The organism is Aquitalea sp. FG25 (assembly GCF_057809375.1).
Window position 1 is genome coordinate 1 of sequence record NZ_JBMDJV010000023.1, and the last position, 57671, is coordinate 57671.

Below are 57671 nucleotides of genomic sequence, written 5' to 3' on the forward strand. Positions count from 1 at the left end.
AGAAAAAGCCCAGTCGCAAGACTGGGCTTTTTCGTTTTTCCGATTCCCTCTTGCGCTCTTTCCTGGCGTACTAGTCTTCCCTTCCCATTCGGCAAGCAGGCCGTGCGTGGCCTGCTTGCCGGATCATCGTTATTGCCGTGCCATGCAGGCCTGATAGCGAACATTCACCTTATCGGCAAACCATTGCGTGGTCAGCTTACGGCTGATCTTGGGGCTGTGCAGGTCGATTTGCGGCATCCGCTCGCGCGCCACGGTCTTGCCTGCCTGCCGGTCGGCCAGGGCAAACAGCTTGCGGTACAGCTCGCTCTGAGCAAAGTTGCTGCTTTTCTCCTGCTGCAGGTCCCGCTCCAGTTCTCCCTGGCTCATGTCCAGTCGGCTGCGTAAGGTCAGCAAGGCTTGGTAGGTGCTGCCCGTTGCCTGCTTGCCGGTATAGCTGAGCAAATCACCATCCAGTGCCAGCTTGCGGCCAGTGAGCTGGCTGACTGCAGCCTGGAAGGCAGCATTACGGCTGCTGTAGCGGCCGGCATTGAAGTCGGCAAAGCGGTAGCGCATGTCCTGATAGGGGGCCGGGTATTGCAGCAGGATGGCCGTGCCGAAGTAGATGCCGCCACGGCGGGTGAATACGTCGTTGCGAATGCTGTTGCCGGTATGGTAAGGGTAGGGCCAGATTTTGACATGGGCTTCGGCAAACTCCACGCTCACCTGCATCGGTCCTCCGGTTCGAATGGGGTTTTTCATATTCATTGGCAGGCCCAGCTTGCTGGCCTCTGCCGACATGTCTTCGAACAGCAGGTTCATCTCGCGCTCGGTGCGCAGATTATCTATGCGCGCTTTATAGCTTTTGCCATTGGGCGAGGTTTTGAGCAGTGCAGCTTTCACCACGGGCAGCGGTACCAGGTATTTATTGGCCCTCTCGCCAATCTTGCCCCAGACAATAGCCGGCAGATTGGGCACGGTTGGGTCGCCCTGCCAGCTGGATTCCTGCTCGATCACCGCTGCGACGGCACAGAAGTTATCGGGCCGGTACGGAATTTTCAGCGCGGTGAAAGCCGAGATGATGTCCTTGCTCCAACCCTGGCGGTCAGCGATATGCGGCGGCAGCAGGCGCTCCAGCATGCTGCGTCCCTGACTCTCGCTCAGGATCGCTGGTTTGACGGGCGGTACGACGGGCGGAGGTTGGGTAGCGACGACGGGAGGCGGGAGCACCGGCGGGCTTACCGAAGGTGTGGATGCCGCTTCCGGTGCGGGAAGGGCGGGGGAGCTGGGCAGGCTGCCTGGCGGGGTGACGGGCTGGGTGCTACAGGCGCTCAGGGTTGCCAGCAGCAGGAATGGGTATAGATAGCGGGTCATGCGGGTTTGCTTCCGGAAAGCCAAGCCGTGATCTTGGCCCAATGCGTGGGCCAGGGCAATCATTGCGTGTGCAGCAAAGCCATCCAGCTGGCGTGCGCGCAGGAAAATCTGCCTTGGCCGGTGGTGATTATTTACAATGCATGATCAGCCTGCTTGATGTCGCTACCTTTGGGAGAGTCCGATGATTTACCTCTATACACCGCAGGATATGGCTGCATATCGGGACGCCTTGCAGCAGGTACTGCCGGGTAAGGCGCTGGCCTGCTGGCCGGAGGAGATTGACGCCAGCCGGGTGGAGCATGCCGTGGTGTGGAATCCGCCAGCGGGTTTCTTTCGCAATATGGATAAGCTGCAAGCCGTTTTTGTGCTGGGGGCCGGGGTGGATCGTATTTTGAAACGGGATGATCTGGATCCCGCCGTGCCGGTCATCCGGCTGACGGATGCCGGTATGGCGCAGCAAATGCTGGAGTATGTGTTGTACGGGGTATTGCATGTGCAACGTCATATGGGGCAATACCGTCGTCAGCAAGCACAGCGGCAGTGGCAACCGGTGGTGGCGGCTAGCGCTGCCCAGACGCGCATCGGGGTGCTTGGCCTGGGCGAGATTGGCGGGCGCGTGGCGCAGTCTCTGGCGGCCATGGGCTATGCGGTAGCGGGTTGGAGTCGCAGTGGCCGGCAATTGCCGGGGGTGGAAGATTTTGTTGGCGAAGCTGGCCTGCCAGCCTTGCTGGCGCGCACGGATATTCTGGTCAACCTGCTGCCGTCCACACCGGCTACGCGTGGTTTGCTGGATGGCCGCATGCTGTCGTTGTTGCCGCGCGGTGCCGGCCTGATCAACGCCGGGCGCGGTGAACAACTGGACGAGGCGGCGCTGCTCGGGCTGCTGGACAGCGGTCAGCTGCGTTTTGCCATGCTGGATGTGTTTGAAGTAGAACCGCTGGAGAGCGTACATCCCTTATGGAGCCACCCAGCCGTGCTGGTGACGCCCCATATAGCGGCCATGACGCTGGTTGCCGCTGCAATGGAGCAGATTGCCGCCAATTTGCAGGCTCTGGCTCAAGGACTGCCGTTGCAGGGGCTTGTGCTGCGTGAGCGGGGCTATTGAGGGGGAAGTGCGCTTAGCGGGTCGATGGCTTGTCCCTGGCGGCGTAACTCGAAATGCAGCATGTCGCGGTTACTACCGGAATGCCCCAGCGTAGCGATTTGCTCGCCAGTCTTGACTGCCTGGCCTTCCTTGACCAGTAAAGTCTGGTTGTGGGCGTAGGCAGTCAGGTAATCATTACCATGTTTGATGATCAGCAAATTGCCGTAGGCACGGATGCCCTTGCCAGCATAGGCCACCGTGCCACTGGCAGCCGCGCGTACCGGATCGCCCGCCTTGCCGGCAATATCGATGCCTTTGTTGCTGTTGCCGTTGAACTTGCCTATCAGCGTTCCGCGTACCGGCCATTGCAAGGCAATGACGGCAGAGGCGGGGCGGGTTGCTGCTGGGGCTGGTGTTTTACCCGAGCCGCTGGCTGTTGATTTAGCTTGGCCGGTATTGCTTGGGCTGATGCGCAACAACTGTCCGGCATTGATGCTGGCCGGGTCTGACAGCTTGTTCCATGCCACCAGATTAGCAACGCTCTGATGATGGTTCACCGCAATGCGGTACAAGGTGTCGCCGGGGCGGACGCGATAAAACCCCGCTGGCGCAGCAGGATAGTCCGGCAGTGCCGTGCAGGCGCTCAGCAGCAGAAGCAGGCAGCAAAGGCGTAGAAGAGATTGCATGGCGGTCATTCTAACATCGGCATGCCTGGCGGCGGGCAGAGGGCTGGCTTTCGTGTAGATGGCCTTCTAAGCTGAAAGCCCCGGATGCAGTTTTGCAAGGAGTGTGCAATGGCTGAGCAACCGTTTTCACCGCAGAGTTTTCCTTACGCTGTCGAAGTAGAGGCTGGCAAGCATTATTGGTGGTGTGCGTGCGGGCAGAGCGAAAAACAGCCGTTCTGTGATGGTCATCATGCGGGCTCCTGTTTTAGTCCGGTGGAGTACGTGGCGGACAAGAGCGGGCTGGTTTACTTTTGCGGTTGCAAGCTGAGCGAAGGCCAGCCCTTGTGTGACGGCTCGCACAGCCAGCTGTCCTGAGCGGTTGGGGTAGTGGAATGACAAAACCCCCGCAAGCGGGGGTTTTGTTGTGCGGCAGGCAGATCAGCGGATGATCGGCTTGTAGCGGATACGCTTGGGCTTGGCACCTTCTTCGCCCAGGCGCTTTTTCTTGTCGGCTTCGTATTCCTGATAGTTGCCGTCAAAGAACGTCCACTGCGATTCGCCTTCGGCCGCCAGGATGTGGGTGGCGATACGGTCCAGGAACCAGCGGTCGTGGGAAATCACAAACACGGTACCGGCGAATTCCAGCAAGGCGTCCTCCAGCGCACGCAGGGTTTCCACGTCCAGGTCATTGGACGGTTCGTCCAGCAGCAAGACGTTGCCGCCCTTGAGCAGGGTCTTGGCCAGATGCAGACGGCCACGCTCACCACCGGACAACATGCCAACCTTCTTCTGCTGGTCGGCACCCTTGAAGTTGAAGCGGCCCAGATAAGCACGGCTGGACATTTCAAAGCGGCCCACGGTCAAGAGGTCGGCACCGCCGGACACATCGTCAAATACAGTCTTGTCGTCTTCCAGGCCTTCACGGCTCTGTTCGACAAAGGCCATCTGCACGGTCTGGCCGATCTTCACCGTACCGGAGTCCGGCTGTTCCTTACCGGCAATCATCTTGAACAGCGTCGATTTACCGGCACCGTTGGGGCCGATAATGCCGACGATGGCACCAGCCGGTGCCTTGAACGACAGGTTGTCGATCAGCAGGCGGTCGCCAAAGCCTTTGGACACGCCGTCGAATTCGATCACTTCATTACCCAGACGCTCGGCCACCGGGATGAAGATTTCCTGGGTTTCGTTACGCTTCTGGGTTTCGTAGCTGGACAGTTCTTCGAAGCGGGCAATACGCGCCTTGGACTTGGCCTGACGACCCTTGGGGTTCTGGCGTACCCATTCCAGTTCCTGCTTCATCGCCTTCATGCGCGCGCCTTCGCTCTTGGCTTCCTTCTCCAGGCGCTCTTCCTTCTGCTCCAGCCAGCTGGAGTAGTTGCCCTTCCACGGAATGCCTTCGCCACGGTCCAGTTCCAGAATCCATTCGGCGGCATTGTCCAGGAAGTAGCGGTCGTGGGTGACGGCCACCACGGTGCCGGGGAAGCGCACCAGGAATTGTTCCAGCCACTCTACCGATTCGGCGTCCAGGTGGTTGGTGGGTTCGTCCAGCAGCAGCATGTCCGGCTTGGACAGCAGCAGCTTGCATAGGGCGACGCGGCGTTTTTCACCACCGGACAGCGGGCCGATCTTGGCGTCCCACGGCGGCAGGCGCAGCGCATCGGCAGCCAGTTCCAGTTGCAGTTGTACATTGTCACCGGCACCGGCGGAGATGATGGCTTCCAGCTTGGCCTGTTCTTCGGCCAGGGCGTCGAAGTCGGCATCTTCTTCGGCGTAGGCGGCATACACTTCTTCCAGGCGCTTTTGTGCGCCCATCACATCGCCCATGCCGCTTTCCACTTCTTCGCGCACGGTTTTTTCCGGGTCCAGCTGTGGTTCCTGCGGCAGGTAGCCAATTTTCACGCCCGGCAGATGCTGCACTTCGCCGTCGTATTCCTTATCCACATTGGCCATGATGCGCAGCACGGTGGATTTACCGGAACCGTTCAGACCCAAGAGGCCGATCTTGGCTCCGGGGAAGAAGGACAGCGAGATGTCCTTGATGATCTGGCGCTTGGGCGGCACCACTTTGCTCACGCGGAGCATGGACATTACATATTGAGCCATGAGGGACCCTGCTGAAGATAATCGTTAAGCGCTAGATTCTACCAAATGCCGGGCGGATGCGCTGTGCTGCCCGTACCTGCCTTTACCAGAACCAGGCAAAGAGTGCGGTAGCCAGCATGGCACAGGCACAGCCTAGCTTGGCGACGGTACCGATCAGGAAACCGGCCAGTGTGCCCAGGCCGACGCGACCAGCCTGCCAGGCATCGCGCCGGGCCAGCAGTTCACCAATGGCGGCACCCAGCAGCGGCCCCAGTATTACGCCGACCAGCCCGAGCGGCAGGCCGGCAATGCTGCCGATAAACGCACCCCATAGCGCCTGTTTGCTGGCGCCGGTCATGCGGGCACCCAAAAGGCCGGCGACAAAATCGATGGCCAGACCCACGATCGTCAGCACCGCCATGATCAATAGCGCAGTGCTGCCCAGATGCTGAAACTGATCAGTCCAGGCCAGCAGCAGAAAGCCACCCATCATCAGCGGCAGGCCGGGGAGCGCCGGGAACAGTGTGCCGGCCACACCCAGCACGATCAGTACGATGGCCAGCAAGATAAACAGGATTTCCAAGACAATTTCCTTTGCGAGTAATGCAGCATAGGAAAACGGCCACCGGGTGGAAGTTCCACCGGATGGCCGTCTGACCTTATCATGCCGGGCGTGGAGAATTAACGGGCGTATTCTTCCAGCAGCAGGTTCTGGGCGCAGCGTTCTTTGCCACGGCTGGCGCGGCGCTTGTAGCTGCCATCCGGCTGCATGTCCCAGGCGTTGACATTGTCTTCCAGGTACAGGCGCAGTGCTTCCTTGATCACCCGGCGCTTGACCTTGGGGTCGAGAATGGGCGAGCAGGTTTCAATGCGGCGGAACAGGTTGCGGCCCATCCAGTCGGCACTGGCGATGTACAGGTTTTCCTGCTTGTCGTTATAGAAATAGTAGACACGCGGGTGTTCCAGGAAGCGGCCCACCACCGAACGCACGGTGATATTTTCCGACAGGCCGGGCACGCCAGGGCGCAGTGCACACACGCCACGGATGATTAATTGGATCTTTACCCCGGCCTGGCTGGCACGGTACAGGGCATGAATCACCTGTGGTTCCAGCAGCGCGTTCATCTTGGCGATGATCTGTGCTGTCCGGCCTTGCTGAGCGTGTTCGATCTCACGTTCGATCGAGTCGAGCAGCAGGCTGTGCAGGGTAAACGGGCTCTGGTACAGCTGTTTGAGCTGGCTGGCGCGGCCCAGGCCGGTGAGCTGCACGAAGATGTCGTTGACATCGCTGGCGATGTCTTCATTGCAGGTGAGCAAGCCCAGGTCGGTATAGAAGCGGGCAGTACGCGGATGGTAGTTGCCAGTGCCCAGGTGCACATAGCGGCGCAGGCGTTTGTCCTCGCGGCGGATCACCATCAGCATCTTGGCGTGCACCTTGTAGCCGAATACGCCGTATACCACGTGCGCACCGGCATCTTCCAGATGGCTGGCCCAGCTGATGTTGGCTTCTTCGTCGAAGCGCGCCATCAATTCCAATACCACGGTTACCTGCTTGCCAGCACGGGCGGCGGCAATCAGCGATTCCATCAGCACCGAGTCGGTACCGGTACGGTAAACCGTCATCTTGATGGCCACCACCTGCGGGTCGGTTGCCGCCAGGTTCAGCATGTCGATGACCGGCTGGAAGCTCTGGAAGGGGTGGTGCAACAGAATGTCACCCTTCCGGATGGCTTCGAACAGCGGTTGCTTCTTGCCCAGCTGGTCGGGCAGGGAGGGTACAAAGGGTGGGAATTTGAGATCGGGACGGTCGACCAGATCGGGCACCTGCATCAGGCGCACCAGGTTGACCGGCCCATTGACGCGGTAGACGTCCTGCTTTTTCAGGTTGAACTGGGTGAGCAGGAATTCTTCCATGTGCGGCGGGCAGGTGTCGGCAATTTCCAGTCGAACCGCATCACCAAACTGGCGCTGGTTCAATTCGCCTTGCAATGCCGTGCGCAGGTTTTTCAGGTCTTCGTCTTCCACCGTCAGCTCGCTGTCGCGGGTAACGCGGAATTGGTAGCAGCCCTTTACCGTCATGCCCAGAAAAAGCTCGTGCACATGGGAGTGCAGAATGGAGGACAGGAAGACAAAGGTGTGCGGGTGACCATTGCACACTTCAGGCGGCACCTTGATTACCCGTGGCAGAATACGCGGGGCCTGCACGATGGCGATGTCGGACTGGCGGCCAAAGGCATCGCGTCCTTCCAGTTCCACGGCAAAGTTGAGCGATTTGTTCAGCACCTTGGGGAAGGGATGGGATGGGTCCAGCCCGATAGGCGTGAGGATGGGTAGCAGCTCGTTGCTGAAGAAGTCATGCACCCATTGCTGCTGTTGTTCGGTCCATTCGGTACGGCGCAGAAAAATGATGTCTTCTTCACGTAGTGCCGGAAACAATACATCACTCATCACTGCATATTGCTGGCGTACCAGCTCGTGCGAGGCAGACGAAATGCGCGCCATGATCTGGGCTGGCGTGGAGCCATCGGCCAGAATACGTCCTGGTGTCAGCTGGGCGGTTTCTTTTAGCCAGGCCATGCGTACTTCGAAGAATTCGTCCAGGTTGGACGAGACGATGCACAGGTACTTCAGGCGCTCCAGCAGCGGCAGGCTTGGGTCTTCGGCCTGCGCCAGTACTCTGCGGTTGAATTCGATCAGGCCCAGTTCACGGTTAAGCAGCAACTCGTGGGTTTGTGACATACGGTTTCGCGCCAATGATGATGAGGTGTGAGGACAAAAAAGCCCTCGCGAAGGAGGGCTTGAAACAATTACTGCTGCGGTGGCGTGTAGCCTGCCGGTGCATCGGCACCTTGACCGAAGAAGTAGGCATCCAGCTGTGCTGCCAGGTATTGGCGGGCACGGGCATCGGCCAGGCTCAGACGGTTTTCGTTGATCAGCATGGTCTGATAACGCAGCCAGCCTTGCCAGGCTTCCTTGGAGACATTTTCATATACACGCTTGCCAAGCTCGCCCGGCAGGGGCGGAAAGTCCAGACCTTCAGCCTCGCGGCCCAGCTTGATGCAATTGACGTTTCTGGCCATTGCTAATCCTTGCAAAAATTGAACTGAATATACTTCAGTATTGTGTCACAACCATGACACCCTTCCAACCATGCCGCCGATGTGGCAGTGACAGTTCTACAGTGGCTTGACGAATATCTTGGAACGACGCTGGTTATTGTAAAAGGCCTGTCGGGCCAGTGGCAGCTGGCCGCGCCCGGCTTCGGCAAAACCGCGCTCGACAAACCAGTGTGCGGTCTGGGTGGTCAGCACGAACAGCGCTTTCAGGCCACGCGTGCGTGCCTGGTATTCCACATGCTTGAGCAGGGTTTCGCCAAAGCGGCCTTCACGCCGTTCCGGTGCCACGGCCAGGCAGGCCAACTCGGCCATGCCTGCTTCGGGAAACACATGCATGGCCACGCAGCCATAAATCTTGCCGTCGTGTTCCAGCACCGAATATTGCGATATTTCCATTTCCAGATGCTCGCGGCTGCGCTTGACCAGAATGCCCTGTTCTTCCAGCGGGCGGATCAGGTTCAGGATGGCCCCGATATCATCCACATTGGCATTGCGTACTTTCACCAGGGCATCGCGGGCAATCATGGTGCCGGTGCCGCCATTGGTAAACAGTTCCGCCAGCAAGGAGCCGTCCTCGTGGTGGCTGACCAGATGCGCACGCGGAATGCCATCGCGGGTGGCCTTGATGGCATAAGGCAGGTAGGCCGTGACATCGTGCTGCAGATGGCCTGCCTGCAGCAGATCTTCGGCCTGCTGGGCGGTAAGCGAGCTGACATGCTGGCCCAGCTCGTTGGTGACGCCACGTCCTTCAATTACAAAAATCAGCTTTTCCGCTTTGAGTGCTGACGCCAGCTGGGCGGCCATTTCTTCCATGGTGAGGTTGAAGGCTTCTCCGGTGACGGAATAGCCCACCGGCGACAGCAGTACCAGCTCACCCGCACTCAGCCGGGTATTGATGCCGTCCACGTCGATGCGGCGTACTTGGCCGGTGTACTGCATGTCCACGCCATCCAGCACGCCCAGCGGCTGGGCGGTGATGAAGTTGCCGCCGGCCACGCGCAAGTGTGAGCCGAACATGGGCGAGTTGGGCATGCCCATCGACAGTTGCGCCTCGATGCCGTGACGGGTGGCGCCACAAGCCTGTTTGACGATTTCCATGGTGCTGGCATCGGTCACTCGTCGGTCGCGGTGAAACAGCCGGTTCAGGCCAAAGCGCTTGAGCAGGGCTTCGATCTGGGGGCGGATGCCATGTACCAGCACCACACGCACGCCCAGACTGACCAGCAGGTTGATATCCTGCGACAGATTATGAAAACCGCCTTCCATCACCGCTTCGCCGCTGACTGCCAGCACGAAGGTTTTTCCACGGAAGGTATTGATGTAGGGGGCGGCTTCACGGAAGGAGAGGACAAATTCCCGGTTCAGCATTGTTGGATTGGCTCCCGCCAGGTAAGGACTTCGGAAACGACAAGCCTAGCAGGAATAGGGCTGGAAGGGCAGGGCTTTTGCCAGCGGTGTTTTACCGGCAGAAATGAAAACAGCCACCACTGCACATGGCAGGGTGGCTGTCTTGGTCGGGATCAATTGCCCTGTTTGATCAGGATTTGTTGAACCTTGAGGATGTTCAAGCCTTGGGACAGCTGGTAATCCTGCTTCGGATTCGGCTCACGCGGATTTTCCGGGCTGGCGTTCTTGTCATCCTGCGGCTTGGGCGCTTCCTGTTTGATCACAGGAGGTGTTGCTGACTTGGCTGGCTTGGCCGCTTTGCTTGGCGTTTCATCGCCATTCGGATTGGCCAGATGGTTTTCCAGATCAGCCTCGCGCACGCGCAGTGCCTGGTCGGCAGCGGTCACGGTCGCGTCTTCCACCACCACATCCGGCACGATACCCTTGGCCTGGATGGAGCGACCACTCGGGGTAAAGTAGCGCGCAGTGGTCAGCTTGATGCCACCAGCGCTGCCCAGCGGCAGAATGGATTGTACCGAGCCTTTGCCAAAGGTTTGGGTGCCAACCAATACCGCGCGCTTGTGATCCTGCAGGGCGCCAGCCACGATTTCAGATGCGGACGCCGAGCCACCGTTTACCAGAACCACCAGCGGTACCTTGTGGGTTTCCTGCGGCAGCACGGACAGCGGGTCCGGCATGCCGGGGCGGCCATAGTTCTGTGCCGAGGCAGTCAGCTTCATCTTGGCATCGGCGGTGCGGCCTTCGGTGTACACCACCAGCGCATCCTTGGGCAGGAAGGCAGCGGATACCCCGACGGCGCTGGTCAACAGGCCACCCGGATCGTCACGCAGATCAAGTACCAGGCCCTTGAGCGGCTGTTTGTTTTGCTTGGTCATGCTGGCTACTGCTTCAGCCAGGTTTTCGGTGGTGTGCTCCTGGAACTGGGTGATGCGCACATAGCCGTAGCCAGGTTCCAGCAACTTGGATTTCACGCTCTTGGTCTTGATGATGGCGCGGGTGATGGCAAAGACCAGTGGCTTGGTTTCGTTCTTGCGGGCAATGGTGAGCGTGACCTTGCTGCCGGGTTTGCCACGCATGCGCTTGACGGCATCGTTGAGCGACAGGCCACGTACCGGGGTGTCATCGATCTTGATGATCAGGTCACCGCTCTTGATGCCGGCCTTCTGTGCCGGGGTATCTTCGATCGGGGATACCACTTTCACCAGGCCGTCTTCGGCACCGATTTCTATGCCAAGGCCGCCAAACTCACCCTGGGTGCCTTCGCGCAACTCCTTGAACGCATCGGCATCCATATAGTCGGAATGCGGATCCAGCCCGCTGAGCATGCCCTTGATGGCCTCGGTGATCAGCTTTTTGTCATCGACCGGGTCGACATAATCCTGCTTGATACGGCCGAATACTTCAGCAAAAGTACGCAACTCGTTCAGCGGCAGGGTAGTAGGCTCTTTGCCGGCAAAAGCCTGCACGCTGAGGGTAAGGGCGCCGCCGGCCAGTGCGCCAGCGGCAAGCCAGGCAATTTTTTTCATGCGATGACTAGTCATGTTGTGTGTTGGTCTCCGATACCGCGGGTGGCTTAACGTACCCAGGTTTGCGGGTTGAGAGGTCGTCCCATATGCCGGATTTCAAAGTACAGGCCGGATTCGCCGCTGTCCAGTGCGCCAGTGTTGCCAAGTGTTTCGCCGGCTTTCACTGTGCTGCCCACGCCCTTGCCGATGGACGACAGGCCGGTGTACACCGTCAGGTAATTGCCGCCATGGTCCAGGATCACGGCATTGCCAAATCCGCGTAGCGCATCAGCATACACCACGTTGCCGTCTGCGACTGCATGCACTGGCTGGCCGGGGGCTGTCTTGATGAAAACGCCTTTCCACGATGTGCCTTCGCTGCGTGCGCTGCCAAAGCGCCCTGCCAGTTGTCCGGATACCGGCATCTTCATGCGGCCTTGCAGACTGGTAAACGCCTTCCCGGCGGCGCTGCTGTCGGCTACCTCTTCCACCGGCTTGTCTTGTGGCACCGGTACCGATTTCTTGGCGACCTCTGGTACCGGCTTGCCTTGCTTGCGGGCATTTTCGGCCAGCTTGCGTCGGCGTTCGTTTTCCTTTTTCGCTGCCAGCGCAGCAGCCTGACGGGCCTTGCGTTCTTCTGCCGCCTTGCGGATGGCTTCCTTGCGGCGGCGTTCGATTTCCTGGTTGATCTGGGCAATCAGGTTGGTCAGGCGTTTTTCATCTTCCTGCAACTTGCCCAGCCGGCTTTGTCCCGCCTGGATTTCACCGGATAGTTTGCTCAGTTGCGCCTGCTTGCTGGACTTGTTGTTCAGCAAGGCATTCTTTTCCCGATTTTTGTGGCTGGACAAGGCATCCAGCCGTGCCAGCTCTTGTTCCAGCTGGAAGGTCAGTGCTTCCAGTTCATGCTGGTGGCTGATCAACTGGGTCACCATCTGCTGCTGCGCCTTGGTGATGTGCTGGTAGTACACCATGTCGCGTGAAGTCTGATTCGGGTCATCCGCATTAAGCATCAGCTTCATGGCATCGTGATCGCCACTCTTGTATTGCCTGGCCAGCATCTGCGCCACGCGTTGGCGAGTTTCTGCCAGTTTGTGCACGGTTGTCTGCACTTGCTGGCGCAGTTCTGCCAATTGCTGTGCGGAGTTGTTCTGCTTGTTTTCCAGCTTGGCAATGGCCTGACTGGTTTGGGCAATTGCTTGTTCTGATTCCTGAATGGCGGATTTGGCTTCCTGCTGTACCACCTGCTTCTGGGCCAAGTCTTTTTTCAGGCTGTCGATTTCCTTGCGGACCGATTGCAGGTTCTGTTGCTGTGGTGCAGTGGACAAGGGCGGGGAGGCAGGGGAGGGGGCGGCCTGGGCCGCGCCAGCCAGCAGGGCTAGCAGCAATATCGGTTTCATTCCATCTTCGCTTCGGATTACACCTGTTGCCAGCATGATAACAGGCTGCAGCAGGCTGAGCAGCCTCATTGCCGGCCTGCATGGCAGGCCGGCGTGTGGTCTTACTCGAAGTCGATCAGCGAGCGGCCAGTCATTTCCGCTGGCTGTGGCAGGCCCATGATGGCCAGCAGGGATGGGGCGATATCACGCAGCGCACCGCCATCCTTGATGTGAGCCTTACGGCCTACATACAAGAAAGGCACCTTGTCCAGGGTGTGCTGGGTATGCGGCTGGTGATGCGCGGCATCGTACATCTGCTCGCAATTACCGTGGTCCGCCGTGATCAATACTTCGCCACCGGCGGCCTGCATGGCCTCCACGCAGCGCTTGACGCAAGCGTCCAGCGTTTCCACGGCCTTGACGGCAGCATCGAACTTGCCGGTATGGCCCACCATGTCGCCATTGGCGTAATTGCAGATGATGGCCTGGTACTTGCCGGAGGCAATGGCTTCCACGATGTGGTCGGTAACTTGCGGTGCATTCATTTCCGGCTGCAGATCGTAAGTGGCGACTTTGGGCGATGGCACCAGGATGCGGTCTTCGCCGGGATATACCTGCTCTTCACCACCATTGAAGAAATAAGTGACGTGCGGGTATTTCTCGGTTTCGGCAATACGCAGCTGTGTCAGGCCCCGGCTGGCAAGGTATTCGCCAAAGCCATTGCTGATCTTTTGCGGCGCATAAGCTACCGGGTTGCTATAGGCCTCGCCGTAGGATGTCAGGGTGACGAACTGCCCCAGTTTGGGCTGACGCGCGTTAAAACCATTGAAGGTTGGGTCGGTCAGCGCGGTGGTGAGCTGGCGTGCGCGGTCGGCACGGAAATTCATGAAGATGGCTACGTCACCATCCTGCATCTTGACTGGTGCACCGATGCCGGTTGCCGCAACGAATTCGTCGTTTTCATCGCGCGCATAGGCTGCGGCGAGTGCCTGCAGGCCGCTGTCGGCATGGTACAGGCCTTCTCCCTCCACCAGCAGGCGGTAGGCGGGCTCTACGCGTTCCCAGCGTTTGTCGCGATCCATTGCCCAGTAGCGACCGGTGACCGATACCAGACGCGCAGATGGGCAACTGGTCAGCATGTCATCCAGGCGCTTGAGATAGGTTTCGGCACTGCGCGGCGGGGTGTCGCGGCCATCAAGGAAGGCGTGCACGTAAATATGCGGTACGCCGGCAGCCTGGGCGGCACGGATCAGCGCAAAGATGTGATTTTCGTGGCTGTGGACGCCGCCGTCCGACAGCAGTCCCATCACATGCAGCGCCGAGCCTTTGGCTTGCTGGATGGCCTGCTGCAGCACCGGGTTCTGGTCGAAGCGGTTTTCGTCGATATCGCAGTCGATACGGCTGATATCCTGTTGGACAATCCGACCGGCACCGATATTAAGGTGACCCACTTCGGAATTGCCGAACTGTCCTTTGGGCAAGCCGACGAAGCCTTCGGAGGCATCAATCACGCCGTAGGGATACTGCTGTTTCAGGGCGTCCCAGGTGGGGGTGTTGGCATGCAGGATGGCATTGTCGTCACCTTCCAGCCGGTGTCCGAAGCCGTCGAGAATAAGGAGTAAAACGGGTGTGATAGCTGTCATGATGTCCACAATCAGAATATTAGAAATTCTTGATGGTATTGATTTTTTTAGTTAGTATTGTACCGTAGTCAAACCAATATAAATACGCATTGCAAACTACTTAGGAGCAGAGCTTGCTGTTCAACGATGACCAGATCGAACAGTCCTCGCGGGCAATGAAGGCAATGTCACATCCCTTGCGCTTGAAGATCATCTCGGTATTGGGCGATCAGGAAGTCAGTGTGCAGGACATTGTGGAGCAGGTGGGGACTTCGCAGAGCAATATCTCCCAGCATCTGGCGATCATGCGGGACAAAGGGGTTCTCCGGACGCGCAAAGATGCCAATCGGGTTTATTACCGCGTTGGCGATATCCGGACGCTGGAAGTACTGAAGATGATGCGTGAAGTATTCTGTGGTTTTGTCGACTGATCTTTCTGTTGGCGATTGCCCATCAAAAAAAGGCCGCTCAGCGGCCTTTTTTACGTCGTACATATAAGGTTTTGTTTACGGTGGCTACAATGTCGCCGGTTTCGTCGCGGATATCCACTTTCAGCTCTGGCAAGTACTTTTCCCCACCCGCAGTGCGTTGGCGGATGTCTTGCAGCTGGTTTTCCTGCAGGCTGAAGCAGGCGCTCACCACACCCTTGCCCGGCTTGTGATATTCGATTGCACCTGCCTTGTCCCACACCACATAGTCGCGACCCAGCGACTGCATCAGCATCAGCATGAAAAACGGATCGGTCATGGAGTACAGGCTGCCGCCAAAATGCACCCCGACATAATTGCGGTTGGTCAGACCCAGGCGCAGCCGGACATCAATCTGCTTCCAGTCGGCGGCAATGTGACAAACCTTGATGCCTGCCCCGAGAAAGGGAGGCCACAGATTGATCAGGGTTTTGAGCAGGCGTGGGGATGGCTTCATGGTTGCATTTTTCAAACAGTTGTTTGATTTGTATGCTCGGCAAAAAGCCAATCTCTGTCAAGCCATGGTTTGGCTGCCTGCTGTCAGAAGGGCAGTTCGGGCTGTGCCCCTTGTGGATGATCAATCACGGCCTCGGTTACACCTTCTGCCAAGCGTAACAGCACCCTTTCCTGATTAAGCAGTTCCTGCGGCGATTTCACCGCGTGGCCATCGCTTTTCTGCACGATGGCATAACCCCGGCTCAGGACCGCCTCCGGATTCATCGCCTGCAGCGTGCTGCCATAGTGCAGCAGGGATTGCTGTCTTTGCTGCAGTGTCTGGCGCATGGCCCGCTGCAACTGCCTGCCCAGCTGGCTGAGTTGTCCTTGCTGTTGTGCCAGCTGCGGTTGGTGGCGTTGCAGCTGGCTGTTTGCCAGTTGCAGGCTGAAGTGGCGGCGCGCAAACAGGCTGTCCAGGCCGCGCTGCAGCCGACTCTTTGCCTGATGCAGGCTCTGAACCTGGCGCCGCAAGGTGTCTCCTGGATGGTTAAGCCGGCGCGCCAGATAATCCAGCCGCTGGGATTTATCAACCAGCAGTCGCCCCAGTGCACGTTCCAGACCGCGCTTACCTTGTTCCAGCTGCTGTCGCAATTGTTCCTGGCTGGGCGAAACCAGCTCTGCCGCCGCCGTGGGGGTGGGGGCGCGTTGGTCGGCAACAAAATCGCAGATGGTGAAGTCGGTTTCGTGGCCAACACCGCTGACGACGGGGATGCGAGATGCTGCCACGGCGCGGGCAACGATTTCCTCATTGAATGACCACAAGTCTTCAATGCTGCCGCCGCCTCGGCAGACGATCAGCACTTCAACCTCTTGCCTGGCCGAAGCCTGTTCGATAGCGGTAGCAATCTGGCGTGCTGCGCTTTCGCCCTGTACCTGGGCGGGATAGAGAATGACCGGAATGCTGGGCATGCGTCGCCCCAGTGTCGTGACCACGTCGCGCAGTGCGGCAGCCGCTGGGGAGGTGACGATGCCGATGGCGGCCGGGTGGGGCGGGAGAGGGCGCTTGCGTGCTGTATCGAACAGGCCTTCCGCCTGCAGCTTGTTCTTCAGTTTTTCGAAGGCTTCATACAGGCGGCCCAGCCCGGCGGAGCGCATGGTGTCGACGTTGATCTGGTAATCGCCGCGTGCCTCGTACAGTGTTACCAGTCCTTTGAGTTCAACCTGCATGCCTTCTGCCAGGCGAAATGGTAACAGGGATAGTTTGTGGCGGAACATGACGCAGCGGATCTGCGCGCCCGCGTCCTTGAGCGAGAAATAGGCATGGCCGGATGCTGCCAGCGTCAGGTTGGATATTTCCCCGCCAATCCACATTGGTGGCAAACCAGATTCCAGCAGGTCGCGCACCATGCGGTTGAGGGAAGAAACACTGATGACATCATTGGCCTTGCTATTGAAATTCATGCTTGTCAAGTCATCCACAGAAAAATATCCGGTTTTTGTCGACGGTAAATTGTTAGACAAAACGGGAGAGTGTATTTATATGCTGAATAAAATTATGTTAAAAAACAAAGGCCTGAGCGAGTTGTGCAAAATGCGGGCAATCAGGTGGAAAGGGCTTCGGAGCTAAGTTTCGCCCGGCTGTGCACAAGCTTATCAACAAAGTTATCCACAGCATCTGTGGATGTCATCAAATTTTCCTTAGAAAATCAAAACTTAGCGGATATTCTTGCACAGACTTGCGAAATGGCATTTTTTGCCGCGCTTAGATCGTGGGCCATGGTTGCCGAGAAGTCTGGCAACCGCTAAAGTTTAGCGTTTCGCTACAGCTTTGGAGAATGTTTCGTGTGGTCAATTGTTGAAGCGGCCGGTTGGCCGATCTGGACCATCATTCTGGCCTCGGTCATTTCGCTGGCCATCATCTTCGAGCGTCTATTCAGTTTGCGCGCCTCGCTGATCGTACCGGAAGGGTTACTGGCGCAGACGGTAGCGGAGTTTCGCCGTGCCGGTGCCTCGTCCGAATTGTTGCAGTTGCTGCAAAACCATTCGCCGCTGGGCAAGCTGTTTGCTGCCGGCCTGCGCAATGTCAGCGGCAGCCGCGAGGTGATGAAAGATGCCATCGAGGACGAAGGTCGTGTGGTGGCGCATCATCTGGAGCGTTTCCTCAATACCCTGGGTACCATCGCGGCCATGGCTCCCTTGCTGGGCCTGCTGGGCACTGTGATCGGCATGATCGAGATTTTCGGCTCCCAGGCACCTGGTGGTTCTAGCAATCCGCAGCAGCTGGCGCATGGCATTTCCATCGCCCTCTACAACACAGCGTTTGGTCTGATCGTGGCTATTCCCAGCATGATGTTCTATCGTCACTTCCGTGCCCGTGTGGATGGCTTGCTGGTGGAAATGGAAGCGCAGGCGGTGAAGCTGGTGGAAGTGGTGCATGGCGAGCGCCAGAACGGTAGCCAACCATGAATTTCCGTCGTGGCCGGCAGCGCGAGGAGCCGGAAATCAACTTCATTCCCATGATCGATCTGTTGTTGGTGATTCTGATTTTCCTGATGGTCACCACCACCTATTCGAAATTTGCCGAGATGAAAATCAACCTGCCCAGTGCGCAGGGAGAAACCAGCCAGCAAGTTGCGACACCGATTACGGTGGCGGTGGCGGCCAGTGGTGAAATGGAAATTGACGGACGTAAACTGGCTGCTGGTGACAAGGCGGCGCTGCAAACCCAGCTGCGCGATGCGGCAGCAGGCAAGAAAGACCCGGTTGTGGTGGTGAATGCAGATGCCAAGGCGACGCACCAATCGGTGGTAAGTGTCATGGAAGCCGCACGTGCCGCCGGTTTGACGCAATTGACCTTTGCCACGCAGAACATCACACCGTGAGTTGGATCAGCCAGCGTATCGAACGCCACTGGTATCAACCGACATGGTGGCTGACAGCCCTTCTGGCTCCGCTGGAAGGGCTGTTTGCACTCTTGTCCTGCTTGCGGCGGCAGGGCTATCGACTTGGCGTGTGGCGTAGTCATCCGCTGTCGGTTCCGGTTGTCGTCATCGGCAATATCAATGTCGGTGGTGTTGGCAAGACGCCGCTGACGCTCAGCCTGCTGGCCGATCTGCAAGCCAGCGGCGTCAGGGTGGGGGTGATCAGCCGTGGTTATGGCGGCAACCATCAGCAAGCAACGCTGGTAAGGACTGATCATTCTGCAAGTGTGGTGGGCGACGAACCCTTGCTGCTGGCTGCCAGTGGTGCTCCTGTGGTGGTGGGGCGTGACCGGGTGGCGGCGGGGGAGCATTTGCTGAAGTTGTATCCTGATCTGCAATTGATTCTGACCGATGACGGCCTGCAGCATTACCGTCTGGCCCGCACACTGGAGCTGGTGGTGCTGGATGGGCGTCGTGGCCTGGGTAATGGCCATCTGATCCCTGGCGGTCCGCTGCGCGAACCTGCTTCGCGTCTGGCCCAGGTGGATGCCATCGTGGTGAATGGCGATGGTGGCGCACTGTGTTTGCCTGACAAGGTGCCGTGCTTCCACATGCAACTGGTCGCGCAGCGTTTACACGCGCTGGCTCAGCCGGAGCAAACCCGTGCGGTGGCGGATTTTGCTGGCCAGCCGGTGATTGCACTGGCTGGTATCGGTCATCCGGAGCGCTTCTTTTCTACTTTGCAGGGACACGGTTTCGTACTGCAGCAGTGTCTTGCCTTCCCCGATCACCATGCATTCACGCCGGATGATTTACCGCCGGGCGACACTCCCGTCATCGTCACCAGCAAAGATGCGGTGAAATTGCGGGGAGTGATTCATGATGCGGCGCAGCGTGCTAGACTATGGGTCCTGCCGGTTGCGGCACAGCTGACGCCGGATCTTGCCGGCTGGCTACTTTCCCGATTGAAGATACGACATGGACGCTAAATTTCTGGACATCCTGGTGTGCCCGCTGTGCAAGGGCCCGCTGGTATTTGACAAGACCCGGCAGGAGTTGATCTGCAAGGGCGACCGTCTGGCTTTCCCGATCAAGGACGGCATCCCGATGATGCTGGAAACCGAAGCCCGTGAGCTGGCTGCGGAAGAAGAAGTAAAATGAACGGTTTTTCCGTCGTCATTCCGGCACGCATGGCGTCCAGCCGTTTGCCGGGAAAGCCGCTGGCCGATCTGGCCGGCAAGCCCATGGTGGTGCGCGTGGCCGAGCAGGCTGCTCGCAGCCTGGCAAGCCAGGTGGTGGTGGCGACAGATCACCACGATATTCTGCAGGCCTGCGCTGCACATGGCATCCAGGCACTGATGACGCGAGAAGATCACGCCAGTGGTACCGACCGCCTGGCCGAAGTTGCCCAGCAGATGCAGTGGCCGGCCGAGCAGATCGTGGTAAACGTTCAGGGTGACGAGCCCTTGATCGACCCGGTACTGATCAATCAGCTGGCTGCGCTGATGGCCGAGACGCAGGTGCCGATGGCAACGGTGGCGCATCCGTTTCATGCTGCGCAAGATATGTTCAACCCCAATGTGGTCAAGGTAGTGCTGGACCATGCTGGGCGGGCCCTGTATTTCAGTCGGGCGCCCATTCCCTATGCCCGTGACGCGTTTGCACACGATACAAGCGTGTTGCCCGCTGACCTACCGGTCCTGCGGCACATCGGCATGTATGCCTACCAGGCAGGTTTTTTGCAGACCTACAGCGCATTGAGCCCGGCCCCGCTGGAGCAGTTCGAAGCATTGGAACAGCTGCGCGTGCTGTGGCATGGCTACCCCATTATGGTGGCCACTGTGCGTGAAGCACCCGCTGCAGGCGTGGATACGCCGGCTGATCTGGAACGGGTGCGTGCCGTACTGGCCGGGCGCTAAGCGCCGGGCAAGGCCGCGATGCAAGACGGTCGATGAACACCAAACACAATAAACGACATACAAACTGACGGGAGTAATTATGCGATTGATTCTGTTGGGCGCTCCGGGCGCAGGCAAGGGTACCCAGGCAAACTATATCCGCGAGGAATTCGGCATTCCGCAGATTTCCACTGGCGACATGCTGCGTGCAGCCGTCAAGGCCGGCACACCGCTGGGTCTGGAAGCCAAAGCCATCATGGATGCAGGTGGTCTGGTGCGTGACGACATCATCATCGGTCTGGTGAAGGAACGTATTGCCCAGGACGACTGTGCCAAGGGTTTTCTGTTTGATGGCTTCCCGCGCACGATTCCCCAAGCCGAAGCCATGATCGCTGCCGGCGTGGATATCGACTTTGTCGTGGAAATCGACGTGCCTGATGCCGCTATCATTGAGCGCATGGCGGGTCGCCGTGTGCATCTGGCTTCAGGTCGTACTTACCACATTACCTTCAACCCGCCGAAAGTGGCTGGCAAGGATGACGAAACCGGTGAAGACCTGATCCAGCGTGATGACGACCACGAAGACACCGTGAAGAAACGCCTGGCGGTATATCACGAGCAGACCGAGGTTCTGGTTGGCTTCTATGGCCAGCGCGCTGCCAGTGGTGATGCCAAGGCGCCAAAATACGTCAAAATCGACGGCACTCAGCCGGTTGACGTGGTGCGAGGCAATGTTTTGAAGGCACTTGCTGTCTGAGCGACAGTTTTTGCTGCCGATGTGACAAAGCGGGCTATGGCCCGCTTTGTTTTTGTATACTACTTCTTATTGCTAAGGCGGCTGCAATCACTTGTTTTGTCGGATTTTGCCGCAAACTATCTATTGCGCTGCAGGAACTGCCTGCACACATGTGCTGCCCAAGCAGCTGTCTGGCAATACCGGATAACGGTTTGCCAGATCATATGGTCGCAGTGAGAAGAGAGAAATACATGTACTACGGAGAGCGCTTTAACGGCATTTCCCATTTGATTGGTACCGTACTAGCCATTACCGGGCTGGTAAGCCTGGTGTATGTGGCAGCTGAGCAAGGCGATCCCTGGAAGATTGTCAGCTTCAGCCTGTATGGCACGACACTGGTGCTGCTGTATCTGGTTTCCACCCTGTATCACAGTGCAAAAGGGCGGGCCAAGGCCATTTTGCAGAAGTGTGATCACTCAGCCATTTATCTGCTGATCGCGGGCAGTTATACGCCGTATTGTCTGGTCACCTTGCGTGGAGCCTGGGGCTGGACGCTGTTCGGTTTGAGCTGGGGCCTGGCCATTTTCGGCATTATCCAGGAGCTGACGCTAGGCAGGCGGACGCGTTTGCTGTCGATGATTCTGTATGTGGTCATGGGCTGGCTGGTGGTGATTGCCATGCAGCCGCTGATTGCGGCGATGTCATGGGGTGGCTTGTTCTGGCTGGCGCTGGGCGGGCTGATCTACAGCGTGGGCATCTACTGGTTTCTCAATGACGAAAAAATCCGTCACGGCCATGGTATCTGGCATCTGTTTGTGCTGGGTGGCAGTATTTGCCAGTTTGTCAGCGTGATGTTCTACGTTGCCTGAGTATTGTTCATGCATAGAAAAAGCCGCCCGGTTTGTCAGGGCGGCTTTTTTGTGTTGGCAGGTACTACAAGGCGAAGGGCAAACGGTTTTCCTCAACCAGCGTACATAAGGCGTTGACGACCACCGGATCGAACTGGCTACCGGCGCGGCTACGGATGTAGTCCAGCGTTTCGGACAGCTCCCATGGCTCTTTATAAGGGCGCTTGTTGAGCAGGGCATCAAACACATCTACCACGGCGACAATCCGGGCTGACAGGGGAATGGCCTGTCCCTGCAGCTTTTGCGGATAGCCATTGCCATCGAAGTGTTCATGATGTCCGCCAGCAATTTCAGAACCGAGCGACAGATAGCTTTGTCCCTCTACCATCTGGGCTGATTTGGCCAGGATGTGGGCACCGATGCTGGCATGCTGTTCCATGATGCGGCGTTCATCCGGATCCAGTTTGCCGGGTTTGAACAGGATGTGATCGGGGGTGCCGACCTTGCCTACATCATGCAGAATGCTGGCCATGCCAACCATGTCCATGAATTCTGCAGTCAGTAATTCCAGATAATGGCCGTTGTCGCGGATTTCACCGGCAATGGCATGCGTCAGTTTCTGTACGCGCTGCACGTGGGCACCGGTATCGGTGTCGCGGTATTCTGCCAGTGCGGCCAGGGCCACTACCGTGGCTTCTTGGGAGTGGCGCAGCTGGTTGTAGAGATAGAGATTGTCATAGGCGGATGAAATGCGCTGGCAGAATACCTCCAGCAGATTGCGTTCCACATCGTCCAGCGGCCAGGGTGGGGTGAAGTGGACAGCAAACTCCCTGCCATTTTGCGCGGTGATGCACAGTACATCGTAGGGGTGCTGGTAGATATTGCGTTTTTCCTGCAATGCCAGGCGAATGGCCTGGGCCAGCTCCGGGTAGTCGTCCAGGCTGCCTTTTTCCAACAGGCTTTCGTAGGCACCCGCTGCAGCCAGGATTTCCAGCTGCGGCCTGCCGGTCATGTCCGGCGTACTTTCCACGCAAAGAATGCCGTCGGTACCAACATCCAGAATGGCGCTGATTTGCTTGAGCACGCCGGAGGCGAATTCCTTCAGCGAAAACATCTGGTACAGGTCTGCAGCGCCTTCCAGAATCTTCGCCAGTCCCTGGCGGTTTTTCTCGATGGTGATCAGGTTTTCGTAGGCGCGTAGCGAGGCAATGACGGTAGTGAACAGCTTCTGGACCGTCAGTTCGGTCTTGGTCTTGTAGTCGTTGATATCGTAATTGAGGATGACCTCCTGCTCCGGTGCCTGGCCGGGTTGGCCGGTACGCAGCACGATGCGGGTGGTGCCTATCGGCATTTCTTCACGGATATGGCGTACCAGTCGCAGGCCGGCGTCGTCGGTCTCCATCACCACATCTAGCAGGATCAACGCAATATGGTCATGCTGGTGCAGCATTTGCTGTGCTTCTGCTGCCGAATAGGCACTAAGCAGTTCCAGCCCGCGCTCTTTGTAGCGGATATTGCGAATGGCTAGTGCCGTGGCACTGTGTACATCGGGTTCATCATCGACGATCAGAATTTTCCAGGGGCGCTTGTACTGTGTTTGCTGGCTTTGCTGATCCGCAGGGTCGTCCTCCAGCAGCCAGTTGTCGTCGTTATCCTGTTGCTGGCTCATTCCCTGGCCTCCTTGTGCGGAATTTCCGGAGCAATACACGGCATGGTGATGGTAAAGGTACTGCCCTTGCCAGGCTCGCTATGTACTTCAATGGTACCGCCCAGCCGTTGCCGGATGATGTTGTACACGATATGCAGCCCCAACCCGCTGCCCCCGCTTCCACGGCGGGTGGTAAAGAAGGGATCGAAGACGCGGTTGAGATTTTCGGTGGGAATGCCCTTGCCATTATCCTTGACGCTGAGACGGATTTCACTATTGCTGCAGCGTTCTGCATGGATGTGGATGGAGCCGCCGGGCTTTTCGTCAAAGCCGTGCACCAGGGCATTGACCAGCAGATTGGTGACCACCTGAGACACGGCACCGGGGTAGCTGTCCAGTAGCAGGTCGTCTTCACAGTCGATGTCAATGCTGGTTTGTGAACGCTTGAAGCGCGGCTTCAGGCTGGTGACGATTTCATTGAGATAGTCGTTGAGCTGGAAATCACGGCGCTGTTCGCTGGTCTGGTCGACTGCCACTTGTTTGAAGCTGTGAATCAGGTTGGCTGCGCGTTCGGCATTGGACAGGATCAGTTCACAACATTCCTTGGCCGTATCCAGATAAGCCTGGAAATCACTCTTTTTGACGCCGCCGTTGTCCAGTTTTTCGGTGATGTGCAGGGTGGTGGTGGCCAGGTGGGAGGCCGTGGTCAGGGTGATGCCTACCGGGGTGTTGATCTCGTGAGCCACGCCAGCAACCAGGCTGCCCAACGAGGCCAGCTTTTCGGTTTCTACCAGGGTTTGCTGGGTTTGCACCAGTTGGCGCAGCGCTTGCTCAGCATTGTCCCGTTCCTGACGCGCTTGCGCCTCGGCACTGGTACGCATGGCAAGATCGGCGGAGATACGGTCGACAATGCGGTTGAAACTGTGGGTAACCGCACCGAACTCATCCTGGGTTTGCTGCTCCAGGCGCAATGATTTTGCATCGTCGCTGCTGGCAGCTTGATTCAGTGCTTCCTGCAGTCGCTTGAGTGGATCAAAAACAAAACGGTTCAGGTTATAGGTCATCACGATGAAGATCAGACCGTCCAGGATCAGGATTTCCACCAGGATTTCCAGCAGGTGCATGCGCTGGCGGTGTTCCAGTTGGCTACGGGAAAGATAGACGGTGGCAGTGCCAAGCTTTTCCCGGTTCTGATAAATGATGGGAATGCTCAGCACATCATCGCTGCTGGGTTTTTCTGCCGGTGCCATGTCGCGCAATGTGGCGTTGTCGATATTGCGGCTTCGACCGATATTCAGCCCGGCATCACCGGTAATGCGGATGGCAAGCACGGAGCTCCAGCCCAGCTCGGCATCCAGGGTAAGGCGGGTGTAGGAATCATCCATCTGCCATACACCATGCGGCAATGACAGCGATAGGCGCGCCTGCAGCGATGCGCGCTGAGCCTGGTAGTCTTCTTCGTCCTGACTGCGGTTTTGCTTGTACGACAACAGTCCGGTGATGGCCACAATCACCGTTACCCCTATCATCAGCCAGAGCCTGAGCTTGGATTTGATGCTATTCATTGCTTTTATTATCCTTTTTACCCTGCTTAATCCTAGGAAGTCTTCCCGGGAAATGCCACTTTTGCTTGTCAGGCATGGTGTCATTGCTTTGGTGAGGCTGTCACGGCAATCCAGTGCCAAATGCATAATTTATTGGCTTAGGGTTGTAATTGGCACCACATTATTGGAATTGTAGCCAGGAAATCACCCGTTTTTGTTGTGGCCTGGCTGGGCGCTAACCGATTGCTGACTGATTGCCGCCGGTTGCTGCTGCCGACCCAGCCACAGCCTGGGGAGTTTCTGCAGCAATAGCCCACCCAGGATCAGTGCCAAACCCAGTAAGGTTGACGGTAGTATCTGCTCCCCCACGATAAAGTGAATCAGACCCAACGAAAGCAGGGGAGAAAGGAAAATCAGATTAGCAATCCGTGCCGTACTGGTGGTGAGTTTCATGGCACTGAGCCACAAGACAAAGGTAAAGCCCATTTCCAGAGCACCGACATAAGCTGCACCAGCCAGTCCTTGCCATGCAACAGTATGCAGTTCGCCGGTCATGGCACAGAACAGCAGGCTTAGTGGCAGTGAGAGCAGAAAGTTGAGTGTCAGCCCCAGTACCGGTTCGCGCTGGTCTCGGGCATTGAAGATCCAGTAGGCAGCCCACAGCAGCGTGGATGCCAGTGCATAGCCTACACCGGCCAAGCTGGAAAAATGCAGGCTGAGCAGCTGACCATGGGTGCCGATGACCAATACGCCCAGGTAGCAGATGGCTGCGGCTGCCGTATCGTTCAGGCTTAGCTTGTGCTTGAGCAAGGGTACCGACAGCAGCGTCATGGTCAGTGCCCAGGTGTAGTTGATGGCCTGGGCCTCCTGCGCCGGAAGCAGTGCATAGGCTTTGAACAGAAGCAGGTAATAGACCAGCGGGTTGACTGCGCCCAGCAGGAGTGAGCGACGCCAGTGCTGGCGCATGGCCGGTAGCAGGCAGCCCAGGCGTCCCTGATAGAGCAGGATGCCGAGCAGGCTGGTGGTAGAAGCAAGGCTGGCGTATAGGACAAGCTGAGCAGGCGTCAGGTGCGCCAGGCTGATTTTGAAGGCGGTGGCAACCGTAGACCAGGCAAGTACGGCACTCAGCCCGTATACATAGGCTTTCTTCTGTCGATGCAAGAGATTTTTCCTCCGGAAGAGCGGGTCATTTTACCTAGGCTGGATTTCTGCAGGAAAAGTATTTCCATGGACAAAAGGGCAGCACACGCTGCTGCCGGGCAGGATTTATGCGTGCAGCAGGCGGTTGAGGATGTGGCTGCAGCGCTGGGCAGTGGCTGTGGCCGTCAGCCCGATGGGGCCGCCTGCTTCTTGCTGGTATTCATCACCAGCCATGCCATGTACGCGTACGGCAAGGCAGCATGCCGCCATGGCAGGCATACCCTGTGCCAGTAGCGCGGCAATCAGGCCGCTCAGTACGTCGCCTTGACCAGCAACCGCGAGCGCGGGGCCACCGCTGGTATTGAGCAGATAAGGCTGGCCTGCCGTCGCAATCAGTGTTCCCGCCCCTTTGAGGATTACCAGGCAGTCAAAGCGGCTGGCCAGTTGCTGTACGGCGGCCAGACGGTCTGACTGAACCGTAGCTGTGTGATGGCCTAGCAGGCGTGCTGCTTCTGCAGGGTGTGGCGTCAGGATGGTATCGGCCTCGCGCATGGCCAGCAGATCCTGCAGCTGGGCATCGCTTGCCAGCATATTCAGCGCGTCCGCATCCAGCACTAGCGGCAGGGGGGATGCCAGTGCATGTTCCAGCCATTGTCTAGCCTGCTTGCTTTGCCCCAGCCCGGGCCCGGCGGCGAGCACATCGCAGTCGGGTTGGCTGTGCGGTTGCCGTGCATCATGCAGCATCAGCTCCGGGCAGGCTGTATCTGCTGCCAGGCGGCCATCTAGCGCCAGTACATGGACTTTGCCAGCACCACCTGCCAAGGCTGCGCGGCCCGCCAGCAGGGCCGCACCCAGCATGCCTTCGCTGCCACCGATGATGGCAACGGTGCCATGACTGCCCTTGTGGCTGTCGCGACGGCGTTGTAATGCTTGTGCGCCTTGCCGGTTCAAATAGCCTTCCGCTGCAGGTTGGAGGGCTGGGGGGCAGTCCAGCGTGGCCAGTTCTACCTGGCCGGCGTGGTCTACTCCCGCCGAGTAAAACAAGCCTGGTTTGTAACAGAGAAAAGTCAGAGTATGCGTGGCGTGAATACAGGCTTGCTGTACCTGGCCGGTATAGGCATTCAGGCCGCTTGGACAGTCCAGCGCCAGGCGCGGGCAATCCAGTTGATCCAGTTGGTGAATCAGGGTCAGCCACTTGGAATCGAGCGGACGACTGAGACCGATGCCAAACAGCCCATCAATCAGCAAGGCGGGAGTGGGGGCATCGGCTGCAAGCTGCTGTAAGGGAATGCCACCGGCACTGCGCAAGGCCAGATAGGCTTGCTGTGCCTGTGGGCTGGCAGGCATTTGCGGCATCAGGATATCGACGCTGTAGCCCTCCTGCATCAGCAGCAAGGCCGCGTAGAGGGCATCGCCGCCATTATTGCCGGGGCCAGCGGCCACCAGAATGCGCGCAGCCGGTGGCAGATGCTGTCGGGTCCATGCCGCTGTGGCGCGTGCTGCACGCTGCATCAGGTCAAGGCCCTGCAATTCGGCCTCTATCTCCAGGCGGCGCAAGGCCGGCAGACTCCACAATGCATCTTGCAGCATGTTTTACTCCTTGGCGGGTTCTCCCCAGCGCGGCATCAGGTGGTGTGGGACACGCAACTGGTCGAGGATACGTGCCACCACAAAGTCCACCATGTCGTCGACGCTGGCTGGATGGGTGTAAAAACCAGGTGATGGCGGCAGGATGACAGCACCAAGCCGTGCCAGTTTCAGCATGTTTTCCAGGTGGATAACCGATAGCGGGGTTTCCCGTGGCACCAGAATAAGCTTGCGGCCTTCCTTGATACTGACATCGGCAGCACGTTCGATCAGATTGTCGCTCATGCCATGGGCGATGGCTGCCAGTGTACCCATTGAGCAAGGGCAAACCACCATGGCGTCCGCCGGATTGGAACCTGATGCTACCGGAGCAAACCATTCTTCCCTGCCGAAGACGGCCAACTGCCCGGCTTGTGCTCCGCTCCGTTGCTGCAGCCATTGTGCAACTTCTGCAGGGCGCGAGGGCAGGTGTAAGTCCATTTCCTGCTTGGCGACAACTTGGGCGGCTTGGGAGTACAGCACCCAGACGCGTATGCCGGCGCTGACGAGCTGATCGATCAGGCGCAAGCCATAGGGCAGGCCAGAGGCACCGGTAAGGGCAACGGTGACGGTTTGGGGGGTTTGCATCAGTATTTCCATGTGCTGTCAGCTGGCTATTCCGTGCTGCCTGCCAGCAGGCAGATCAGGATTCGCGGAATAGCTGACGATGGCGAATCAGAACCTGTTCGGCCGGAAAGGCGCGCGACAGTTGTTCGGCAATATAGACCGAACGGTGCTGGCCACCGGTACACCCGATGGCGACGGTCAGATAGCTACGGTTTTCACGGCTGAATTCGGGCAGCCATTTGGCAATCATGCGCCTGATGTCTTCGGTCATTTCTGCCACCAGCGGTTGCTGACCGAAAAAGTCGATGATGGGCTGGTCGCGTCCGGTGAAGGGGCGCAGCGCCGGATCGTAGTAAGGATTGGGCAGGCAGCGTACATCAAACACAAAGTCGGCATTAAGCGGTACGCCGTGCTTGAAGCCGAAGGATTCGAAAATGATGGTGAGCCGGCTGCTGTCTGCTTCCACCAGCTGCTTGATAGCGCTTTTCAGGGCATTGGCAGATAGCTCGCTGGTATCAATGCGGATACCCATTTCCTGGATGCTGGCCAGCAATTCCTGTTCGAGCTGAATGCATTCTTCCACGGTAGCACCAATCCCCGACAGTGGATGGCGACGGCGGGTTTCGGAAAAACGCTTGACCAGGGTTTCCGGCTTGGCCTCCAGAAACAGCAATCGTACATCGACGCGCTGCTGGCGCAGCTTGTGTACTTCATCCGGCAATGCGCCCAGTGAGGGGCTGGAACGGGTATCTACGCTGATGGCAATTTGCTTGTAGCCATAATCGGCATAGAGCGACATGGCTTCATGCAGCATGGTGGCCGGCAGATTGTCGACGCAGTAGAAGCCGGAATCCTCCAGGGCGCGCAGGGCGATGGACTTGCCGGAGCCGGACAGGCCGCTAATCAATATCAGGCGCATTTTCCTGATCCCTGAGGAAGTTGGTGTGGCGTTCAATGAATTCACGGGTGCTGTCGATGCCGCGCAGCTGCAAGATGTAGTTGCGCACTGCAGCTTCAACCAGAACCGCCAAGTTGCGGCCAGCAGCAACCGGCAATACCACCTTGCGCACAGTGACGCCGATGATGTCCTGGGTTTCCGACTGGATATTCAGCCGGTCCAGTGCCTGCATTGCCTGATCGTTGGCCTTGACCAAGTGAATAATCAGTTTTAGCACTTTTTTCGGGCGAACTGCAGTTTCACCGAATATGGTGCGGATGTTCAGAATGCCCAGGCCACGCACTTCCAGAAAGTCGCGTAGTAGCGGCGGGCAGCGGCCTTCCAGGGTTTCCGGGCCGATGCGATAGAGTTCAACGGCATCATCCGCCACCATGCCATGGCCACGGGAAATCAGCTCCAGTGCCAGCTCGCTCTTGCCCATGGCCGAGTCACCCATAATCAGCACGCCGATTTCCAGCACATCGAGAAAAACCCCGTGCAGTACGGTGGATACCGCCAGCGCGCGGGCCAGATAGATGCGCAGCACATCCATCAGGTAGGGGCTTTCCAGCGGTGTGCTCATCAGCGGCACATTATGGGTGTGACAGTAATCGCGCAGCAGCTTGGGTACTTGCTGGCCATTGGCCACCATTACCACCGACATGGTCTTGTGGAACAGCTGGTCCAGCGCCGTCTTGGCCGCTGACTGTTCCAGCCGGTTCAGGTAATCGACCTCAGCCAGGCCCAGAACCTGGACCCGGTTGGGGTGGATGAAGTTGAGGTGGCCTACCAGCGCCAGCGTTGGGCGTTGTTCGTCATTGCCGATGGGGCTGTCCGCGCCGCCGGTTCCTGCAACCCAGGTCAGGTTAAGCTTTTGCTGATTGTCCTGATACAACCGGCGCACGGTAATGCTAGGCATTGTTGGTATTCCATCCGGTAAGCAGCTGGTACAGATCGGCACGCGATGGCGCACTCAGCAGTTGCTCACGCAATTGTTTGCTGGAGAAAAGCTGGGCCAGTTCGGACAGAACCTGCAGGTGCAGATCAGTTGCCTGCTCCGGAACCAGCAGCACAAACAGGCTTTGCACGGGCTTGCCGTCCGGGGCGTCGAAAGGAATGGGGTTTTTCAGGCGGATGAAGACGCCTGCGGCTTCCTTGAGCCCTCTCGCCCGGCCATGCGGAATCGCCACGCCTTGGCCCAGGCCGGTGGAACCCAGTTTTTCCCTGGCGAACAGGCAGTCGAAAATTTCACTGCGCGCAATGCCGTGGGTATTTTCGATAAGGAGGCCCACCTGCTCGAAGACACGTTTCTTGCTGGCGACATCCAGGTCCGGAAGAATGTGGTCCTGTGTCAGGATTTTGCCAATCAGGCTCATAGGAATGTATGCACACGGCGACAAAAACTGGCCAATTCTACGTTGCCTTCAGCAAAATGAAAAAGGCTCCGTGCAAATAAAAACGGGAACCCGTTGGGTTCCCGCATCGTAGGTCAGGTGATTACAGGGATGCTTCCGGCTGAACTTGCGGCGTTACGCGATGTTCGCTCTGTTTTTCCTTGTGCTTGAGTACCTGTCGATCCAGCTTGTCCATCAGCGCATCGATGGCAGCGTACATGTCGGAGTCGGTGGCTTCTACGTGGATATCCTTGCCGGAAAGGTGAACGTTGACTTCTGCTTTCTGCACCAGCTTGTCCACCGACAGGGTGACGGTGACGTCGATCACGTGATCGACGTGGCGGGTGATACGTTCCAGCTTGCTTTCCAGAAATTCACGGATTGCCGGGGTTACTTCGAGGTGGAGACCGGTTACTTTGAGGTTCATACCCTAACTCCTTCTTGTGTTGACTGCCCGGTCGGGTCGGCCGGGCGAGCGGATATTCTTCAAGACACGCTTTACAGTGCCTTGCGCAGATTGACCGGCGGTATCTGCATAGCTTCACGATACTTCGCAACGGTGCGTCTTGCAACCTGTATCCCTTGCTTGCCCAGTTCGTCGGCAATGGCGCTGTCCGAAAGTGGCTTGGCGGTGTTCTCGCCATCGATCATGCGACGGATATGGGCCTTGATGGCTGTGGCTGAGCATTCGCCGCCGCTGTCGGTTTCCAGTGCACTGCCGAAAAAGTATTTCAGTTCGAACAGGCCGCGCGGGCAGAGCAGGTATTTCTGGGTGGTGACGCGTGACACTGTGGATTCATGCAATCCCAGCTCGTCTGCGATGTCGCGCAGGATGAGCGGGCGCATGGCCACTTCACCGTGTTCAAAGAACGCTTGTTGCCTTTCGACTATAGCTTCTGACACTTTCAGAATGGTGTCAAATCGTTGCTGGATGTTCTTGACCAGCCACTTCGCTTCTTGCAGGCGACCGGTCAGTTCACCTGCCGTACTGCGGTTTTCCGACAGCATCTGGGCGTACAGCTGATTGACGCGTAGTCGCGGTACGGCTCCGTTGTTGAGTTCTGCCACCCAGTGGCCCTTGCGCTTGCGTACGGTGACATCGGGAATGACATAGTGCACATCTTCACCGCCAAAACCGGCAGCGGGGTGGGGCGTTAGCCGGGAAATCAATTGCTGGGCCTGACGGATGGCTTCGTCATCTGCACCCAGTATGCGTTTGAGGCGGGTGTAGTCCCGATTGCCGAGCAAACTAAGGTGTTCTGCCACGATCTTGCGTGCCAGGGCATGGCCAGGCTCTTGCTGTGGCAGGCGTGCCAGCTGCAGACTCAGTGATTCGGCCAGGCTGCGCGCGGCAATGCCTGCTGGGTCGAATTGCTGCAGCAGGCGCAGGCCAACCATCAGTTCGTCGCTTTCCAGCTCCAGTTCTAGTGGCAGATTACTGGCCAGTTCTTCCAGGTCGATGGTGAGAAAACCGTTGTCGTCCAGTTCTTCAATCAGCAGCTGCACGATGGCCTGATCCCTGGTGGGCAGCGTCAGCTCTCCCAGCTGGGCCAGCAGGTGTTCGCGCAGGCTGACCGGGCAGGGGACATTCAGCATGGGGTCGAACTCATCGTCACCGTCGTTGCGTCGGCTGCCGCTGCCCCAGTCGGTCAGCTCGCCGCTGCTTTCGTTGTGGCTGTCATTGTCGCTGCTGTCCGATGCTGGCGTGGTTGATTCTTCGTTGCTGCTAGCGGATTCGGTGGCGGGGCCTTCTTGCGCGGGCAGGTCATCGCCGCGTTCCAGCATGGGGTTGTCCAGCAGGAAGCGTTCTACCTCGGTTTGCAGGTCGAGCGTGGACAGCTGCAGCAGCTTGATTGACTGTTGCAGTTGCGGGGTGAGGGTGAGTTGCTGTGAAACCCGGAGCTGTAATGATTGTTTCATGGTTTACAGGTGGAAGTGCTCGCCCAGGTACACCTGGCGCACTTTCTCGTTGTTGACCAGTTCTTCCGGTTCGCCGGATGCCAGTACCGAGCCATCGCTGATGATGTAAGCCCGGTCGCAGATACGCAGGGTTTCCCGGACGTTGTGGTCGGTGATCAGTACGCCGATGCCACGCTGTTGCAGGAAGGTGATGATTTTCTGGATGTCGATGACGGCGATCGGGTCAACGCCGGCAAAGGGTTCATCCAGCAGGATGAAGCGCGGACGGGTGGCCAGTACCCGGGCAATTTCCACCCGGCGGCGCTCGCCACCGGACAGAGATAGCGCATTGCTTTCCCGCAGGTGGGCGATGTTGAGGTCATCCAGCAGCAGGCTGAGCTCCTGCTCCAGCATGTCTCCTTTGTAACCGGCAATTTCCAGTACGGCGGTGATGTTTTCTTCCACCGTCATCTTGCGGAAGATGGAGGCTTCTTGCGGCAGGTAGCCAAGGCCAAGGCGGGCGCGCTGATGGATGGGCAGGTGGGTGATGCTGCTGCCATCCAGCGTGATTTCACCTTCATCGGCACCGATCAGCCCGACAATCATGTAAAAGCTGGTGGTTTTGCCGGCACCGTTGGGGCCAAGCAAACCGACGACTTCGCCGCTCTGAATCTGCAAGGCGACGTCTTTGACCACCGTACGTTTTTTGAAGCGCTTTTTCAGCCGCTCCACTTTAAGGATGCTGGGGCCAGTCATTGCGCACTTCCGTCGGTTTTTTTGGCGGCAGGGCTGTTGTCCCTGGGCTTGGGCTGGATGATGGCGGTGACGCGGCCACCATTGCTGCTGGCTCCGCTGCTGACGTCATACATCTCGGTTTCGGTGTTGTAGGTAATCACATTGCCGATGACCAGGTCGTTGCCGCGTTTGACGCGGGCGTTGCCGGTCAGTACTGCGGCGTGGGTGACGGTGTTGTAGTCCAGCTGGTTGGCCTGGCCTTCGATCCACTCGTTTTTGCCGTCCATTTTCTGGCGGAAGACCACCTGGCGGCCAGTGGCTTGCATGGTCTGGTTACCCTGCTTGTCCTGAGTGACGGTGGCGCGGTCGGCATTCAGCTTGAGTGTCCCCTGAATGATGATGACATTGCCTTGCCATACCGTGACGCCCTTGAGCTGATCGAGATTACCTCGGTCAGCGCTGATTTCGATGGGTTTATCGCGGTCAGCCTTTTCCGCATGGGCAGTCTGGAGAGCGCACAGGCCTAGCGCCAGCCAGGCCAGTCGGATGAAGCGGCGGCAGTTATTTTTCATAAGTGACCTTTGCATTGGACAGCAGTTGCAACTGGCCGGCCTGCTGTTCGTAGATGAAGCCGACGGCGCTGCCGGTCGACTTGCCGTAGTAGAAGTGGGTGAGGGCTGCAGACTGGGCGATATGGCGTACGGTGTCGATACGCATATTGCTGCTGAGTACACGGGTTTCCTGCTGCGTGCTGGTGGCAGGCTGGATCAGTGTGACTTTCTTGTCGAACAGCACCTGTTTGGTTTTGCTGTTGAACCGACCGCTCTCGCCGATGGCGTGATAGGCCAGTGCGCCGTTCTTGTAGCTTTGCAGGTCTGGTGCTTCGAAATACGATTCGGTGCGGTCAGGGTATTGCCACATGCGGCTGGCAATCAGCTTCTCCTGCAGCATTCCCTTGGGGTCGAAGCGGGTGGCCATGACGTTTTCGGCCACCACTTCCGGCTTGTTGGGGTCAAGTTCGCGTTTGTTGGGCTGCCAGCGTGACACGGCGTCCAGCCAGACGGTGAGCAGGCCGGTAATCAGCACCAGCAGGATGGGAAACAGACGGTGCGAACGGATCATGCCATGTACCGGGCCAGGATGGCGTCAAAGCTGCCCTGTGCCTGCATGATGAGCTCGGCCAGTTCGCGCACTGCGCCCTGCCCGCCGGGAAAACCGGTGACATAGTGCGCGTGCTGGCGCACCAGGGTGGGGGCGGCCGGCACGGCCACGGCCAGGCCGACGCGGCGCAGTACCGGCAGATCGATGAGGTCATCGCCGATGAAGGCGCATTCTTCCAGATTGACGGCGGCTTGTTCCAGCAGTTGGTTCAGGGCTTCTTGCTTGTTGTGGATGCCGCCGAAGTAGAAGTCGATGCCCAGTGCCTGGGCACGATGCTCTACGCAGCGGTCGGCGCGTCCGGAGATGATGGCCAGGCGTACGCCGGTGGATTGCAGCAGTTTCAGGCCAAGGCCGTCCTGCACGTAGAAGGATTTGCTCTCTTCGCCCTGGGCGTTGTAGTAGATACGGCCGTCGGTCAGGACGCCGTCCACGTCCATGATCAGCAGTTTGATCTTGCGGGCTTGTTCGGTGATGGCTTGCATGGGCTTCCTTGTTGGCGGCTAGACGACGCCGGCCTTGAGCAGGTCGTGCATGTGGATGGCACCGGCCAGTTTGCCGTCGGCATCCACCACCAAGAGGCTGGTGATGCGACGCTGCTCCATCAGATGAACCGCTTCGGTAGCCAGCTTGCTGTGCAGGATGGTTTGCGGGGCGGGGCTCATCACCTGATCGATGATCAGATCGTAGATATTGCCGGAATGTTCCAGCGTACGGCGCAGGTCGCCATCGGTATAGATGCCCTTGATGGCATTGTCTGCCGTGGCAATGGCTACCATGCCCAGTCGCTGGTGCGACATTTCCAGCAGCGCATCTTTCAGCGGTGTGCCGGGCAAGACGCGCGGCAGCTCGTCGCCGCTGTGCATCAGGTCTTTGACATGGACCAGCAGGCGACGCCCCAGGCTGCCACCGGGGTGGGACAGGGCAAAGTCTTCCGGGCCAAACTGGCGCGCATCCAGCAGGGTGACGGCCAGGGCGTCGCCCAGGGCAATCTGCACCGTGGTGCTGGTGGTGGGGGCCAGGCCCAGCGGGCAGGCTTCTTTTTCCACCTGGGTATCCAGCAGGATGTCGGCTTCGCGGCCCAGCGAGGATGCAGGATTACCCGTCATGCCGATCAGCACCAGCCCCTTGCGCTTGAGTGCGGGCAGCAGGGCAACCACTTCGCCCGATTCGCCGGAGTTGGACAGCGCAATCACCACGTCTTGCGCGGTAATCATGCCCAGATCGCCGTGAGCGGCTTCTGCCGGATGGACAAAAAAGGCCGGGCTGCCGGTGCTGGCCAGGGTGGCGGCAATCTTGCGGCCTACATGGCCGGATTTGCCCATGCCGGTAACGACGATGCGGCCGGTGCAGGCCAGAATGGCATCGACAGCGCGTAGAAAATCGCCATTCAGTCGACGGGACAGGGCCAGAATTGCATCCGCCTCGGTCTGCAGCACTTCACGCGCCAGATCGAGCCGGGAGCTTGTTTGAGCTTTTTCCATAGGGGAAAGTATATCAAAGGTTATAATCGCTTGAGGCAGAAGCTGGTGCATCTTTTGCTTGGTGTCTGATTTAGTGCGCCGTCTCCGGATGGCTTTTGCCCGCGTCCGGGTCATGCTTTATGCTGTCTGCTTGCTGCTGGCAGCTCATCTTTGCAGGTAACTGATGTTACCGTCATGTTGATTTTCCCGCGTTTACACAGGAGATTGTTGCGCTCATGCATTCGCTTGCCCCGATTGTGCTGGTTCTGCTGGCGGCCGTGTTGTCCGTTACCTTGTGCCGCAGCCTGCGCGTCCCGCCTATGCTGGGCTATCTGGTGGTGGGTTTCTTGGCCGGTCCTGGTGTGGCCAGCCTGATTCCCGAGGGGGAAGAGACGCAGTTTCTCGGTGAAATCGGCATCGTGTTCATGATGTTCTCCATTGGTCTGGAGTTTTCCTTGCCCAAGCTGCGGGCGATGCGGCATCTGGTATTTGGCTTGGGATTGGCACAGGTGGTGGTGACGCTGTCGCTGATTGCCCTGGTAATGGGCTGGCTGACCGGTTCTGCCTTGTCAGGTTTTGCCGTGGGCGGTGCGCTGGCCATGTCGTCCACCGCCATTGTCAGTAAATTGCTGACCGAGCGGCTGGAGCTCAACCTGCAGCATGGTCAGCTGGCCATCGGCGTGCTGTTGTTTCAGGACATTGCCGTGGTGCCGCTGCTGATCCTGCTGCCGGCCTTTGCCGGTGGTAGCGAGACCTTATGGATGGATCTGGGGCTGGCAGCGGTGAAAGTGGTGGTGGTGATGGCCCTGCTGCTGTTCTTTGGTCAGCGTCTGGTGCGGCCCTGGTTCCATCTGGTGGCGCGCCAGCGCTCGGGTGAGCTGTTCATGATCAATGTGCTGCTGATCACCCTGGGTGTGGCCTGGTTGACCGAGCTGTCCGGCCTGTCGCTGGCGCTGGGGGCGTTTGTGGCCGGCATGCTGATTTCCGAGACCGAATACCGTTATCAGGTGGAAGAGGACATCAAGCCCTTCCGCGACATCCTGCTGGGCTTCTTTTTTGTCACCGTGGGGATGCGCCTGCAGCTGTCGGTGCTGTTTGAGCGGTTTGGTGAGGTAGCACTGATGCTGGGCCTGTTGTTGGTGGCCAAGCTGGGCATTGTGTTTGTGCTGGGCCGTCTGCTGCGGCATCAGCCCAACCATTCCATGCGCGCAGGTCTGGCGCTGGCGCAGGGCGGTGAGTTTGGCTTTGTGCTGCTGGCGCTGTCCGGCAACCTGGGGCTGATTGCCGAAAGTACCGAGCAGGCCGCCATTGCCGCTATTTTACTGTCCATGCTGGTCGCCCCGTTCATGATCATGCACGGCGAAGCCATCACCCGTCGTCTGGTGAAGCAGGACTGGATGATGCAGGCCTTCAGTCTGCACCACCTGATGGTGGAGAGCATGGGTAAGTCCGACCACGTGCTGATTTGTGGCTACGGACGCAGCGGCCAGGCGCTGGCCCGGTTGATGGAAACCGAAGACATCCCTTTCTTTGCCCTGGACATGGACCCGGAACGGGTGCGCGAGGCTGGTGAGGCCGGTGACCCGGTGGTGTTTGGCGATGCGGGCAAGAAAGAAGTACTGGTGGCCGGTGGACTGATGCGGGCCAAGGTGGTGGTGGTGACCTTTGCCGATACCCACGCCGCCTTGCGCATTTTGCATACCGTGCAGTCGGCCAGGCCGGACCTGCCGGTGATTGTGCGCACCGTGGACGATAGCGATATCGATCAGCTGCGCAAGGCCGGGGCCGACGAGGTGGTGGCCGAGGTGATGGAAGGCAGCCTGATGCTGGCTTCGCAGGCGCTGATGGTGCTGGGGGTGCCGTTGAACCGGGTGCTGCGCCGAATCCGCTCGGTGCGGGAGGAGCGTTACAACCTGTTCCGTGGCTTCTTCCGTGGTGCCAGTGACGACAGTGAGGGGCTGGACGAGGCCTTGGTGCCGCGCCTGCTTAGCATTCAGGCCTGCCCGGGGGCGTATGCCATCGGCCATCCGCTGGGGGCTCTGCAACTGGAGCAGCTGGGGGTGGAGGTGAAGGCGCTGCGTCGCAACAGCATCCGCCGGCTGGATTTTGATGCCGATTTCGAGATTGCCGCCAACGATGTGCTGGTGTTGCTGGGCACGCCAGAGCAGCTGGCGCTGGCGGAAACCCGCATCCTGCAGGGCTGATTGCCTGACGTGGGTAGCAGAATGAAACAGGCCGTGGCATGGACACGGCCTGTTGCATGCTGGGGCAGGGAGATCAGGGCAGGATGGTGGTGATCTGTTTTTTCAGTTCCTGCTTCAGCGCCTGTTGTTTTTCCCCTTCGGTTTTTTTGCCCTTGACCATGGCGTTGAAGTCCAGCGCATATACCGGGGCATTGAGCGGCCCGGTAATCTTCAACGGCACATTGACGCCCTTGAAGCGGCTGAATTCCTGCGGGTTGGCTTGTACATCCATGGTGTAGTCGACGATGTTCTGGGTGAGGTCTAGCTTGCCCGAGCCCTTTACATTGACCAACTGCGAAGCCAGCTGCATGTTCTGGCTGCGGGCCACGCCCTTGTCCAGGCGGAAGCTGGTGGACAAGGTGGAAAACGTGGTTTTCTGGTCGGCCTGGGCCTGGGTGTTCCATTCCTTCAGCTCTGTCGGCAGATTTTTCAGGGCAGCAACCAGGTCGATACCCGACAGCGCCCCCTTGTTGAGGCTGGTTTCCACGTTGCCGGTCAGAGTGTTGCGCAGTTCAAGGAAGGATTTGCCGTCGGCATTGATGTCGATCTGGCCGCTGCCCTTGCCATCCAGGCGGCTGAAATTGAACAAGTCCATGAGCAGCGGGCGAATGTTCATATCCTTCAGCGTCTGTTTTACCTCCAGATGCGGCGTGTCACGGCGCGCCAGCAACATGTCGCCCTGCAGGCGGCCCTGGTAGATGTCGGCTGACATCTGCTCCAGCTCCAGTTCACGGGGGTTGATGCGCACGCTGGCGTTAAGGTTGTTCATGCGGAAGCGGCCCATGGCCAGCTCGCCCACCGCCACCTTGCCGGTGAGGTCGAAATAGTCCAGCCAGTCTAGAGGAATCGGCTTGCTATCCTGGAAAATGGCCACCGGATCGCCCTTGGTTTCCGGCAGATAGCGGTTCAGGTCTAGCTTGCCCACCGACAGCGTGACTTCGTGACGCGGCTTCATCAGGCCGAACTGGCTGACGGTGACCGACAGATCGGAACCATCCAGCTTACCGGCTACCCGCAAATTCAGCCGGGGTTCATCCAGATCGCCATCCAGCGCGCCCTCCATGGTGGAGAACAGCTTGCCGCGCGGCAGCAGCGGGGTGGTGAGCGTGGCCGTCATGTTCAAGGGCTGCATGCGCAGCTGCTTCATGCCCATCAGCGCCAGGGGGGCATCCAGTTTGAAGTTGAGCCGGGTGTCGCCAGCCTGCCAGTTGAAGTCACCTTTCACCTTGTCAGCGGCCAGGCCGCCTTCGGTCAGCTTGAGGTTATCCAGCCCGGCATCCAGCTGGTACTGGCTGTGGGCGTAACTGAGCTTGCCACTCAGATGGCCGGAGGGCATGGTGACTTCGTTGAAGCTGGCATTGAGCTCCGGCACTTTCAGCTCCAGCTGGCTGCTGGGGCGTTCGCTGCTAAAGCGGAAGCTCAGGTCCTTGCCGGAGGTTTGCAAGGTGGCGAAGTTCAGCTTGTACTGGCCGGTGGCGGTAAATTTGCTTTCCCCCAGCCCGGGCAATTCGGATAGAGCGACGGCATCCAGCTTTTCCAGGCTGACCTGGTCATCCTGAATGGTGAGCGGGGTGCTGATAGCCAGGCGGATGGGGCGCTTGCCATTGCTGAGAATGGCCGCTGCACTCAGGTTGGCACCACTGCGCAGATCATCGGCATCCAGGCTGATGGTGTCCAGCTTCTGTTCGCTGCCGTTCGTCTTGTCGGCATACAGCAAGGTGCCTTCACGGATCACCAGCCGATCCAGCTTCAGGCTGGTGGAGCCGGGAATGCGGCGCTGAAACAGATCCATGATGGAAAGCCGGCCATCGGCCGCACGGGTGATGCTGGCGGTGACGCCATGCAGCTCCAGCGCTTTGATCTCGCGGTTGCCGGTAAGCAGCGGCAGCCAGGATAGATAGACATCCAGCTGCTCTACCCGGGCAAACGGCTGTTTGCTGCCAGGCTCGCTGATACTTAGCTGGTGGATGCTCAGGCCCGGCGAGGGAAACAGTGTCGGGGTGATCTTGCCTTCCACCACAAGCTGGCGCTGGGTATCGCTCAGGGCGCTGGTGAGGGTTTTGCGGACGGCGGATTCATCAAACTGCCAGAAAATCAGCGCCTGGATCAGGATGAACAGCGCAAGCAGCGAGGTGGTGCCGTAGACCGAGATTCGAAGCCATAGCCGGCCGGAGTTCCATTTCATGAGTGCATCTTCGGGGGGCTAAGCGGGGTAGTGTCGTTTGCAAGCATGGCGATGGCTGACAAGGCTTGGCAGCCGCTTGCCCGAGTTTGGCGAAGCCAAAATATTACCGGGCAGCCCGCGTTTGTAAAGCGCGAATTTTAGCATGCTTTGGCCGACAGGCTGCAAACCGGGCTGCCCGAGGGTGTCGGCAGCCCAGGCAGAAGCCTGCTGCAATGGAGGGGGAGGGCGATAATGCTTACCGGTTTTTACACGGCAGCACGCGTGCCGTGCCGTGGCGGAACGCTTATTCGCGACCGGTGTGTAGCAGGTGCAGCAAGCGTGGCTGAGTCGTGGCTACTCTGGTTTGATGGTGGGTGTCTTCAGAATGGGAAGACTGCAGCCTGGGGCCCTCATCCAGTACGGTCATACCCCAGCGGCGTAACTGGCAGGCCATGGTGGCCTCGTGGCAGGTCAGCTGCAGCGGCTACCCAGATCCACTGCGCTGGTGATGGGCTAGATGTTATGAGCAGTGCCGCAGTGCCACAATAATGCAAATAGACTATGGCGGTGAGCGTGGTAAGGAGCGCGACAAGCTTGGCGTGGCAGGTGAACCAGAGGGTGAATATGCCGGTCAGGCCGGGCAGCTTCGCAGCTACCGTAGCGCACTGGCTGGCAGCCGGTATCAGTCCAGCTCAAGCCTGCCAAGAAGAGCGCTTGACGACCCCACACAATCACCAGGAAGACACGCCGATTTGGCAACTGCGTGCTTGAGACGACTGTTGTATAGCCAGAGACGCCGCTTACCGCTGCCGGTGCAGCGGGGTTGGAAATGGTATATCTGGATCGCGCGTGACTCGGCCAGAGCAGTCCTTCGTTTCCAAATTGAAAAAAGACCACTTGCATGCTGAAGGCAGACATTCACTTGTCCACGCAATCAGCAGCCATTTACCTTGCCTGTCATGACGCGTGGTCATTGAGTTATTGCTGAAAATAATGATTGACAAATCAACAGGATAAATATAGATTGAGCCACCTCTTCCCAAAGGTGATGTCCTTATCACCTGCCTTGCCTTAACTGCTGCCGTTTCGCTACAGCAATTTCCGCCCAGGTCCACGAAGCCAATTCTCATGTCACACAGTGTATTTGCTGTTGTGGCAGGTTACCTTTTCAGATTGGAAAACCATGTCCAAAGAAGACATGATTGAATTAGAAGGCGTAGTCATCGAGATGCTACCAGAGTCACGCTTTCGTGTTCGGCTTGATAACAATGTGGAAATTCTTGCGTATGGTTCCGGCAAGATGAAGATACACCGCATCCGCGTGCTGCAAGGCGATCGGGTTACGGTTGAAATGTCACCTTACGACTTGACAAAAGGTCGTATCAACTTTCGCCACCCGACTGCCAAACCAACATATCAGCCTCAAAGAAGGCCAAGACGTTAGGCCCATACATGAAAGTATGGTCGCCAGGAGTTTAAATTGAAAATTAATGAATTGAAAAAAGGTGATTACATCACCCAGCAAGTTGACAATTTCACTATCGCACTAGAAGTTATATCCATTACGCAAATGGGTCGCCGTTTTATGGTTACGTTTAGTTCGGTGTTTGGTATAGAGACTGCAAGCTATATGGGTGATGCATACATCACCGCGTGAAGATAAAAATGGAATTTGTCTTGTTGCAAATTCCATTTAATTTTGACAATAAAAAAAGCCCCTTTCGGGGCTTTTTTGTTACGGCAGAAAATCAAAGCGGCTGGATAGCTGAAGCAGCCGGGCCTTTCTGGCCCATCGATCTAGTGAAGCTTACTTTCTGACCTTCATGCAATGATTTAAAGCCATCTGCACGGATCTCGGAAAAGTGAGCAAACAGATCGCCACTGCCATTGTCCGGGGTGATAAAGCCAAAACCTTTTGCATCATTGAAGAACTTTACGGTACCAGTTTCCATTATTTACTCCTTGAGTCGACATAGATAAAAATACTAAGAAAGCACGATAGTCAAGGAATAGATAAGGAAACACGAAATACCCACTGGATGGGCAACAAGGTATCGATAGATATGGCGCTTGAAAATCCTGCCTCTTCTTTTTACTGGACAATTAGGATGAGGTCAATATTTTTGTATTGTTTTTAGGGCGATGGTTAATTTTTTTGAACAGAAATTTTATTGCGTTCCAGGTTCTCAATTTCAATCAAGATGACTAGCTGAGCAGATCAACAGCTGGCTTGAGCTAGACTTTCCTTCTGGCTGCTATCCCAGCACCGACCCTTGCCATGCCTGTTTGGTCCTCCTCGCCAATGGTTGCCGCTGCGCTGCTCTTGATCGAGCAGGTCTGGATTTTAGTGTAAGCGAACTTGCGAAATGGCGGCGTTGGCCGAGCAGAGGTTCTTCCTGGATCACCGACTGCCTGAACCGGCCCCGACCAGATATCGAGCAGACAAGAAAAAAGCCAACCGCTGCCGGTTGGCTTTTTCTTTTGCAGATTAACGATCTGCAGAAATTCTGGAGCGGGCGATGGGAATCGAACCCACGGCACAAGCTTGGGAAGCTTGGGTATTACCATTATACGACGCCCGCGAAGGGGTGCATTGTAACCGGGTTTTTCCTGGCTGGGTAGCTGCTTGTGCGGCCTGTGAGGTGGTGATCGCGCTGATTTGGGGCTGGACAACCCAGCTGCAGCTTACCGGCCCTGGGCTGGCTGGCTGCCGGGTTGATACAAAAACTGCACAGAAATCCGCTTGTTTGACAGCGGCTCGCGCGCGAGCATGCCGGCCATGCTTGCGGAATAAAAATGCTTGGCAGATAGGCGGCAGCCGGGCGAACAGGGAGTGGCAAATGGCGGAAGAAGAGTACGAAATCGCGGGTTTACATGAAAAGCTGCTGGAAGAAGAGGCAGAAAAAGGCCAGCTGGCGCAGAAGATTGCCTTGTTGACTGCCATTCTGGCCACGATTGGTGCGGTATTCAGCTACCAGAGCGGTGCTAAGCAGAACGAAGCCTTGTTTCTGAAAAACCAGAGCATTCTCAAACAGGCCGAGGCCTCTGATGCCTGGGCTTACTATCAGGCCAAATCCACCAAGGCGCATCTGGATCAGTTGGCGCTGGTGCTGGTGACTGACCCGGCGCAGCAAGCCCGTTACCAGGCTGACCTGCAAAAGCAGCAAGCGCAGCAGGCCGAGCAGCTGAAGCAGGCTAAAGCCTTGCAGGAGGCGTCGCGCCAGCTGAGTGAAGAATCGGAAAAGGTATTACGGCCGCACGAGCGCATGGCGCTGGCGATGACGCTGATCCAGATTGCCGTTGCCATGGCATCCATCACTGTGCTTACCCAGCGGCGCTGGCTGCTGGCTGTTTCTTTGGTTTCGGCCTTGGGCGGTATAGGCCTGGCGTTGAGTACCTGGCTATAGCACAAGCGTGCGCAGCGGGGGCTGTCATCCGCCAATAACCCTGCTGCGTTGTAGACAATGGCTGCCAGCGATTGGGCTGACATGCCTGCAACCGGCGGGCGGCAAGCGCGGGAGAGGCCCGCAACAAGAAAGGCAATGCAGTGCAACAAGACGACGCCGGACAAGCGGCAGCAACAGGGCAGGGCGCATCACGCAGCAACTGGGCGCAGCGAGTGGATTATTACCTGGATGTAATGGGCATGCGCGGCAAGGGTTTGCTGCTGTTGGGTGGCCTGCTGGCCACTGGCTGGATCATGGCCGGCATTTACAAGGTACAGCCGGACGAACAAGGTGTGGTGTTGCGCCTGGGCCGCTGGGTGGATACCACGCAGGCTGGCTTGCATTACCACCTGCCATGGCCGATCGAAACCGTCATGCTGCCCAAGGTTACCCAGGTCAAGCAGCTGAAGCTGGCCAATTTGTATGACGGGGTAACCACAGATTCCACCGATCCGCGCGACAAGCAGATGCTGACCGGCGACGAAAATATTGTCGAGGCCGATGGCGTGGTGTACTGGCGCATCAAGGATGCCGGGCAGTTTTTGTTCAAGGTGAACAACCCGGAAACCTCGCTGCGTATTGCCGCTGAAAGCGCCATGCGTGAGGTGGTGTCGCGCACTCCCATTCAGGCGGTGATGTCCAACCGCCGCCAGCAGGTGGCCGATGAAACCCGTGAGTTGCTGCAAACCCGGCTGGACCAGGCACAAAGTGGCATTTTGGTGACGCAGGTGCAGTTGCAACGAGTGGACCCGCCAGCCGCAGTGATCGACGCCTTCAACGATGTCCAGCGCGCCCGTGCCGACCAGGAGCGCGCCCGTAACGAAGCCCAGGCCTACAGCAACGACATTCTGCCCAAGGCGCGTGGTGATGCCGCCCGCATTCTGCAAGAAGCACAGGCTTACCAGAGCCAGGTGGTGAACCTGGCGCAAGGCGAGGCCAAACGTTTTGATTCGGTGTACCAGAGTTATGCCCAGGCCAAGGATGTCACCGCTTGGCGCTTGTATCTGGACAGCATGGACGAGGTATTGAAGAAGGCCAGCAAGGTGGTGGTGGATTCTTCTGGCAAGAACGGCAATGGCGGCGTGCTGTCGCTATTGCAGCTGCAAGACAAAGACAAGGCAAAAGCCAGCAAGGAGACCCGCTGATGGCCACTTCCTACAAGGGCGCGGGCATTGTGGCCGCGCTGGCCGCCGTGTGGCTGCTGTCTTCTTCTTTCTACACCCTCAGCGAGGGGCAAAAAGGCCTGATCATCCGCCTGGGCGCCCCTATCGACGTGGATGCCGAGCCCGGCCTCAAGTTCAAACTGCCGCTGGTGGACAGCCTGCAGTTTTACGATGTGCGCCTGCAAACGCTGGCCCCGCCGCCGGAACAGATCATCCTGGGCGATGAAAAACGGGTAGAGGTGGAAACCTATACCCGCTACCGCATTGCCAACCCGCTGCGCTTTTATCAGGCGCTGCGCACCGAAGACCAGGCCAAGCTGCAACTGACCCAGCTGGTCAGCACCTCGCTGCGGCGCGAGCTGGGCAAGGTGCCGCTCAAGGCGCTGTTGTCCGAGGAACGTACCCGCATCGTGCAGCAGATCCAGCAGGAAACCGCCACCCGCGCCGGCTCGCTGGGCATCGAAGTCACCGAAGTACGCCTGCACCGTGCCGACCTGCCGCTGGAAACCAGTCAGGCCATTTACGACCGCATGAAGTCAGCCCGCCAGCAGGAGGCCAAGGAGCTGCGTGCCCAGGGTGCGCAATGGGCGCAGGAAATCCAGGCCAAGGCCGAGGGCGAGCGTACGGTGATTCTGTCCGAAGCCCAGCGCCAGAGCGCCATCATCCACGGTGAGGGCGATGCCCAGGCCAACCGCATTCTGGCAGCCGCCTTTGGCAAGGACCCCAAGTTCTACAAGTTCTACCGTTCCTTGCAGACTTACCGCCAGGCGCTGTCGGATTCTGCGCCCACACTGTTGCTGACGCCGGATTCCGCCTTGTTGCATGACTTCCGCAACGGCCCGGCCAGCGGCAAACCATGACCACGCTGGCCTGCGCCGTGCGTATCCTGTCGCCGCGCCTTGGCCGCCTGCAGCGGCTGGCGGCCACGCTGGGGCCGGGGCTGGTGGTGATGCTGGCGGATACCGATGCCGGCAGCGTGCTCACCGCCGCGCAGAGCGGCGCGCAATGGGGCTACCGTTTGCTGTTGTTGCAGTTTCTGATCATTCCGCTGCTGTTTATCGTGCAGGAACTGACGGTGCGGCTGGCGCTGTCCACCGGCAAGGGCTATGGCGAACTGGTGCTGCAGCGCTTTGGCCGAGGCTGGGCCTGCTTGTCTACCTGTGCCTTGATCCTGAGCTGCTTTGGTGCCTTGCTTACCGAGATGAGCGGTCTGTCCGGGGTGGCACAGCTATATGGCGTGCCGGTATGGCAGAGCGTCAGCCTGCTGGCCGTGTTGATCTTCCTGATGGTGTGCAGTGGCAGCTACCGCAAGGTGGAGCGGGTTGCCATGCTGTTTGGCCTGGCGGAACTGGCTTTCCTGTGGATGGCGTGGCACGCCTACCCTCGCTGGCAGCACATCAAGCTGCAATGGCTGGCCATGCCGCTGCACGATACTGCTTATCTGTATCTGCTCGCCGCCAATCTGGGGAGCAGCGTGATGCCGTGGACGGTGTTTTATCAACAGTCTGCGCTGATCGATAAAGGGTTGAATCTGGATGATCTGCGCGCCGCGCGCATCGACACCATGCTGGGTGCCGTGCTGTGTCAGCTGATTACGGCTGCGGTGCTGATGGCGGCCGCTGCCGTCTTTGCCGGTCATGGTGGGGTTGTGCTGGATACCATACCAGAACTGGCCAATGCCTTTGGTGCCGCGCTGGGGCCGCTGGCCGGGCGGCTGCTGTTTGCGCTGGCACTGAGCGGCGGGGCCTTGGTGGCCACCATTGTGGTGTGTCTGTCGGCAGCCTGGGCGTTGGGCGAGCTGGGGGGGCGGCATCATGCCCTGGCCGAGCACCCACGGCAGGTGCCGTGGTTCTATGGCGCCTTTGCCCTGCTGTTGCTGCTGGCTGCGCTGGTGGTGGCCAGCAGCCCAAGCCTGGTGCGCTTGTCGATTGCCACTGCCGTTCTCAACGCGGTGTTGCTGCCGCTGGTGTTGGGTTTCCTGTACCGGCTGGCACGCGGTGAGCTACCGCCAGCCTTGCGTCTGCAAGGACTGTATGCCGTGCTGGTGGCGGTGCTGTTTTTACTGGCCGGTGGCCTTGGTCTGTTTGCCGGGTTTGCCGGTGTCCTGGCTGCCTGAAGCAGCAGGCCATATTGCAATGGAAGGGTGGTAATGGAGCTGGATGGTTTGATGCAGGCACTGGGCATGACACTGCAAGTGTTTTTCCTGGATCTGATTCTCAGTGGTGATAATGCGCTGGTGATTGCCGTGGCCTGCCGCTCGCTACCGCCACAGCTGATGCGCAAGGCGGTGATGCTGGGGACGGGCTTTGCCATATTGCTGCGTGTGCTGCTGACCACCGTGGTGGGTTTTCTGCTGCAAGTGCCGCTGCTTAAGCTGCTGGGAGCAGCCTTGCTGATCAGCATTGCCATCAAGCTGTTGCTGGGGGATGACGAAGCCGACGGTCAGCCCGGCACCACTGCAGACAGCCGCCAGCTGTGGTCGGCGGTATCGGTGGTGGTGATGGCCGATCTGGTGTTGAGCCTGGACAATGTGGTGGCGCTGGCTGCCGCCGCGCAGGGCAGTGTGCTGTACCTGATTCTTGGTTTGTTGTTCAGTGTGCCGCTGTTGATGTATGGCAGCTTGCTGATTGCCAGGCTGCTGAATGGCTACCCGCTGCTGCTGCCATTGGGTGCCAGCTTGCTGGCCTGGGTGGCGGGGCAATTGGCAGTCAGCGACCCGCTGCTGGCTGACTGGGTGAATACCCAGGCTCCGGCCTTGCAAGTGGTATTGCCAATGTTGTGCGTGGTGTTTGTGCTGGTGGAAAGCCGCATCATCCGTGAGCGTGCCCCCGGACTGACGCCGCCGCCGCCACTGGGCTGGCTGGGTGCGCTGACCAGTCGACTGGCCAGGATTGGCGAGGCAGGAGAAACTGCCAGCACGCTGGTGCAAGACAGCGGCCCTGCCGGGCACTATACGTCCGCGCTGGCCGAGGCTGCCAGCGCCAGCCCGTCCCAGGCTGACCGGGCCGAAAAGGCCGAGACCCGTATCGAGATGCTGCCGGTACAGCCCTTGGCGGCTGCCGAGGTGCAGCTATCCACGCCCGTCGCTTCTGCTGCCGCCACGCCGGAGCGCGCACCACGCAGCGATGGCCTGCTTGCTTCGCCACGCATGGCTTTGTTGGTGAAGCTGCTGCTGGGGCTTGCCGCGCTGGTGGGCATTTGCGCGCTGGGCTGGCTGCTGTTCCATCTGCTCAGTCAGGGCTTTTTGCCCACTCCCACGCCCAGCCACAAAGTAAAACATTGATGGTCAGGAGCAGGCACTGCATGGCAAACCGCTGGCCTGTTGCGCCAGCCTTGCTTATTCTGCGGGCCATCCGTCCATCATGACCTCGGCGCGCGCCAGCTGGCTTGCGCTTGTTGAAGGATCATCCGCATGTATCGTTATCTATCTGTTGCCGTCTTGCTGGGCCTGAGTGGCTGTGCCGCCACGGTAGCCCCGGTCACCCCGCCGGCTCCCACGGCTCCCGCCCCGGTATTGCGCCCGGCCCCGATGCCGGACCCGCAAAGCCTGCTGCCCGCCCCGGTCGTCAAACCGGTACCGCCTGCCCCGTTTGCGGCCCCGGTCAGCAAGCCGGTGCCGCTGCCGCTGCAACCGGCATACAACAATGAACAGGAAGGCAGCGCCTTGCTGGACAAGCTGTTGCCGCGTGGCATTCCGGCACGGCGCGAGTGGCATGGCGACATCATGACCGCCTTTACCCATCTGAAGATTCCGTATGCACCGCAATACTTCTGCGCGGTGCTGGCGGTGGCGGAGCAGGAGTCCGGCTTTAATCCCGACCCGGTGGTGCCGAATCTGTCCAAGATTGTCTGGGGGCAGATTGAAGAGCGGCGGCAGAAGTATTTCATCCCCTCGCTGGTGGTGGATGCCGCCATGCTGAAGAAATCGCCCAATGGCCAAAGCTATAAAGAGCGGGTGAATGCACTGCGCACCAAGAAGCAGATGAATGCCTTGTTTGAAGACATGATCCGCGAACTGCCGTTTGGCCAGACCATCTTCGAGCACAAGAACCCCATCCGCGATGGCGGGCCAATGCAGGTAAGCGTGGCCTTCGCCGAAACCCAGGTGCGCGCCTGGCCGTATCCCTACAGCTATACCAGCTTGCGCGACGAAGTATTCAACCTGCGCGGCAGCGTGTATTTCGGCACGGCCATCCTGCTGCAATACCCCATCAGCTATCCGGACATGGTGTACCGCTTTGCCGACTACAATGCCGGGCGCTATGCCAGCCGCAATGCTGCCTTCCAGCAGGCGGTACAGCACCTGAGCGGGAAGAAGCTGGCGCTGGATGGCGACATCATGCTGTACAGCGACAAGATGAACCGTGTGTTGTCCGGTGCCACCAGCGACACCCAGCGCGCGCTCAATGGCCTGGCTGGGCGCTTGCGCATGAGTCCGGACGAAATGGCGCGCGACCTGCGCCAGGAGAAACTGGCGGCCTTCGGTCAGACCGAGCTGTACAAGCGGGTATTTGCCCTGGCCGAGCAGTCCGGCAGGGCTGCGCCGCGTCAGATCATCCCGCAAATCGTGCTGGTCAGCCCCAAGTTCACCCATCAGCTGACCACCGAATGGTTTGCCCGGCGGGTGGATGGCCGTTATCAGAAGTGCATGGCGCGCGGCGCGGCATCCTGAGCGTCAGCACAGCGGGGGTTTTTACCACGATAATTGGGTAGGCGTAGCGCTACGTTGTATGATGTTGGCAAATTTTACCGGATTTTGCCATGGCAACCTTGCTACGCCCCCTTGTCCTTACCGCTGTGCTGGTGAGCGGCACCCTGGCCAGCGCTTCCAGCATTGTCACCTTCAGCCCGCAAGGTGAGATCAAGACACTCAGCCAGGTTCGCGCCAGTTTCAGCGACAGCATGGTGGCGCTGGGCAATAGTGCCGCCGCCGCGCCATTCAGCTGGTCGTGCTCGCTCAAGGGCCAGGGGCACTGGGTGGATGACAAAACCTGGGTGCTGGACATCAGCGCCATGCCGCCGGCCAATACCGATTGCCGCTTCACGCTTAAACCCGGCCTGAAAGACATGCAGGGTGGCGTACCTGGCGGTGCGCGCCAGTTCCGCTTCTTTACCGGGTTGCCGGTAATCAGTAATAGCTGGCCGGATCCCGGTCATATCGAGGACGATCAGGTTTTTGCCGTGCAGTTCAATGCACGGGCGGCAGAGGCCGGCCCCTTGTTCTGCCTGTCTTCGGCCTCGCCGGAACGCTTGCCGGCACAGCCGGTCAGCGCGGCCGAGCGCGGCATCCTGCTCAAGCATCTGCGGCTGGAGAGCGAGGCCGCCAGCGTGGCCACCGTGCGCTGCAGCCAGCGCCTGCCGGCGGATAGCAAGCTTACCTTGCTGCATCCGCGTGGCAATGCCACGGCGGACAAGCTCAATTTCCAGGTGCGCGCCCCCTTTACGGCCGCCCTGAGCTGCCAGCGCGAAAATGCACGCGGTGCCTGCATTCCCTTTGCCCCGCTTACCCTCAACTTCACTTCGCCGGTACCGGAAAAGCTGGCCATGGCCATTCGCTTGCGCGGCAGTGAGGGGGAGCGCAAGCCGGCAGCGGTGAAAAACAGCCATGGCGAACCGGTGGACAGCGTGCGCTTTGATCCGCTGTTCCCGCCATTGGCAAACTTCAGCCTGGTGTTGCCGGACAAGCTGCGTGACGAGGTTGACCGCCCGCTGGCCAATGCCGCCCGCTTTCCGCTGGCGGTGAAGCTGGCTGACTATCCGCCACTGGCCAAATTTGCCGCCGCCCCTTTCGGCATTATCGAATCCGGCCCGGACGCCGCCTTGCCGATTACCCTGCGCGGGGTGGAAGCCGGTCTGAACATCAAGACGGTGCAACTGGGTGGCCAGGCGCTGCGCTTGTCCGACGACCGGCAGATGCTGCAATGGCTGAACAAGGTGGAGCGCTACCATGAGTCGCGCATTCCCAACAAGGCGGGCAAGGAGGTGGAAAGCCGACGGCTGTCGTTGCTGAGCCACGAGCGTGCCGCCCAGCCACTGAAGCTGCCCACCCAGCCGGATGCCAAAGGCAAATGGCCGTTCGAGGTAGTTGGTATTCCGCTGCCCAAGCCGGGCCTGTACGTGGTAGAGGTGTCCTCACGCCTGCTGGGCAAAGCGCTGCTGGCGGCGGACAAACCGATGTATGTGCGCACGGCGGCCCTGGTCAGCAATATGGCGGTGCACCTGAAGCGTTCACCGGAAAATGCGGCGGTGTGGGTGACAACCCTGGACAAGGGGCGGCCGGTTCCGGATGCGCGCATCGCCGTGTATGACTGCAAGGGCAGCACGCTGTGGCAGGGCCGTACCGACAGCAAGGGCGTGGCCTTTATCGGCAGCCGGCTGGACGAGGGCAGCTGCGAGCACGGCGACGAGCAGTCCCCCGGCTTGTTCGTCACTGCCCATGCCCGTGATGCCCAGGGCAATGAAGATGTGTCCTTTGTCCGTTCCAGCTGGAACCAGGGTATCGAGTCCTGGCGTTTTCCCTTCCCCACGCGCGGCGACGCCGCCCCGGCTCTGCTGGCACACAGCATTCTTGACCGCAGCCTGTTGCGTGCCGGTGAAACCGTGTCGATGAAGCACTTGCTGCGGGTGCAAAGCAGCCGTGGCCTGTCGCTGCTGAAAGCCGGGCAACTGCCGCAGCAGTTGCGCATTGTGCACGATGGCAGCAGCGACGAATACGTGCTGCCGCTAAGCTGGCGGCAAGGGCGTTATGCCGAAAGCAGTTTTACCTTGCCGCGCGAGGCCAAGCTGGGCGAATACACGCTTTATCTGGAACGCAAGGGCAGCCGCAGCAGCGGGGACACGGCCCAGGCGTCCAGTCCGGAGCTGGATGGGTACTCGCTGCACAGCGGTAGTTTCCGCGTGGAAGAGTTCCGCTTGCCGGTAATGCGTGGCCGTATCAGCAGTGCACGCGATGCCGGCATTGCCGCCAGCAGCCTGCCGCTTAACGTATCGCTCAGTTGGGGCAACGGCGGCCCGGCCAAAGGCTGGCCGGTGGAAGTCAGCGCCATGCTGACGGAAAGCTACGGCCACTGGAAGGGCTACGACGACTACAATTTTTCTGCGCCGCAACGCAGCCGCGAACAGCGCGACAGTTCGCTGGATGGCAAGGTGGTGCTGGACAAGGCGGCGGTAGTGCTGGATGGCAACGGCAACGGCAAAGCCATGGTCAACAGCCTGCCCAAGCTGGACCGCCGCTACGATCTGCAGGCCGAAGCCGCCTATCGCGACCCGAATGGCGAGGTGCAGACCATCAGCCGCCGCCTGGCCTTGTGGCCATCCGCGCTGCAACTGGGCATCAGCGTGGAAAGCTGGATGAACAGCGGGCGCGAAGTCCCGCTCAAGGTGGTGGTGCTGGATACCACCGGCAAGCCGGTGGCTGGCCGCAAGGTGCAGGTCAGCCTGCGCGAGCATCGCTATCTGTCCAGCCGCAAGCGGCTGGTGGGCGGTTTCTACGCCTGGGAACACAATGAAGAAGTGGTGGACAAGGGCCAGGTATGCAGCGGCAGCAGTGATGCTCGTGGTTTGCTGTTGTGCGACATCAGCCTGAAAGATGTCGGTGAGATGGAGCTGGTGGCCCAGGCACAGGACGACAAGGGCAATCTGGCACAGGCCGCCCAGCAAGTGTGGGTGAGCGAGCATGACGAGCTGTGGTTCGATGTCGATAACAACGACCGTATCGATGTGCTGCCGGAGAAAACCGACTACGCCCCCGGCGATATCGCCCGCTTCCAGGTGCGCATGCCTTTTCGCAAGGCCACGGCCTGGGTGGGTATCGAGCGCGACGGCATCATGGAAACCCGTGTGCTGGAACTGGAAGGCAAGCAGCCGGTGATCGAACTGAAGGTGGAGCCGGACTGGACGCCCAATGTGTATGTGTCGGTGCTGGCCATCCGTGGCCGGGTGCGCGAGGTGCCGTGGTATTCCTTCTTTACCTGGGGCTGGAAAACCCCGGGCGAGTGGTGGGATGCCTACTGGCATGAAGGGCGGGATTACACCCCGGCCACGGCGCTGGTGGATCTGGCCCGGCCTGCCTTCAAATATGGCATTGCCGAAATCCGTGTCGGTGATGCCGCCAAGCGGCTGGCGGTGGAAGTCAGCCCGCTGCGCAAGAGCTATGGCATCCGTCAGCCGGTAGAGGCTGACATCAAGGTCAAACTGCCCAATGGCAAGCCGGCACCAGCCGGTACCGAAGTGGCTTTTGCCGCCGTGGACGAAGCCCTGCTCGAACTGCAGCCCAATCGCAGCTGGGAGCTGATGCAGGCCATGTACCAGCGCCACAGCTACGGGGTGGAAATTGCCACTGCGCAGCAGCAGGTGGTGGGCAAACGCCACTTTGGCCGCAAGGCGCTGCCGCCGGGTGGCGGTGGCGGCAAGGCACCCACCCGCGAACTGCTGGACACCCTGCTTAGCTGGCAGCCCCGCGTGGTGCTGGATGCCAATGGCCACGCCCGAGTGCGTTTCAATACCAATGACGCCCTCAGCCGCTTCCGCCTGGTGGCGGTGGCCGATGTCGGGCGCGATCAGTTTGGCACCGGCGAGGCTGGCATCAATGTGGTGCAGGATGTGCAAATCAGCGCCGGCATTCCGCCGCTGGTGCGCAATGGCGACCAGCTGCAGGCTGGCATCACCGTGCGCAATGGCAGCGACCACCCCTTGCAACTGCAGGTGCAGGCTACGGCTGAAGGCTTGCCCTCATTGCAGCCGCAAATCATCAGCCTGCCGGTGGGCGAGTCGCGCTGGGTGAGCTGGCCGGTGACGGTGCCAGCTGGTCTGGCGCAGTTGAAATGGCAATTCCAGGCTAGCGAACGCAATGGCAAGGCCAGCGACCGGCTGGCAGTATCCCAGCCGGTAGAACCAGCCGTGCCGGTGACGGTGGAACAGGCCAGCCTGCAACGGCTGGCTCCGTCCTTGTCCCTGCCGGTAGCCTTGCCACCCACAGCGCTGCCGGGGCGTGGCGGCTTGCGCATCAAGCTGCAGGATCGCCTGGGCAGCAGTTTGCCCGCAGTGCGGCGCTGGTTTGCCGACTATCCCTATCACTGCCTGGAGCAACGTAGTGCGGTGGCGCTGGGGCTGGGCGACAAGGCGGCCTGGCAGGTGATCGGGCAGGAGCTGCCGCTGTATCTGGATGGCAACGGCCTGGCGGCCTACTTCCCGCTGGGTGAGGGGGCGCCTGACCGGGGCAGCGATATCCTGACCGCGCATCTGCTGGCCGTGGCGCACGAAGCCGGGGCCAACCTGCCGCAAACCGGCAGCCAGCGCATGCTGGACGGGCTGACTGCCTTTGTCGAAGGCCGCATCAAGCGCGAGCTGCTGTCCTCACGCCAGGATCTGGATGCGCGTCGGCTCAATGCCATGGAGGCGCTGGCGCGCTATGGCCGCTTCCGTCCGGCCATGCTGGAAGTGCTGGAGCTGAACCCGCAGAAAATGAGCACCGCCATGCTGCTGGACTGGCTGAGCCTGCTGGATCGTGCTGCCACCATTCCGCAGCGTGGCAGCCGGCTGGTGGAGGCGACCAATCTGCTGCGGGCGCGGCTGACTTATCAGGGCAGCCGCATCGGCTTTACCACCGAGGCCGCCGACAACGCCTGGTGGTTGATGGGAAATGGCGATGTCAATGCCGCACGCCTGTTGCTGCTGGCCAGCCGCCGGCCAGAATGGCAGGCCGATGTGCCACGCCTGCTCACCGGCCTGCTGGCACGGCAGAACAAGGGCCATTGGCAGACCACCACGGCCAATCTGTGGGGCAGTCTGGCGTTGGCGCAGTTCTCGCGTCAGTTTGAAAACACGCCGGTCAGCGGCAGCAGTACGCTGAGCCTGGAAGGCAGCAGCCAGAAGCTGGCCTGGCCGCAGGCAGGCAATCAGGCTGCCGTGTTGTTACCGTGGCCGACTGGCGGACGCGGCACGCTGCAACTGAGCCATCAGGGCAGCGGCGCACCCTGGGCCACGGTGCAGGCCGAAGCGGCGGTGGTGTTGAAGAGCCCGCGCTACGCCGGTTACAGCATCCGCAAGACGCTCACCCCCATCAGCCAGCACACTGCCGGCCGTTATCAGGTGGGCGATGTGGTCAAGGTGACGCTGGAGATTAACGCGCAGAGCGACATGAGCTGGGTGGTGGTGGATGACCCGATTCCGGCCGGGGCCAGCATCCAGGGCAGCGGGCTGGGGCGGGATTCGCAAATCGCTGGCGCAAGCACACGGCAGGGCGACAGTGCCGACTATGTCGAACGCCGCTTTGCCGGTTATCGCGCTTATTACGGTTTTGTCCCGCGCGGCCAGCTAAAGGTGGAATACAGCATGCGGCTGGGCAATGCTGGTCTGTTCCAGTTGCCGCCGACGCGGGTGGAGGCGCTGTATGCGCCCGAGGTGTTTGGCATGTTGCCCAATGCAGCGTTCCGGGTGATCGATGGCCAGTAAGCGGACGGGTGCTGCGCTGCTGCTGGCGGCGCTGCTGGTGAGCGGCCCCTGCCTGGCGCTGCCCGGCTTTGCGCAAGTGAAGGCGGCGTGGCGCGCGTCGGATGTCATCGTGCAAGACCGCCACGGCCAGCCGCTGCAACGCTGGCGGGTGGACAAGCAGGGGCGGCGGCAGGACTGGGTCAGCCTGGCCGATACCTCGCCGGCCTTGCGTCAGGCGCTGGTGTTGTCCGAAGACAAGCGCTTCTATCAGCACAGCGGGGTGGACTGGTCCGGCGTGGCCGCCGCCGCCTGGGGCAATTTGTGGAACACCCGCACCCGTGGGGCCTCCACCCTCACCATGCAGTTGGCTGGCCTGCTGGATCAGCAACTCAAGGCCGGGCGTAATGGCCGCAGCCTGTGGCAGAAAGTCGGCCAGAGCTGGTCTGCCGCCAGGCTGGAGCAGGATTGGAGCAAGGCGGAAATCCTGGAAGCCTACCTCAACCTGGTGGCCTTCCGTGGTGAGCTGGTGGGCCTGTCTGCCTTGTCGTCCACCCTGTTTGGCAAGCTGCCTTCCGGGCTGAACCAGGAAGAATCCGCCATTACCGTGGCGCTGATCCGCGCGCCTAATGCAGCAGCGGAAAAGGTGTCGGCCCGCGCCTGCCAGTTGCTGCACGATCTGGGCCAGCCCGCGCGCTGCGATGTGGTGGCCATCCATACCAGCCAGGCACTGGCGCGCAGCCGCGCTGCCAATCCGCAGGCCGAACAGGATGCGCCGCACTTTACCCGCAAGCTGTTGCAGCGCCAGCCCATGGCGCAGGGCGGGGTGGTGCGCAGCACGCTGGACCAGACCCTGCAGCGCTATGCCACGGCGGTGCTGCGGCGGCAATTGGCGGCACTGGCGCAGCGCAATGTGCAGGATGGTGCGCTGGTGGTGCTGGACAATGCCAGCGGCGACATCCTGGCCTGGGTGGGCTCCAGCGGTGCCGGTCTGTCCAGTGCCGCCGAGGTGGACGGGGTCACCGCGCTGCGCCAGGCCGGCTCCACCCTGAAGCCCTTCCTGTATCAGCTGGCCTTGCAGCGCCGTTACCTGACGGCAGCCTCCTTGCTTAATGACAGCCCACTGGACTTGCAGACCGGCAGTGGCTTATATGCGCCGCAGAATTATGCCAAGGACTTCAAGGGATTGGTGTCGGCCCGCACCGCACTGGCGGCCTCGCTGAATGTACCCGCCGTGCGGGTGATTGAAATGGTGGGGCCGCAGGCGCTGCGCGACCGTTTGACACAACTGGGGCTGAGCAGCCTGCAACAGGACGGTGAGTATTACGGCTACAGCCTGGCACTGGGCGCGGCTGACATCCGTCTGCTGGAACTGGCCAATGCCTACCGCACGCTGGCCAATCAGGGGCGTGCCTCGGCACTGCGCTGGACCATGGCCGACCCGCCGCCGCGCTGGCAGCGGCAGCTGGATGCCGCCAGCAGCTTCATCATTGCCGACATCCTGTCCGACCGCACCGCCCGTGCGCGTACTTTTGGTCTGGACAGCGCGCTGTCCACCCGTTACTGGAGCGCGGTAAAAACCGGCACCAGCAAGGATATGCGCGATAACTGGGCGGTGGGTTTCTCGCGCCAGTTCACCGTGGCCAGCTGGGTGGGCAACAGCAATGGCGAACCGATGTGGGATGTATCCGGCATGCATGGTGCCGCGCCGATCTGGATGGCGGTGCTGGACAAGGCACAAAGTGCCGCCGGGCCATCGCTGCCGCCGTCCGCGCCTGCCGGGGTAGTGCGCCAGCAGGTGCGTTACCGTGGCGGGGAGGAGGCTGAACGGCAGGAGTGGTTCCTGGCCGGCAGCCAGCGCAGTCTGATCGAGAGCGCGGACAGCAAGGCCACGGCACAAAATCCGGGCATCGTCTCCCCGGTGGATGGCAGTATTTTTGCCATCGATCCGGATATTCCACCGGCCAATCAACGGCTGCTGCTGCGCGCACGTGGCGTGGTGGCGGCACAGTGGTGGCTGGATGGAAAATTGCTGGGCAAGGGCGCGGTGCTGCGCTGGTTCCCCTGGCCGGGGCGGCACCGGCTGGAGCTGCGCGATGGCAAGGGAAACAAGGTAGAGGCTGTCAGTTTTGAGGTGCGGGGTGCCATGCTCAAGCCACCGGCCAGGCCGCCGGGGCGGAGCACGCCACCCAGCGCATCCCGCTAGGCCCGCAGCCCTGCTGCACCGGGTGTAGACAGGGGCGGGCCTGCGGATTGCCGTGCTACCAGTTCAACTGGGTCCAGCCGTGCTGTGCTGCCACGGCGGTTAGCTTGGGGTCGGCATTTACCGTGTAAGCCACTTCCACGGCCTGTAGCAACGGCACGTCGTTGATGGAGTCGCTGTAACCGTGGCTGCCGCTCAGGCTTTTCCCATGTTGCTGCAGCCATTGTTGCAGACGAATCACCTTGCCGTGCTGATAGGTCATCACGCTGTGGGTGTGGCCGGTGTAGCTGCCATCCGCAGTGGCCAGACAGATAGCCAGGAAGTCATCCGCCCCCAGATAACGCGATATCGGCCCCACCAGATGCTCGCCGGTGGCGGAGATAACCAGCAAGGTGCGG

At 59.5% G+C, this 57671-nt stretch carries 51 protein-coding genes and 1 tRNA gene (1 of these 52 running past the window's edge); 21 read left to right on the top strand and 31 right to left on the bottom strand.

Annotated elements, in window-relative coordinates; translation table 11 throughout:
• Positions 1-129: 129 nt before the first annotated feature.
• Positions 130-1350 (bottom strand): DUF1615 domain-containing protein, encoded by a 1221-nt coding sequence (locus ACODR9_RS18365; RefSeq protein WP_488811068.1) that lies wholly within the window; start codon positions 1348-1350, stop codon positions 130-132.
• Between the two features lie 181 nt (positions 1351-1531).
• Here ACODR9_RS18365 and ACODR9_RS18370 point away from each other — a divergent pair, with 181 nt between their 5' ends.
• Positions 1532-2455 carry a 2-hydroxyacid dehydrogenase gene (locus ACODR9_RS18370; RefSeq protein WP_488811070.1) on the top strand — a complete coding sequence of 308 codons (924 nt, stop codon included), beginning with the start codon at positions 1532-1534 and terminating at the stop codon, positions 2453-2455.
• On the opposite strand, the gene ACODR9_RS18375 is transcribed toward ACODR9_RS18370, so the two are convergent.
• Positions 2449-3120, bottom strand: coding sequence for a peptidoglycan DD-metalloendopeptidase family protein (locus ACODR9_RS18375; RefSeq protein WP_488811072.1), 672 nt, complete (start codon positions 3118-3120; stop codon positions 2449-2451). The genes ACODR9_RS18370 and ACODR9_RS18375 overlap by 7 nt on opposite strands.
• 108 nt (positions 3121-3228) lie before the next feature.
• Here ACODR9_RS18375 and ACODR9_RS18380 point away from each other — a divergent pair, with 108 nt between their 5' ends.
• Positions 3229-3474: a CDGSH iron-sulfur domain-containing protein gene (locus tag ACODR9_RS18380; RefSeq protein ID WP_488811074.1), complete on the top strand. Its 246-nt coding sequence runs from the start codon at positions 3229-3231 to the stop codon at positions 3472-3474.
• 63 nt (positions 3475-3537) lie between these two features.
• On the opposite strand, the gene ettA is transcribed toward ACODR9_RS18380, so the two are convergent.
• From ettA to gpmI, 8 genes are all read right to left on the bottom strand, one after another.
• The gene (ettA, locus tag ACODR9_RS18385; protein ID WP_488811076.1) at positions 3538-5205 is read right to left on the bottom strand and encodes an energy-dependent translational throttle protein EttA; all 1668 of its coding nucleotides are present in this window, start codon (positions 5203-5205) and stop codon (positions 3538-3540) included.
• 82 nt (positions 5206-5287) lie between these two features.
• Positions 5288-5767 carry a DUF456 domain-containing protein gene (locus ACODR9_RS18390; protein ID WP_488811078.1) on the bottom strand — a complete coding sequence of 160 codons (480 nt, stop codon included), beginning with the start codon at positions 5765-5767 and terminating at the stop codon, positions 5288-5290.
• A gap of 98 nt (positions 5768-5865) precedes the next feature.
• Positions 5866-7923, bottom strand: a complete 2058-nt coding sequence (ppk1, locus tag ACODR9_RS18395; protein WP_488811080.1) for a polyphosphate kinase 1 — start codon at positions 7921-7923, stop codon at positions 5866-5868.
• A gap of 68 nt (positions 7924-7991) precedes the next feature.
• A complete protein-coding gene (locus ACODR9_RS18400; RefSeq protein WP_045845523.1) occupies positions 7992-8264 on the bottom strand; it encodes an oxidative damage protection protein in 273 nt (90 codons plus the stop codon).
• Positions 8265-8360: 96 nt separating this feature from the next.
• Positions 8361-9668 carry an amino-acid N-acetyltransferase gene (argA, locus tag ACODR9_RS18405; protein WP_488811082.1) on the bottom strand — a complete coding sequence of 436 codons (1308 nt, stop codon included), beginning with the start codon at positions 9666-9668 and terminating at the stop codon, positions 8361-8363.
• A 152-nt stretch (positions 9669-9820) separates the two neighbouring features.
• The gene (locus ACODR9_RS18410; RefSeq protein ID WP_488811218.1) at positions 9821-11233 is read right to left on the bottom strand and encodes a S41 family peptidase; all 1413 of its coding nucleotides are present in this window, start codon (positions 11231-11233) and stop codon (positions 9821-9823) included.
• Between the two features lie 47 nt (positions 11234-11280).
• Complete coding sequence (locus ACODR9_RS18415) at positions 11281-12609, bottom strand: murein hydrolase activator EnvC family protein (RefSeq protein ID WP_488811084.1); 1329 nt, start codon at positions 12607-12609, stop codon at positions 11281-11283.
• 101 nt (positions 12610-12710) lie between these two features.
• The gene (gene gpmI / locus ACODR9_RS18420) at positions 12711-14231 is read right to left on the bottom strand and encodes a 2,3-bisphosphoglycerate-independent phosphoglycerate mutase (RefSeq protein WP_488811086.1); all 1521 of its coding nucleotides are present in this window, start codon (positions 14229-14231) and stop codon (positions 12711-12713) included.
• Positions 14232-14344: 113 nt separating this feature from the next.
• On the opposite strand from gpmI, the gene ACODR9_RS18425 reads away from it, so the two are divergent.
• Positions 14345-14641, top strand: coding sequence for an ArsR/SmtB family transcription factor (locus ACODR9_RS18425; RefSeq protein WP_045845528.1), 297 nt, complete (start codon positions 14345-14347; stop codon positions 14639-14641).
• 37 nt (positions 14642-14678) lie between these two features.
• Here the strand turns inward: ACODR9_RS18425 and ACODR9_RS18430 are convergent, their stop codons facing one another.
• Both ACODR9_RS18430 and xseA read right to left on the bottom strand, forming a co-directional pair.
• On the bottom strand, positions 14679-15134 hold the full coding sequence (locus tag ACODR9_RS18430) for a DUF4442 domain-containing protein (protein WP_488811089.1): 456 nt from the start codon (positions 15132-15134) through the stop codon (positions 14679-14681).
• A gap of 83 nt (positions 15135-15217) precedes the next feature.
• Positions 15218-16573: an exodeoxyribonuclease VII large subunit gene (xseA, locus tag ACODR9_RS18435; protein ID WP_488811091.1), complete on the bottom strand. Its 1356-nt coding sequence runs from the start codon at positions 16571-16573 to the stop codon at positions 15218-15220.
• Positions 16574-16954: 381 nt separating this feature from the next.
• Here xseA and ACODR9_RS18440 point away from each other — a divergent pair, with 381 nt between their 5' ends.
• The 7 genes from ACODR9_RS18440 to trhA all read left to right on the top strand — a co-directional run bounded on the left by ACODR9_RS18440 (position 16955) and on the right by trhA (position 21536).
• On the top strand, positions 16955-17578 hold the full coding sequence (locus ACODR9_RS18440; protein ID WP_159879244.1) for a MotA/TolQ/ExbB proton channel family protein: 624 nt from the start codon (positions 16955-16957) through the stop codon (positions 17576-17578).
• Positions 17575-17994: an ExbD/TolR family protein gene (locus ACODR9_RS18445; protein ID WP_488811093.1), complete on the top strand. Its 420-nt coding sequence runs from the start codon at positions 17575-17577 to the stop codon at positions 17992-17994. The genes ACODR9_RS18440 and ACODR9_RS18445 overlap by 4 nt, the downstream gene beginning before the upstream one ends.
• The gene (lpxK, locus tag ACODR9_RS18450) at positions 17991-19022 is read left to right on the top strand and encodes a tetraacyldisaccharide 4'-kinase (RefSeq protein WP_488811095.1); all 1032 of its coding nucleotides are present in this window, start codon (positions 17991-17993) and stop codon (positions 19020-19022) included. Before ACODR9_RS18445 ends, lpxK begins: the two co-directional genes overlap by 4 nt.
• Entirely contained in the window at positions 19012-19194 is a 183-nt protein-coding gene (locus ACODR9_RS18455) for a Trm112 family protein (protein ID WP_159879240.1), read from the top strand. The genes lpxK and ACODR9_RS18455 overlap by 11 nt, the downstream gene beginning before the upstream one ends.
• The gene (kdsB, locus tag ACODR9_RS18460) at positions 19191-19952 is read left to right on the top strand and encodes a 3-deoxy-manno-octulosonate cytidylyltransferase (RefSeq protein ID WP_488811097.1); all 762 of its coding nucleotides are present in this window, start codon (positions 19191-19193) and stop codon (positions 19950-19952) included. Before ACODR9_RS18455 ends, kdsB begins: the two co-directional genes overlap by 4 nt.
• Positions 19953-20031: 79 nt before the next feature.
• On the top strand, positions 20032-20688 hold the full coding sequence (adk, locus tag ACODR9_RS18465) for an adenylate kinase (protein ID WP_159879236.1): 657 nt from the start codon (positions 20032-20034) through the stop codon (positions 20686-20688).
• A 230-nt stretch (positions 20689-20918) separates the two neighbouring features.
• Positions 20919-21536 (top strand): PAQR family membrane homeostasis protein TrhA, encoded by a 618-nt coding sequence (trhA, locus tag ACODR9_RS18470; RefSeq protein ID WP_488811099.1) that lies wholly within the window; start codon positions 20919-20921, stop codon positions 21534-21536.
• 64 nt (positions 21537-21600) lie between these two features.
• Here the strand turns inward: trhA and ACODR9_RS18475 are convergent, their stop codons facing one another.
• From ACODR9_RS18475 to ACODR9_RS18545, 15 genes are all read right to left on the bottom strand, one after another.
• Positions 21601-23184 (bottom strand): DUF3369 domain-containing protein, encoded by a 1584-nt coding sequence (locus ACODR9_RS18475; protein WP_488811101.1) that lies wholly within the window; start codon positions 23182-23184, stop codon positions 21601-21603.
• A complete protein-coding gene (locus ACODR9_RS18480; RefSeq protein ID WP_488811103.1) occupies positions 23181-24728 on the bottom strand; it encodes a sensor histidine kinase in 1548 nt (515 codons plus the stop codon). The genes ACODR9_RS18475 and ACODR9_RS18480 overlap by 4 nt, the downstream gene beginning before the upstream one ends.
• Positions 24729-24911: 183 nt before the next feature.
• Complete coding sequence (locus tag ACODR9_RS18485; protein WP_488811105.1) at positions 24912-25868, bottom strand: DMT family transporter; 957 nt, start codon at positions 25866-25868, stop codon at positions 24912-24914.
• A 105-nt stretch (positions 25869-25973) separates the two neighbouring features.
• On the bottom strand, positions 25974-27437 hold the full coding sequence (locus tag ACODR9_RS18490) for an NAD(P)H-hydrate dehydratase (protein WP_488811107.1): 1464 nt from the start codon (positions 27435-27437) through the stop codon (positions 25974-25976).
• A gap of 3 nt (positions 27438-27440) precedes the next feature.
• Complete coding sequence (locus ACODR9_RS18495; protein WP_488811109.1) at positions 27441-28061, bottom strand: flavin prenyltransferase UbiX; 621 nt, start codon at positions 28059-28061, stop codon at positions 27441-27443.
• A gap of 55 nt (positions 28062-28116) precedes the next feature.
• Positions 28117-28959: an RNase adapter RapZ gene (rapZ, locus tag ACODR9_RS18500; protein ID WP_488811111.1), complete on the bottom strand. Its 843-nt coding sequence runs from the start codon at positions 28957-28959 to the stop codon at positions 28117-28119.
• The gene (gene hprK, locus ACODR9_RS18505; protein WP_089084016.1) at positions 28940-29896 is read right to left on the bottom strand and encodes an HPr(Ser) kinase/phosphatase; all 957 of its coding nucleotides are present in this window, start codon (positions 29894-29896) and stop codon (positions 28940-28942) included. Before hprK ends, rapZ begins: the two co-directional genes overlap by 20 nt.
• Complete coding sequence (gene ptsN / locus ACODR9_RS18510) at positions 29889-30353, bottom strand: PTS IIA-like nitrogen regulatory protein PtsN (RefSeq protein ID WP_159879220.1); 465 nt, start codon at positions 30351-30353, stop codon at positions 29889-29891. The genes hprK and ptsN overlap by 8 nt, the downstream gene beginning before the upstream one ends.
• A gap of 121 nt (positions 30354-30474) precedes the next feature.
• Positions 30475-30798, bottom strand: coding sequence for a ribosome hibernation-promoting factor, HPF/YfiA family (gene hpf / locus ACODR9_RS18515; protein ID WP_488811114.1), 324 nt, complete (start codon positions 30796-30798; stop codon positions 30475-30477).
• 71 nt (positions 30799-30869) lie between these two features.
• On the bottom strand, positions 30870-32291 hold the full coding sequence (locus ACODR9_RS18520; RefSeq protein WP_488811115.1) for an RNA polymerase factor sigma-54: 1422 nt from the start codon (positions 32289-32291) through the stop codon (positions 30870-30872).
• Between the two features lie 3 nt (positions 32292-32294).
• Complete coding sequence (lptB, locus tag ACODR9_RS18525; RefSeq protein WP_488811117.1) at positions 32295-33026, bottom strand: LPS export ABC transporter ATP-binding protein; 732 nt, start codon at positions 33024-33026, stop codon at positions 32295-32297.
• Positions 33023-33577 carry a lipopolysaccharide transport periplasmic protein LptA gene (gene lptA / locus ACODR9_RS18530; protein ID WP_488811119.1) on the bottom strand — a complete coding sequence of 185 codons (555 nt, stop codon included), beginning with the start codon at positions 33575-33577 and terminating at the stop codon, positions 33023-33025. The genes lptB and lptA overlap by 4 nt, the downstream gene beginning before the upstream one ends.
• The gene (lptC, locus tag ACODR9_RS18535; RefSeq protein WP_488811121.1) at positions 33567-34127 is read right to left on the bottom strand and encodes an LPS export ABC transporter periplasmic protein LptC; all 561 of its coding nucleotides are present in this window, start codon (positions 34125-34127) and stop codon (positions 33567-33569) included. Before lptC ends, lptA begins: the two co-directional genes overlap by 11 nt.
• Entirely contained in the window at positions 34124-34648 is a 525-nt protein-coding gene (locus ACODR9_RS18540) for a KdsC family phosphatase (RefSeq protein ID WP_488811123.1), read from the bottom strand. The genes lptC and ACODR9_RS18540 overlap by 4 nt, the downstream gene beginning before the upstream one ends.
• An 18-nt stretch (positions 34649-34666) precedes the next feature.
• Entirely contained in the window at positions 34667-35647 is a 981-nt protein-coding gene (locus tag ACODR9_RS18545; RefSeq protein WP_488811125.1) for a KpsF/GutQ family sugar-phosphate isomerase, read from the bottom strand.
• 215 nt (positions 35648-35862) lie between these two features.
• Here ACODR9_RS18545 and ACODR9_RS18550 point away from each other — a divergent pair, with 215 nt between their 5' ends.
• The gene (locus ACODR9_RS18550) at positions 35863-37830 is read left to right on the top strand and encodes a monovalent cation:proton antiporter family protein (protein ID WP_488811127.1); all 1968 of its coding nucleotides are present in this window, start codon (positions 35863-35865) and stop codon (positions 37828-37830) included.
• Between the two features lie 73 nt (positions 37831-37903).
• Here ACODR9_RS18550 and ACODR9_RS18555 read toward each other — a convergent pair whose 3' ends face one another.
• Positions 37904-40054 (bottom strand): AsmA family protein, encoded by a 2151-nt coding sequence (locus ACODR9_RS18555; RefSeq protein WP_488811129.1) that lies wholly within the window; start codon positions 40052-40054, stop codon positions 37904-37906.
• 1162 nt (positions 40055-41216) lie between these two features.
• Here ACODR9_RS18555 and infA point away from each other — a divergent pair.
• Together infA and ACODR9_RS18565 are read left to right on the top strand one after the other, a co-directional pair.
• Positions 41217-41477 carry a translation initiation factor IF-1 gene (infA, locus tag ACODR9_RS18560; protein WP_488811131.1) on the top strand — a complete coding sequence of 87 codons (261 nt, stop codon included), beginning with the start codon at positions 41217-41219 and terminating at the stop codon, positions 41475-41477.
• A gap of 36 nt (positions 41478-41513) precedes the next feature.
• Positions 41514-41690 (top strand): hypothetical protein, encoded by a 177-nt coding sequence (locus ACODR9_RS18565; RefSeq protein ID WP_488811133.1) that lies wholly within the window; start codon positions 41514-41516, stop codon positions 41688-41690.
• Positions 41691-41781: 91 nt separating this feature from the next.
• Here ACODR9_RS18565 and ACODR9_RS18570 read toward each other — a convergent pair whose 3' ends face one another.
• Complete coding sequence (locus ACODR9_RS18570) at positions 41782-41985, bottom strand: cold-shock protein (protein WP_488811135.1); 204 nt, start codon at positions 41983-41985, stop codon at positions 41782-41784.
• 556 nt (positions 41986-42541) lie between these two features.
• A tRNA-Gly gene (locus tag ACODR9_RS18575) sits at positions 42542-42615 on the bottom strand.
• 258 nt (positions 42616-42873) lie between these two features.
• On the opposite strand from ACODR9_RS18575, the gene ACODR9_RS18580 reads away from it, so the two are divergent.
• From ACODR9_RS18580 to pbpC, 8 genes are all read left to right on the top strand, one after another.
• Positions 42874-43440 carry a DUF4337 domain-containing protein gene (locus ACODR9_RS18580; RefSeq protein ID WP_488811137.1) on the top strand — a complete coding sequence of 189 codons (567 nt, stop codon included), beginning with the start codon at positions 42874-42876 and terminating at the stop codon, positions 43438-43440.
• 140 nt (positions 43441-43580) lie between these two features.
• The gene (gene hflK, locus ACODR9_RS18585) at positions 43581-44624 is read left to right on the top strand and encodes an FtsH protease activity modulator HflK (RefSeq protein WP_488811139.1); all 1044 of its coding nucleotides are present in this window, start codon (positions 43581-43583) and stop codon (positions 44622-44624) included.
• Positions 44624-45502 carry a protease modulator HflC gene (gene hflC, locus ACODR9_RS18590; RefSeq protein WP_488811141.1) on the top strand — a complete coding sequence of 293 codons (879 nt, stop codon included), beginning with the start codon at positions 44624-44626 and terminating at the stop codon, positions 45500-45502. The genes hflK and hflC overlap by 1 nt, the downstream gene beginning before the upstream one ends.
• Positions 45499-46758, top strand: coding sequence for an NRAMP family divalent metal transporter (locus tag ACODR9_RS18595; protein WP_488811143.1), 1260 nt, complete (start codon positions 45499-45501; stop codon positions 46756-46758). Before hflC ends, ACODR9_RS18595 begins: the two co-directional genes overlap by 4 nt.
• Before the next feature lie 33 nt (positions 46759-46791).
• The gene (locus tag ACODR9_RS18600; RefSeq protein ID WP_488811145.1) at positions 46792-47925 is read left to right on the top strand and encodes a YjbE family putative metal transport protein; all 1134 of its coding nucleotides are present in this window, start codon (positions 46792-46794) and stop codon (positions 47923-47925) included.
• 129 nt (positions 47926-48054) lie between these two features.
• Positions 48055-49314 carry a DUF1615 domain-containing protein gene (locus ACODR9_RS18605; RefSeq protein WP_488811147.1) on the top strand — a complete coding sequence of 420 codons (1260 nt, stop codon included), beginning with the start codon at positions 48055-48057 and terminating at the stop codon, positions 49312-49314.
• Between the two features lie 89 nt (positions 49315-49403).
• Positions 49404-55094 (top strand): alpha-2-macroglobulin family protein, encoded by a 5691-nt coding sequence (locus tag ACODR9_RS18610; RefSeq protein ID WP_488811149.1) that lies wholly within the window; start codon positions 49404-49406, stop codon positions 55092-55094.
• Positions 55084-57276, top strand: coding sequence for a penicillin-binding protein 1C (pbpC, locus tag ACODR9_RS18615; protein WP_488811151.1), 2193 nt, complete (start codon positions 55084-55086; stop codon positions 57274-57276). Before ACODR9_RS18610 ends, pbpC begins: the two co-directional genes overlap by 11 nt.
• Before the next feature lie 55 nt (positions 57277-57331).
• Here pbpC and ACODR9_RS18620 read toward each other — a convergent pair whose 3' ends face one another.
• On the bottom strand, positions 57332-57671 hold the 3' portion of the coding sequence (locus ACODR9_RS18620) for an HAD family hydrolase (RefSeq protein WP_488811153.1). The gene runs 305 nt beyond the window's last position; 340 of the gene's 645 nt are visible here — the last part of the coding sequence; its start codon lies beyond the right edge, outside the window; its stop codon occupies positions 57332-57334.

Coding starts and splice junctions, on each gene's coding strand:
- gpmI (WP_488811086.1), bottom strand. CDS start 14,231: ATGACAGCTATCACACCCGTTTTACTCCTTATTCTCGACGGCTTCGGA.
- ACODR9_RS18445 (WP_488811093.1), top strand. CDS start 17,575: ATGAATTTCCGTCGTGGCCGGCAGCGCGAGGAGCCGGAAATCAACTTC.
- xseA (WP_488811091.1), bottom strand. CDS start 16,573: ATGAATTTCAATAGCAAGGCCAATGATGTCATCAGTGTTTCTTCCCTC.
- ACODR9_RS18415 (WP_488811084.1), bottom strand. CDS start 12,609: ATGAAACCGATATTGCTGCTAGCCCTGCTGGCTGGCGCGGCCCAGGCC.
- ptsN (WP_159879220.1), bottom strand. CDS start 30,353: ATGAGCCTGATTGGCAAAATCCTGACACAGGACCACATTCTTCCGGAC.
- lptB (WP_488811117.1), bottom strand. CDS start 33,026: ATGACTGGCCCCAGCATCCTTAAAGTGGAGCGGCTGAAAAAGCGCTTC.
- ACODR9_RS18570 (WP_488811135.1), bottom strand. CDS start 41,985: ATGGAAACTGGTACCGTAAAGTTCTTCAATGATGCAAAAGGTTTTGGC.
- ACODR9_RS18480 (WP_488811103.1), bottom strand. CDS start 24,728: ATGAATAGCATCAAATCCAAGCTCAGGCTCTGGCTGATGATAGGGGTA.
- ACODR9_RS18370 (WP_488811070.1), top strand. CDS start 1,532: ATGATTTACCTCTATACACCGCAGGATATGGCTGCATATCGGGACGCC.
- ACODR9_RS18410 (WP_488811218.1), bottom strand. CDS start 11,233: ATGAAAAAAATTGCCTGGCTTGCCGCTGGCGCACTGGCCGGCGGCGCC.
- ACODR9_RS18380 (WP_488811074.1), top strand. CDS start 3,229: ATGGCTGAGCAACCGTTTTCACCGCAGAGTTTTCCTTACGCTGTCGAA.
- ACODR9_RS18495 (WP_488811109.1), bottom strand. CDS start 28,061: ATGCAAACCCCCCAAACCGTCACCGTTGCCCTTACCGGTGCCTCTGGC.
- trhA (WP_488811099.1), top strand. CDS start 20,919: ATGTACTACGGAGAGCGCTTTAACGGCATTTCCCATTTGATTGGTACC.
- ACODR9_RS18540 (WP_488811123.1), bottom strand. CDS start 34,648: ATGCAAGCCATCACCGAACAAGCCCGCAAGATCAAACTGCTGATCATG.
- lptA (WP_488811119.1), bottom strand. CDS start 33,577: ATGAAAAATAACTGCCGCCGCTTCATCCGACTGGCCTGGCTGGCGCTA.
- ACODR9_RS18580 (WP_488811137.1), top strand. CDS start 42,874: ATGGCGGAAGAAGAGTACGAAATCGCGGGTTTACATGAAAAGCTGCTG.
- ppk1 (WP_488811080.1), bottom strand. CDS start 7,923: ATGTCACAAACCCACGAGTTGCTGCTTAACCGTGAACTGGGCCTGATC.
- ACODR9_RS18365 (WP_488811068.1), bottom strand. CDS start 1,350: ATGACCCGCTATCTATACCCATTCCTGCTGCTGGCAACCCTGAGCGCC.
- adk (WP_159879236.1), top strand. CDS start 20,032: ATGCGATTGATTCTGTTGGGCGCTCCGGGCGCAGGCAAGGGTACCCAG.
- ACODR9_RS18610 (WP_488811149.1), top strand. CDS start 49,404: ATGGCAACCTTGCTACGCCCCCTTGTCCTTACCGCTGTGCTGGTGAGC.
- ACODR9_RS18455 (WP_159879240.1), top strand. CDS start 19,012: ATGGACGCTAAATTTCTGGACATCCTGGTGTGCCCGCTGTGCAAGGGC.
- argA (WP_488811082.1), bottom strand. CDS start 9,668: ATGCTGAACCGGGAATTTGTCCTCTCCTTCCGTGAAGCCGCCCCCTAC.
- hprK (WP_089084016.1), bottom strand. CDS start 29,896: ATGCCTAGCATTACCGTGCGCCGGTTGTATCAGGACAATCAGCAAAAG.
- ACODR9_RS18605 (WP_488811147.1), top strand. CDS start 48,055: ATGTATCGTTATCTATCTGTTGCCGTCTTGCTGGGCCTGAGTGGCTGT.
- lptC (WP_488811121.1), bottom strand. CDS start 34,127: ATGATCCGTTCGCACCGTCTGTTTCCCATCCTGCTGGTGCTGATTACC.
- ACODR9_RS18375 (WP_488811072.1), bottom strand. CDS start 3,120: ATGCAATCTCTTCTACGCCTTTGCTGCCTGCTTCTGCTGCTGAGCGCC.
- ACODR9_RS18475 (WP_488811101.1), bottom strand. CDS start 23,184: ATGAGCCAGCAACAGGATAACGACGACAACTGGCTGCTGGAGGACGAC.
- pbpC (WP_488811151.1), top strand. CDS start 55,084: ATGGCCAGTAAGCGGACGGGTGCTGCGCTGCTGCTGGCGGCGCTGCTG.
- rapZ (WP_488811111.1), bottom strand. CDS start 28,959: ATGCGCCTGATATTGATTAGCGGCCTGTCCGGCTCCGGCAAGTCCATC.
- ACODR9_RS18490 (WP_488811107.1), bottom strand. CDS start 27,437: ATGCTGCAAGATGCATTGTGGAGTCTGCCGGCCTTGCGCCGCCTGGAG.
- ACODR9_RS18550 (WP_488811127.1), top strand. CDS start 35,863: ATGCATTCGCTTGCCCCGATTGTGCTGGTTCTGCTGGCGGCCGTGTTG.
- ACODR9_RS18595 (WP_488811143.1), top strand. CDS start 45,499: ATGACCACGCTGGCCTGCGCCGTGCGTATCCTGTCGCCGCGCCTTGGC.
- ACODR9_RS18555 (WP_488811129.1), bottom strand. CDS start 40,054: ATGAAATGGAACTCCGGCCGGCTATGGCTTCGAATCTCGGTCTACGGC.
- ACODR9_RS18430 (WP_488811089.1), bottom strand. CDS start 15,134: ATGAAGCCATCCCCACGCCTGCTCAAAACCCTGATCAATCTGTGGCCT.
- kdsB (WP_488811097.1), top strand. CDS start 19,191: ATGAACGGTTTTTCCGTCGTCATTCCGGCACGCATGGCGTCCAGCCGT.
- ettA (WP_488811076.1), bottom strand. CDS start 5,205: ATGGCTCAATATGTAATGTCCATGCTCCGCGTGAGCAAAGTGGTGCCG.
- ACODR9_RS18600 (WP_488811145.1), top strand. CDS start 46,792: ATGGAGCTGGATGGTTTGATGCAGGCACTGGGCATGACACTGCAAGTG.
- hflC (WP_488811141.1), top strand. CDS start 44,624: ATGGCCACTTCCTACAAGGGCGCGGGCATTGTGGCCGCGCTGGCCGCC.
- ACODR9_RS18545 (WP_488811125.1), bottom strand. CDS start 35,647: ATGGAAAAAGCTCAAACAAGCTCCCGGCTCGATCTGGCGCGTGAAGTG.
- infA (WP_488811131.1), top strand. CDS start 41,217: ATGTCCAAAGAAGACATGATTGAATTAGAAGGCGTAGTCATCGAGATG.
- ACODR9_RS18520 (WP_488811115.1), bottom strand. CDS start 32,291: ATGAAACAATCATTACAGCTCCGGGTTTCACAGCAACTCACCCTCACC.
- hpf (WP_488811114.1), bottom strand. CDS start 30,798: ATGAACCTCAAAGTAACCGGTCTCCACCTCGAAGTAACCCCGGCAATC.
- ACODR9_RS18400 (WP_045845523.1), bottom strand. CDS start 8,264: ATGGCCAGAAACGTCAATTGCATCAAGCTGGGCCGCGAGGCTGAAGGT.